Genomic DNA, 55,490 nt, shown 5'->3' on the forward strand with positions numbered 1-55,490 from the left:
CACCGGGCCAGGCGCCACGACGTCGGCAAGACGGTCAAACGCGCCGAGTCGATCAAGGAACACCAAGCCCGCCGAGGATAAACGCCAAGCTAAGAGGGTGTCTTACGTGGCACGTTTCGCGGGCTTCTTGTTGTAGGTCAGGGCGGCGGCCAGGCCGAGGAAGGCGCAGGAGTGCGAGCCTTCTCGTTCGTATCGGACGGTGAGACGGCGGTAGCCGAAGAGCCAGGCGATCGACCGTTCGATCCTCCGGCGGTGCCGACCGAGGCGTTCGCCGGACTCGATGCCGGGTCGCGCGATGCGCGCGACGAGCCCGTGCTCGCGCAGCCAGGCCAGGTGTTCGGCGGAGAAGTACGCCTTGTCCGCACGGAGTTTGACGGGTCGGGTCGGCGCCGCCGGGGTCCAGTCCACCTCGCTGCGGGCCCCGGGTTCGTCCAGCACTGCCCGGTGCTGCCGACGCCACAGGCCGCCGGCTTCGGTTCATGCTCGTCACACGGAGTGGGCTCACCACCTTGCAGACGGGCAGCGAACGGCGGCGGCAACGGGGCGGCCGGCTCCCGGAGTTCATCAGGAGCCAGATGCTTCGACAGATCAGCATCCACGACCGGCATCGTGCAGCACGGACATCACGTCACGTGGGACAGCCTCTGAGCCTTGATGGGTGCGGCCGGCCTGGCGGCCTGCTCGATCTTCGCGCGGTAGGCCGCACGGGCTTCCTCGCCGCACGGGCTTCCTCGCCGCACGGGCTTCCTCGTCGATCCGCTTCTCGTGTTCGGCGCGCACCCCGGCCCGGCCGTCGAGGCCCTCGCGCAGGATATCGGCGTGCCCGGCATGCCGGTTGGACTCACCGAGGACATGGGCCATGACGGCGAACAGGTTCGTGTTGGCATAGGGCTCCGGCCACCACGGCACATGGCCGGGGGCGTCGAGGGGAAGCTCGTTGATCGTCGCGTCCGAGTGTTCCCACGTGCGCCGGTATCCCGTACGTGGTCCCCAACGACTGGCAGAGCCGAGGCCCGGCCATGGCCGCCGCCCTGACCTGCTCCAAGAAGCGCGCGAAACGTGCCACGTCAGACAACCTCTACACCACGGCCTAGGTCACCTCAACGTCCACACGGTCAACGCGCACCGCCCCCGCGCCGGGAAGCCGCCTGATTACCATGACCTACGCCTGCATACGGCGACGGGAGAGGAAACATGAGCGAGAGAACCTTTGGTCCGGCTGCCAGGGGGCGAAGCGTCAGGGCTTCCCATTCCACACTGCGGCACTTGGGCGCTATGCATCTGAGCGGAGCCATACTCCTGCTCACGTTCTTGGTGCCGCCGTCGTGGATGCTGAACCCCGGCTACGCGACATCGTCAGGCGATCCCGCTGCTGATAGTCCCTTCATCCTCCTCTTCACTGTGCCGCTGGTATGCGCAGGTTTCCATGTGATGGTGCAGATCCCAGCCGGGCTTCTGGGGGGCTGGCTGGGCAGAAGCCGCACAACACTGGTCAAGTACGGGAGCGCGGTCATGGTGGCGAGCGCATTGAGTTTGCTCCTCCTCTGGAGCCTGGGATGGAACGCCTGGGGCAGCATCATGCCGGCGTGGGCTGACGCCATGGCGCGCGGATCCCTTGGCCTGGCCGGGTACATGTGGGTCATGCGGGCGCGGCCTGGATCCGTGCGGCACGGGTAAGGCCAATCTCCGACCCTGACGCCACCCGTGATCCGCCGGACACTTCTTGTCGGTGTTCATCGCCTTCCGCGGCACCCGCGCGGGGTCGAGGACGGCTGTCATCTGCTCCCAGCACTCCTCTGCGTCCTTCGGGCAGCCGTCGCCGGCGCAGTTGGCGCATCGTTTGCCGACAAGGCCGACAGAGCCGCCAGTCGGCAGGGGCCGGACCATACAACTCCTCCCGCGCGCGCCCAGCGGGGTCACGGTGCGTCGTCGCCGGTCGGGACCACCCGAAAGTCCCTGCCTCCCTTGTCCGAGACGGTACTGCGGTGGGTCTTCTCGCCGTCCCACCAGGTGATCGTGGCTCGCCAGCGGCAGTCGTGGCTCTGTGCGCGGCCTACCAGGAAGAGCGAGTAGAAGTCGTCCGCGGCGACAGTGTGGGGCAGGCTGAGGGACTGGCCCATATCCTCCTCCATCTGCCGAGCTGACCTCTGCTGGGGGCTGCGCAGCAGATACGCGGCGGGGACGGGGCGGTTCAGCGGCAGTGTGTCCAGGTCGACCACCAGGTACGCGGGCTCTTCGGGACCGGCCCCGCAGCCAGGCGTACCGGTCACTGTGCCCGGCGCGGGCTTCTCGCGGCGCGTCACCGTGACGGAGATGTCGCGAATCTCGACCGACGAACCGGCGTTGCCGTGCACACTGACGGCCGCCTCCAAGGCGCCCGCATGGGCGATACGGCCTTCCTGCCGCCAGCTCGCCAGTTGCCCGGGGGTGGCATCGCTCACCCTGGGGCGCAGCGCGGCTTCGGTCTCGGGGACATACCAACGGTTCAGGCAGAAGTGCTCGTTGGGCTCGACCAGTAGCGTGGCCGGTTCGGCGGGGAAGAGTGCCTGCCGGGCCGATACAGCGGTGGGAACCGCAAAGGCGAGCGCAGCGACGACCGCGCTCCACAGCCCGAGCTTGTTGGCGGTGGAGAGGGCGCCGTAGCGGCGGCGGATGCGCCGCAGGCGGTTGTCGGGCGAGGCTGCTGGGCCTTGCGGCACCGGGTCCGAGGCAGGGGTGGGCGCCGGCGCTGGACGCGGCGGTGGGGTTCCGCCGCCCGTACCGCCCCGTTGTGGATCCCCCGCATGACCTGCCATAACAACGCCCTCCCAGGAGACGGTCCCGGAACGGCCGCCTCTCCCCGCCTGCCGCAGAGTCTACAAAACGTCGGTCCTCCGACAGCCCTGCCCAGCTGCGGTGTTGACCGCCGGTCAGCTACGCACGCCGGGAACCCGGCACACCGTCCGGCGATCCCCTCCCGGTGAACCGAAGCGGCGCAGCAGCGGCAGGAACGCGGTGGTGCGGACGACCCCGATGAGGTTGACGTCGAGGACGGCGCGGGCGTCGGCGGCGGTGAGGTCGCTGGGATCACCGGATCAGCCAGGCTGGCGCCACGGCGTGAGGTCGAGCCCCGGATACCGCAGCGCCATCCCGGCCAGCGTCTCCGGTGTCCAGTACGGATGTCCAGGCGGCGGGAACCCGAACGCCTGGAGCTGGCGCGGGGTGGCCCGCTCGACGAAATTGAACCAGTCCCGCTGACCGGCGGCATAGGCCCAGCCCCGGCGCTGCCCCCATTGGACACCGGAAGGACGGAAGTTCAGGTGCATGGTGTAGCGGGCGCCGCGCGGCGCGGTCATGGCCGTTCCGCGATGAACGGTGCCGATCTCGAAGGCGACGACTGTCCCGGCAGGACCGGCCGCGGACACCTGCGCTCCGTACAGGTGCGGGCTGCCGCTGCCGTCGTGGAAGCGGCTCTTGCTTTCGAGGCCGGCCCGCAGATACCTGTCGGGCACGGCGGGGAGGTCGGCCGTGTGCTTTCGCGGGACAAGGTGCGCCGGGCCGAACTCCTCGGGCACATCCGCCAGGTACACGAACATCTCCAGCTGGCGGAAGCCGGGCGCGGTGCTGGGCACCAGGAGGGTGTGGCCCAGGTAGTCGCGGTGCAGGTCCTGGTCGTAGTCGCTGGCGCCGGCGTACTTCGCCCATGCCTCCGCCCCGTAGATCTGGAAGCCGTCGTCTTCCAGCAGCGTCCCGGCGAGCGTCAGGATCCGGTGGTTCACCGCCAGCAGGCTGATCTCCGTGCTGGCGAACGGGAAGTAGTCGATCCCTGAGAACTGGTCGCCGATGAAGCGCTCGCGTCGCGCGTCGGTTGCGTCGTGGAACCCCTCGGGGGACGGGAAGAGCAAGTCCAGTTCGCCCGCCGCAGACTTCAGCTCATCGGGTGGGATGAAGCCGGGGAGGATGACGAAGCCGTCTTCACGCCATGCTCGCGCCGCATCATCGAGGTCCATCGGTCCAGGATCATCATGGCGGTTGACGCAGGCAAGCGGTTTTCCGGGTATGAAGTACGCCCCTGGGGCGGACAGTTGCCCACCCCGACCTGAGCCGAAGCCGAAGCCGAAGCCGAAGCCATCGTGCCCCCTGAGGCTCAACCGGCCGCCGGACACCGTGATGGGATCGCCCTGTCGGCATGGCTCGCCGAGCACGGCGACACCCTGGGGCCGCCCCTGCCTCCACGGCGCCTGGGCGGCCGAGACCGCGGCCGAAACCGCCAGTGTCGAGGACGCCCGCGACCTGCTGTGGGGCACGCTGTACGGGCTCGCGTGCATCGCGTCGGTCGAGGACATCGGCTTCGACCGCGCCCTGCGTCTGGCCGATCAAGGCGGTGACGGCGCTGCTCGGCTCTGGTCAGCCTCGACCGCGGACCCCGAAGGCCGACCTCAGATCGTCAAGGGAGAGAAATGATCTCTCACCACAACCGCTTCACCCCTCCCGACATCGCCCAGAAGATCGCCGACCTGCACGCGCGGCGCTACGCCGGCGACCCGGCCCTCACCAAGCTGGTGGCCGACCTCCCCTCCTACACCGGCAGCAGCGCGCCCACCCCCACCAACGCCGCCACTTGACGGCGACGTTGATGTGGCTGCCGAGGGTACGGGCGAGGTTCGCCTCGGGCACTTCGGTGGCGAACCGGAACAGTGCGGCGGAGCGGGTCCCGGCGAGCCGAACGCCGAGTGTGCGGAGTCGTTCGCCCATGGCCCAGGCGCTGATCGGTCGGCCGGGCTGACCCCCAACGCGGCTCCGTCAACGCGGCGGAGGGCGCCGCGCTGGGGGGCAGCCCGGCACCGCGCCCGTCGCGTCACTCCTCACTCCTCGTCGCGCAGTCGGGCCGCCAGGGAAGTCAGCTGCTCGGTCTCCTCGGTGTGGCCCAGGGCGGTCAGTCGGGAGACCGCCGCGTCGAGGCGGGTGAGGGCGGGGGCGGGGCGTTTCAGGTAGATACCCTCCACGGCACCCGCGAGACGGACGCACTCAGCCCACTCACCGACGCGGTCCTCCTCCGGCCCCGGCTCGCCGAGCAGGGCGATGGCCTTCTCCAGGGCGGCCAGGGCGTCCTCGTACTCGCCGACGTAGGCATTGACCCGACCCTGTTCGTAGGCGAGGGCGGTGTCCAGGGAGCGGCCGTGGGCCTCGTACTCGGCGACGCGCGCCTCGTCGGCGATCCGGCCGGCGTCGGTGAGGTAGGCGAGGGCGTCGGCCAGTCCGTCGGGGCCCTGCTGCTGGGCCTGAAGGCGGGCGAGTTCGCGCAGACAGTTGCTGAGCTGCTCGTAGCGCGGGGCCAGGGCGTGGGCGGCGAGCGCCTGGTCCGCGGCCTCGCGGGCCCGGCCGAACTCGCCGGACTCACCGAGGAGCACGGCCGTCTCCGCGGCGATCATGGCGTGGCTCCCCGGGTCGTCGTCCCAGCCTGCCGACTCGGCCGCGAGGGCGACGAACTCCACCGCGGCGGCCTTGAGGTCCTCCCCCGCGCGCAGCGCGCGGGCGCGGGTCAGGCGCAGCTGGGCGACAAGCCGTCCGTCCATCTCGCCGGCGGCGACGTCCGGTTCGGCCAGAAGGGAGTCGAGCAGGGCGATGCAGTCCTCGACACGGCCCAGGTCGAGGCAGAGCTGAGCCGCGTTGCTGTAGGCGCAGAACGCGTCCGTCCGGCTGCCGCCGCGCAGGTCCAGGTCCGCCGAGCGCGTCAGGTGCCGCAGTGCCTCGTCCGGGCGACCGAGGTGCATGCAGGCCTCGGCCAGATCACCGTGGAGGCGGGCGGTGTCGACCGCGTCGGCCGGCCAGTCGGCGGCCAGTCGCAGACCCTCGGCCAGGTCCGCGTGCGCGGCCTGCGCGGCCTGCGCGTTCTGGAGGCCGAGCCGGAGCCGGCCACGCAGTCCGAGCGCGCGGGGCAGGTGCCAGGCGGGGCCGTGTGCCTTCAGCCGGTCGAGGAGGCCGTCGACCTCGGCGACCGCGGCGGACAGGTCGCCGGAGATGGCGTATGTGCCGGCCCGCAGCAGCAGGGCGCCGGAGATCTGCCCGCCGAAGTCATGCCGGGTGGCGAACGCGTGCAGCAGGTCCACCTCGGCGAAGACCGGCGCGACGTGCTCCTCGCTCCCCGATGTCTGCAGGCGTATGCCGAGCGCGGTCGCCCGCAGCCGCAGCAGGCGTGCCTCTTGGTACGGGGCGAGGCCGGGCGTCTCCTCATGCAGGCGGACCATGGACGCGTGGGCTGCGCTCAGCGCGGCGGCCTTCGTCTCGGCTCCGTCGACTCCCTCCGCGGGGATCCCGGCGGTGTCGAGCAGGGCGCAGGCGCGGGCGACCGCCGCCTGACCCGGCGCCCCGGCGTCGTCGTACAGGCCTGCGGCCTCCTCGTAGAGAGCGGCGGTGAACTCGCCCTTCTCGCCCGCCCGGCTCGCCTCGTCGGCCAGCAGGTCCGCGCGCAGCTGTACGAGCGGGCCCACGGCCGGGTCGTCGGGGTGGGTGTAGCCGCGGGCGGTGGCGAGCGTGCGCAGCCGTGCCCAGCAGGCCTGTGCGTCCGGGTGCCCCTGCTCGTCCAACGCCCGTGCCTGGCGGATGAGTTCGGGCAGCGTCTCCGGGACGGCGGTGGTCGTACGGGCGGCGGACGTGGCAACCGGGGCGGCGGGGGTCACGTCGTCGAGGCCGCGGGTGCGCAGGGTCAGTTCCAGCGTGTCCAGGAGCGGGGCACGGTCGAGGCGAGCCCCGCGGCGGTCAGTGTGGGCCGTGGTCCCGTTGCGGGCGTCGAAGCGGGCGGCGAGGTCGTCGGCGCGGCCCCGCACCTCGGCGCGCAGGCCGGCCACCGTCCAGGTGCGGCCCGCGTATCCGGCGGCGGGCAGTTCGCCGTGGCCGAGGAGCTCGACGCGCTGGAGGAGGACCTCCGCGCCGGTGAGGAAGTCGAGCAGATCCAGCGGCGAGTCCACCTCGTCGAACAGGCTCCGGTTCTCGGCGAGCAGTTCCAGGCCGCGTGCCTCGTTGCCGGTCAGCGCGCAGAACTCCAGGTGCCGGCCGACCTCCCCGGACATCGAGGGGTTGCGGCGGCAGCCGCGGTAGCCGGCGAGGTGCAGTTCGCGGGCCCGGTCGACGCGGCCGGTGCGCAGCAGGGGCAACAGGGCGTACGAGAAGGAGCGGGCCGGCTCCTCCCGGCAGGATTCCTTTCCGTCCAGAACGGGCTCCCAGGCGCTCAGCGCCCGCTCATCGTCGCCCGCCGCGAGGTGGTACAGAGCGACCTCGCAGATCTCGCAGGCCTCGCAGTCGCTGAGCGGGGTGCGGGTGCGGCCCGCCCACAGCTCGTAGGCGAGGGCGGTGTCCTCCCCTATGTGGGCGGCGAGCTGGTACGCCTGTCCGTAGTAGGGGTGGAGGCCCAGGCCGGCCTTCCCGTACCGGTCGCGCATCTCCGTCAGCCACTGGCGCAGACCGGCCAGCGGAACCTCGGGCAACGCGCGCAGGGCGTTGGACACCCACTTGAACCGCCAGAACAGCAGGTGGCGCCCGCGCTCGTCGAAGACGTCGGGCCGCTCGTCGAACAAGGTGAGCAGGCGGGCGAAGACGACGGGCGACTTCCGGGGTTCGGAGCCGTAGGTGTACGCCTCCTGGAGATCGAGGAGCGCGTGGACGAGCGGGACGGGCTCCGCGAACTGCTCGGCGGCGTCCACGAGTTCCTCGGCGGTGACGGTACGGGTGCGGCCGTAGGGGCGCCGGCCGTTCTCCTGGAGCGCCTGGTACAGCTCGTCGGTCGTCTGGGGTGCGGTCGGCATCGTCAGCTGTCCTTGCGGAGGGCGTGGGCGAGAAGGTCGAGGAAGGAGCGGTTGATGAGGCTCGATTCGGCGGGCCTGAGCGGGCGCCGGGACAGCAGCACGGCCTGCCCGTAGAGGGCTTCGGCGCTGGTGCGGGCCAGCTCGGGCTCGTCGATGGCGACGGCGGTGCGGACCAGCGGGTTGAGCTGATTGAGGATCAGTTGGGCCCGCGGGCCCTCCTGGCGCAGGGCGCCGAGGATGTCGCCCCACAGGCCGCCCTCCTGCTCACGGGCGAGCTGGGAGCGGGTGCGCTCGTGCCGGGCCTCGCGGCTGTCGACGAGGAGGGCGGGGGCGGAGGCGGGCTGGAAGGTGCGCAGCGCGACATCGCAGTCGAAGACGGCGAGGGCGTCGCGGGCCAGGGCGAGGTAGGCCACGGCGGCCAGTTCCGTCTCACGGTCGACGGGGTCGAGGTGGGCGGTGAGGGTCGCCGGGTCGAGGTCGGCGACACTGGCCTCCGACCTGATCTCGGGCAGCCGGTGGACCAGTTCACGGTCGTATGTGTAGCCGCCGTTGACGACGCCGAGCCCGGCGGCCGAGGCGATCGCCGCGACCTGGCGGAACTCCTCCACGCTCGATGTCACGAGCACGGTGCGGTGGGTGCGCGCGAACTCGTCGAGGGTGGTGTGCCCGTCGGTGGTCTCGAACGGCAGCCAGGGCAGCAGCATCCGCAGGATCTCGTCGTCATGCACCGCGAGCGACTTCACGGCCAGGTGGTGGGCCTGGAGGAAGCGGGCGAGCAGGTCCGGATCGCTGGCGGCGGCCCGGGCGATCCACGCGCGCAGCCGCTCGGCGAGGGCGTCGCGAACGGCGGCGAGTGTGTCGTCCTCGTACAGGGACTCGCGGGACGCCGTCGGGCGCAGGCTCTCGGCGTCGACGACGCAGCGGACGAAGAACGCCCACTCGGGCAGGATCTCCTCGGCCTGCTCGGACAGCAGCATGCCCTTGACGTGTACGCGGTGACCGTGCCGGCGCCCGGCCGGCACCGCCTCGGGCAGTACGCACGCGATGCCCTTCAGGCCGACGGCCGGCAGGTCCAGCTCGATGGTGTCCAGCGGCGTGAACCCGAGGACCTCCTCGCCGTACGCGGCCAGCCCGCGGGAACGGGCTCCCGGGGTGGGGTACGTACGTGCCCAGGGTGCGGGCTCGGGGTTGACGGATACGCCCGGGCCACCCGTGCCATCGTCGAAGACCACCGGGTGGCGCAGCAGGGAGCCGAAGTGCCGGGCCAGCGCGTGCACCTGCACCGGCCGGGTCCACTCGCCCGCGTCGGCGCGCGGCGTCAGCGTGACGGTGGTACCGGGCCGGGGACGGGCGGATGCGGGCAGGGTGCGGACGGTGTAGCTGCCGTCGCCGCGGCCCCGCCACTCCACGGCGCCCGCGTCGGGGGTGCGGGCGGAGCGGCTCAGGACGTGGATCTCGTCCGCGACCAGGAAACAGGAGAGCAGGCCGATTCCGAACTGGCCGATGAAGTCGCCGCGTTGCTCGGCGATGCGTTCGGCGCGCTTGCTGCTGCGGCCGATCGTGGCGAGGAAGGTGTGCACGTCGGCCTCGGTGAGACCGACGCCGTCGTCCTCGACGCGTACGACCGAACCGTCGGCGTACAGGCGGATGCCGAAGGCGTCGCCGGGGGCGGCCGGTTCGAGGCCGTGCCGGGCGGTCAGCGCGTCCACCGCGTTCTGCAGGAGTTCACGCAGATAGACGCGCGGGCTGGAGTAGAGGTGGTGGGAGAGGAGATCGACGAGGCCGCGCAGATCCACCTGGAAGGTGCGGTCGGCGCCGGCCGGGGTCGCGGCGGTGTCAGGCAAAGTCATCGGGCAGTCCGAGGTGGGAGGGGCGACGGATGGGGGCGGGACCGGGCTCGGCGTGCGCTCAGGCGCGGCGTTGGTAACGGGCGAACTGCTTCTCGGGCTCCGCGAAGAAGGTCCAGGGCCAGCTGGTGTAGGCGCCGTCGAGCGCCTGGAAGACGCGCCGTACCGTGTGGCGCTCGCCGGCCAGGGACAGCGCCATGGCGAACATGTTGAGGTCGTGCTGCCAGCCCGGGCGCCGCGCGTAAGCGGGGTGGAGGACGCTGTGGTCGGCCGCGTTCCGCAACTCGGCCTGGATCTCGGGGGTTTCGAGGCAGTCCTCACGGTCCGACTCAACCCAGTCCTCGATGTGCGCCATGGCGATCACGCAGCCGAGCCGGTGCCCCTGCGGGGCGCGGCCGAGCGCGTCGCGGGCGAACGCCAGGGCCTCGCCCCGCTCGCCGCCCCAGCGGGGCTGCAACTGCGTCACCCATTCGACGTGGGTCTCCAGGTCCAGCGGGTCGCGACGCCGGGCGGCGTCGAGCCGGGTCCCGTTGACGGCGGGGCCCAGTGACATGCCGCGGCCGGAGGTGAGGAGGCGGCGCCACGGCGTGATCCATTCCGGCCGCATCTCGGCGGCCTCGAACAGTTGCTCCTCGGCGATGTGGAGCCGCTCGTGGAAGACCCGCCACTGCTCCTGCGTGACGTTCACGGCACGCGCGGTGGTGCGCGCCTCCCAGCCCCAGCTGAGGTAGCGCGTCCCGGATATCAGCAGGGCCGTCGCCCGGTGCTCCTTGTCCTCCTCGACCGCTCGGCCGATCCAGTCCTGCACCCCGTCCAAGTCGGCCAGCTCGCCCAGAACTTGGTGGTCGCGACCGAGATCGAAGGGGGCAAGCGCCGCCTTGACGTCCTCCCAGTCACCCGCGTCGGCCGCCTCCACCAGCGCGAGCACCCGCTCGTCCCCGAGCGCGCGCAGTGTGTACATCCCGTTCTTCCGCCTGTGCGGGACGGGAAGGGCGTGTGGATCCACCGCCGGTCTCTCCCCTCCCCTGCCGAACAGCTTGCCGAGCATGCCGAGCCCTCCCCTGGTCCCGAGTGATCATCCGGTGCAGCATAAGCGGCCCCACCGACATCGCTTCCACAGGGTATTCACGGTTACTTCACGAGCCCGGTCCCGGTTCCGCGTTCCCGCCCTCTCCCGGTCCCCCGTCGGCACCTCTGCGAACTCCCGCTCGCGATCAGGCCGTTGCGGGCCCGGGGCGGACGGACTTCCTCGCTCCCTTGATCGAGTGCCCACTTCTCACCGTCACCCGGCGCACGAGGGATGAGCGCGCTGTAGACGCGTTCGAACGTTGATGTCACTGACACCTTCCTCGCGCAAGGACGCAAGACGATTTGCGCGCAAACTCAAGACCACACCTCGGACCTCGTCAAGAGGTCCTACCGCAACTGACGAGCTCGCCTGGAAATCACCAATTAATACGTGGTTTACCTCTTGACAACATGGCAAGGGTGCGACGAATCTGGCGGCCACACCACGCCAAACGTTTTGCACGGAGGTCGAGAGTGACGCAGGTCGGCATGACAGAGGTCGCCGCGCGGGCCGGGGTATCCGTCACCACGGTTTCCCATGTGCTGTCGGGGCGCCGGCCGGTCTCGGACAAGACCAAGGCCCGCGTGCTCGGGGTCATCGAGGAGCTCGGCTACCAGCCCAACGCTCTCGCGCAGGGACTGCGCACCCGGCGGACGATGACGGTCGGGCTGATCGTCCCGGACCTGACCAACCCCTTCTATCCGATGATGCTGCGCGGGCTGGACGATGTGATGGTGCCGGCCGGGTACCGCACGTTGGTCTGCAACACCGACGGAACCCGCGAGCAGGAGACCGCTTTTCTGCGGGACATGGCGACGCGGCGTGTCGACGGTGTGGTCATCGCCCCCTTCCAGCTCACCAGGAAGGACCTCCTCAAGCACCGGAAGATCATGCCGGTGGTCCGCCTGGGTGGCGGCCCCTTCGACGCGGACCTCGGCGACCTGGTCCGCAGCGATGACGAGGGCGGTATGGCCCAGGCGGTCCGCTACCTGTGCGACCTGGGACGACGCCGGGTGGCGTACATCGGCGGAACCCGGCACACCGGCCCCAGCGATGTACGTGAGGCGGGCTTTCGCCGGGCCCTGGCCGAGGCCGGCCGGGTGGTCGACGAGGACCTCGTCGTCCGGGGCGGCTTCACCCGGGACGCGGGCCGGGACGCGGCCGAGGTCCTCCTCGACCGAGAGGACCGGCCGGATGCCATCGCCTGCGCGAATGACCTCATCGCCATCGGTGTCCTGGATGCCGCACGCAAGCGTGGTCTGCGCGTGCCCGCCGAACTCGCCGTCACCGGCTACGACGACATCGACGCCGCGTCCCTGATCACCCCGGCGCTCACCACCGTGGTGAACCCGGCGCGCGAGGTGGGCCGCTCCTGCGGTGAAGCCCTTCTCCGCCAGTTGAACGCAGAGGGGGCGGACCCCTCCCGGCAGCTCGTCATCGCCAACTCCCTCGTGCGCCGCGAGTCGGCCTGATCTCCCTCACATGTCCTTTCCACGTCCTCTCCACGTCAACGACAGGAGCAATAGCGGTGAACAACCACGAGGCCCACGATCCGCGTGAACTGCTGCGCTGGGAACTCGCGCAGCGCCAGGAGAGCGGATACGAGCTGGGCGAACTCGCCGCGGCCGGGCACGAGGCGGCGGCCGGCGACGACGTCGCCGCGGCCCGCGGGCTCCTGGACCAGCTCAGCACCACCGCCCGCAAGGCGAGTTGGAGCTACGACGAGCCGGATGGCCTCGATGCCATCCTCGCGACACTGCCCGAGGCTCCCGCCGTGACAACGGTCGGCGAGTCGGAACTCCGGGACCGGATGCTGGGCGCCTGGCTCGGCCGCTGCGCGGGATGCAATCTCGGCAAGCCGGTCGAGTACGGTGACCACTGGACCGCCGGTCACCTGCGCGCGTATCTGGAGCTGGCCGACGCCTACCCCCTGCGCGACTACATCCCCGTCCTGGACCCCATGCCCGAGGGATTCGAGCTGCGCGAGTTCTGGCCGTACACCACCCGCGGCCGGATCTCGGAGAGCGCGCGCGACGACGACATCGACTACACCATCCTGGGCTTGCACATCCTTCAGGAGTACGGGTTCGGCTACACCCGTGAGGACGTGGCCGCCGAATGGCTCGACCGGCTCCCGTACACCCAGACCTTCACCGCCGAGCGCTCCACCTACCGCAATCTGGTCATCGGACACGAACCCTCCCGCGCCGGGAAGATCGACAACCCCTACCGCGAGTGGATCGGGGCCCAGATACGCGCGGATGTCTTCGGCTACGTCTGCCCGGGCGATCCGCGCGCCGCCGCCGAACTCGCCTACCGTGACGCGGAGTTGTCCCACACGGCCAACGGCGTCTACGGGGAGATGTGGGCCGCGGCACTCGTGGCCGCCGCGTTCACCGGTACCGCACGCGAGGCCGTCGAGACCTCCCTTACCTGCGTCCCTCCCCGCAGCAGGCTGGCCGAAGCCGTCCGGTTCGTACTCGACCGGCACACGGCCGGGGACACCTGGGAGCAGGCCCGCGCGGCTATCGAGGACCGCTACGGCCACTACTCCTGGGTCCACACGGTCAACAACGCCGCCCTCGTCGTGGCCGGGCTCCTGTGGGGCGACGGCGACTTCACCGCCAGCATCGGGCTCACGGTGCAGGGCGGCTGGGACACCGACTCCAACGGCGCCACCGTCGGCAGCGTCGCCGGGATCATCAGCGGCGCCCAGCGGCTGCCGGCCCACTGGACCGAGCCCCTCAACGACACCGCCCGCAGCGCCATCCGGGGCTTCGACGGCTCCCGTATCTCGGACCTCGCCGAGCGGACCGTACGGCTGGTGATGAGCAAGTGACGCCGCACCAGCCCCTCCCCCGTCGCCGACACCGACACCGGGCACCTCAGAACTCGGAGACCACCCCATGACCGTGTCCCTCTCACGCCGCCGATTCCTGCAACTGACCGGCACCGCCGCGCTGGGTGCCACGGCCCTGTCCGCCTGCGGCTCAGGGAGCGGTGCGAGTGGCAACCAGATCTCGTACTGGGGAGCCTTCGCGAGCAAGGACATCGAGACGTACTTCCAGCAGAACTTCGTCGACGCCTACAACAAGACCGCCACCGGCGCGAACGTGCCCAAGGTGCAGATGTCGGTGAAGCAGATCGACACGATCGGACGGCTCACCCAGACCGCCATCGCCTCGGGCCGCGGCCCCGACATCATCGGCACCGCGGGCCCGGCGCAGACCCTGCCTTATGTCAGCAACGGCAATCTGCTGGCGCTGGACCCCTACGTGGACAAGCTCGGCTGGTCGAACGATCTGCTCTCCTGGGCACTGGACGCCGGCCGTGCCGACGGCAAGCTCTATTCGGTGCCGTCCGGTTACGAGACCATGGCCGTCTTCTACAACCCCGCGACGTTCCGGAAGCACGGCTGGAAGCCGCCGACGGACCGGGCCGGGTTCGAGGATCTCTGCAAGGACGCGACGGCGAAGGGCATGGTTCCGGTCGGCGCGGGCAACGCGGAGTTCAAGGCCGCGACCGAGTGGCATGTGACCTGGATCTGGAACACCTTCGCGGGACCCGAGGCCCTGTACGAGGCACTCACCGGGAAGCGCAGGTGGACCGACCCCGTCTTCGTGGAAGCGATCGCCGTGCTCAAGGGCTGGTTCGACAAGGGGTGGTTCGGCGGCGGCACGAACAAGTACTTCACCAACAAGTTCACCACCATTTACGAGCAGCTGGCGAGCGGAGACACGGCCCTGTTCTTCAACGGGTCCTGGACGTTCACCGAGATCGACCCGTACTTCGGCAAGGCGGCCGGCAACGACGCGACCTGGGACTGGGCACCACTGCCGTCCATGAACAGCGGCGTGCCCGCGGGGGTGCAGCCGCTGTCGATCGGCACGGCCTACTCCGTCAACAAGGACTGCGAGCATCCCGCGCAGGCGGTGGACGTGCTTGACTACCTGGTCTCCGACGGGCGGCGCCAACTTGAATGGCTCTCCGCGACAGGCGTGGCTCCGGCCCCCGTCAAGGTGACCGAAGCGGATTTCCCCAAGGACATCGATCCCCGGGTCGAGCGCCACTACCTCCAGCTCAACGCGGCCACGGACATCGGCTACACGACCTGGACCTTCTGGCCGCCCAAGTCGGACACCTACATCTACGAACAGATGGAGAAGGTGATCACCGGCGACCTCAGCCCGAAGGACTACTGCGCGGGCCTGGACAAGCTGTTCCAGCAGGAGCTCAAGGCCGGCATGCGACCGCCCGTGCCCGCTCCGAAGGGAGCGTGACCCCGTGGCCGTCATGCACGTCGAGCGGCCCACGGCCCGGCCCGCAAGGCCCGCCCGCACGGCCCGTCGCAGCAAACTGCGCCGCACCGGCATCGGATTCGCCTTCATGGCACCGCTGCTGGTGGTCAACGCCCTCGTCATCGCCGTGCCCGGCGCCCTGTCGATCGGGTACTCCTTCACCGACTGGACCGGTCTCGGCTCGGCCGATTTCGTCGGCCTGGACAACTACCAACGCCTCTTCGGCGACGCGGAGTTCCGCAACGCCCTGTGGCACAACGTCCTGTGGACGGCGTTCTTCCTCACGGTGCCCATGGCGATGGGCCTGTTCGGAGCGTTCCTCCTCTCCCGCGTCAAGCGCTTCCAGATGCTGTTCCGCGTCGCCTACTTCATTCCGTACGTCGTCGCCACCGTCGTCTCCGGCTCGATCTGGGAAAGCCTGCTCAGCCCCGACCAGGGCATCGGCCAGAGCCTCGCCAACCTGGGACTGCCGTTCCTGAAGGACGTCAACTTCCTCGGTGACCCGCACCTGGCCCTGGGCACGGTCGCGTTCATCAACACCTGGCAGTGGTGGGGCTTCCTCGTCGTGATCTTCCTCGCCTCGATGCAGGCGGTGAACCCCTCACAGTACGAGGCGGCACGTATCGACGGCGCGAACATGTGGCAGGAGTTCTGGCACATCACCCTGCCCGGCATCCGGCCGACCCTGATGTTCCTGGGCCTGATGACCGTGATCTGGTCGTTCCTGATCTTCGACTACATCTACATCCTCACCCAGGGCGGACCCGCGGGCTCCACCGACGTACTCGGCACCCTGCTGTACCGCACCGCCTTCGCCAACCAAGAAGCCGGCTACGCCGCGTCCATGGGCGTCATCATGGCCATGATCAGCGTGATCGCGGTCTCCGGCTTCCTCTACCTGCGCCGCCGGGGGTGGGACATTTGAGTACCTGGCACACCTCAACGACCCGACGGACGCCACGGAGGAAACTCTCGTTCGGACGGTACGCGACCTACGCCGTCCTGCTGCTGCTCGCGCTCTTCGCCGTCGGCCCGATGCTGCTGTTCGCGTTCAGCGCGCTGAAGACCCGCTCCGGCCTCGCCGCCGACCCGCTCGGCCTGCCCACGCATCCGCGGTGGCACAACCTCGTCGACGCCTGGCAGCAGGCCAATATGGGCGTCGGCCTGCGCAACAGCGCCATCGTGGTCATCGCCACCGCGCTCGGCGTATGCGTGATCTCCAGCAGCGCGGCCTACGCCCTGAGCCGACTGCGCGTGCCCGGCAGCAACGGCTTCATCTACTACCTGCTGGTCACCACAGCCCTGCCGATCCAGCTCTTCCTGGTCCCGCTGTTCTACATGTGGACCAACCTCGGTCTCTACGACAGCCTCTTCGGCCTGGTCATCATCTACTGGGCCATCTTCAGCCCCTTCGCCACCCTGCTCATCCGATCGTTCATGGTCGGCTTGCCAAAGGAGTACGAGGAGGCGGCCCGTCTCGACGGGGCAGGCGAATGGCGGGTGTTCACCCGCGTGGTCCTGCCCATGGCCTGGCCGGGCCTCCTCACGGCCGCACTCGTCGCCGGCCTCGGGGCCTACAACGAGTTCCTGCTCGCGGTGACCTTCATCCAGAGCAGCGACAAGATGCCCGTCGCCACCGCGTTCTTCGCCTTCAAGTCCGGCTACACCCAGGACTACACGCTCGTCAGCGCCGGCGGCCTGATCATGGTCATCCCGGTCCTGATCGCCTTCCTCCTGCTGCAGCGCCGGTTCATCGACGGGTACACCTCGTCGGGCATGACGGGCTGACCCCCGGGGCCGCGGGCCGCGCCGCCGGGCTTCGGGGGCCGGTGGTTCCGTCCCTACGCCGTTGCCCTCGCCTCCATGCCCAGTTCGCGCCGGGCGCGGGCGGCGGCGCCGATCGCGACGGCGTCGGAGGCCAGGGCGCCCTGAACCAGGCGGACGGGGTGGCCGCTGACCGGGGGTTCGGCGGCGAGGGCTGACAGGATGGCCGGCTCCAGCAGGGGCCAGGCGCGGCTGACGCCGCCGCCGACGACCACCGTGGTGATGTCGACGACGCCCGCCGTGATGACGATCGCGTGGGCGATGCCCGCGCCCGCGGCGCGGTACACCGCGAGCGCGTCCTCGTCGCCATGGCCGGCGGCCTCGGCGACTTCACGGGCGGTGAGGCGGCGGCCGGTGCGCTCGGCGTAACGAGCCCCGATGGAGCGGCCGGAGGCCAGCGTCTCCAGGTGGCCCCGGCCGCCGCAGGAGCAGGGCAGGTCACCGAAGCCGGGGATGTGCCCGATCTCGCCGGCCGCGCCGTGCGGACCCGCGAACAGGGCGCCGTTGGTCCACAGAGCGCCGCCGACGCCTGTCCCCAGGGTCATGCCGAGGACGTCGGCCTCGCCGCGTACCGCTCCGGCGTAGACCTCCCCGTAGAGGAAGGCGTTGACGTCGTTGTCCAGGAAGGCCGGGACGCCCAGGGCCTCCTCGACGGCGGCGGTGACGGCGAAGCCGGCCCAGCCGCGGAAGGAGTCGCTCGCGACCAGGATGCGGCCGTTCGCGGAGTCCACCACGCCGGCGGCGCCGATGCCGGCGCCCACCAGGCGGCCCGGGGTGCGGGCCAGCAGCGGGGCGAGCGCGTCGAGCGCGGCGCCGACCATGGCCCGGCCGCCCTCAAGCGCCGGGGTGGCGGCCTCCGCGCCGTCGAGGACGGTCAGGTCGTCCGAGCAGACCACCACCTGGGTGGTGGTGCCGCCGATGTCGATGCCGGCGATCAGCGGCCGGAGGGTGGTGGGAATGGCCGGGTCCTGTGGGGTGCGGGGAGAGAGAAGAGGTCCGGTCACGCCTGGGCCTCCGTACGGCCGGCCGCGAGGGTGGCCAGGCGATCGGCCCTGCGGCCCCGCTGCACCACCGGGTCGGGCACCGGCACCGCGGCCAGCAGACGGCGTGTGTAGTCGGTCTCCGGACGCAGCAGGGTCGTCCCGGTGGAGCCCTGCTCCTCGATACGGCCGGCGCGCATCACGACGACGCGCTGCGCGAAGTGCTGTACGACGGCGAGGTCATGGGAGACGAACAGGCAGGCGAAGCCGAGTTCGCCCTGGAGTTCGGTGATGACCTCCAGGACCGCTTCCTGCACGCTCACGTCGAGCGCGCTGGTGGGTTCGTCGGCGACCAGCAGCCGGGGTTCCAGGATCAGGGCTCGGGCCAAGCTGACCCGCTGGCGCTGTCCACCGGAGAGTTCGCGGGGCGCGCGCCGGGCGAGTTCGCGTGACAGCCGCACCCGGTCGAGGACGGCGGCGACCTTGGCCTGCCGGTCTTTGGCGGACAGGTCGCGACGGTGCACCCGGAGGGGTTCGGCGACGCATTCGCCGACGGTCATCCGAGCGTCGAGGGAGGCCACCGGGTCCTGGAGGACGACACCGATGCCGGCCCGCAGGGCGCGGCGGGCCCGGGCGCGGGTGCGGCCGAGGTCGGCGCCGAACAGGGAGACGGTGCCGGAGGTGGGCGGGATCAGGCCGAGCGCGACCCGGGCGGCGGTGGACTTGCCGGAGCCGGACTCGCCGACCAGGCCCAGGGTCTCCGCCGGTCCGACCCGGAACGACACTCCGTCGAGGGCGCGTACGGCGGCCTTGCCGCGGCCGAACACCACGTTGATGTCGCGCAGTTCGACCACCGCTTCGCCCTCGGGGCCGCCGGGCCCGGCAGGCGGGGCCGACGGCTCGGCCGCGGAACGGTTCGTCCGGGCCGCCGGTACGGACGCGGGCGGCCGGCCGGTGCCGTCCGCGGCCTCGGCGACGGACAGCCGGGGCACGGCGGCCAGCAGGCGCCGGGTGTAGTCGTGGGCGGGGCGCAGCAGGACGTCCTCGACCGATCCGGTCTCCACGATCTCGCCGTGGTACATGACGGCGACCCGGTCCGCGAAGTCGGCGACGACGCCCATGTTGTGGGTGACGAGCAGCACGCCGGTGCCGGTCTCGGCGGCGAGCCGGCGCAGCAGGTCCAGGATCTCGGCCTGCACGGTCACGTCGAGGGCGGTGGTCGGTTCGTCGGCGATGAGCAGGCCGGGCTCGTTGGCGATGGCCATGGCGATCACGACTCGCTGGCGCTGTCCGCCGGAGAGCTGGAACGGGTAGGCGTGGGCGCGCTTCTCCGGTTCGGGGATGCCGACCCGGCGCAGCAGTTCGACGGCCTCGGCGGCGGCGTCCTTGGCGGACACCTCGCGGTGGTTGCGGATCACCTCGGTGATCTGCTTCCCGATCCGGGTGAGCGGGTCGAGTGCGGTGGCCGGCTCCTGGAACACCATGGAGACGGTCTTGCCGCGCAGCGCCGCGAGGCCGTTCTCCGACGCGCCGACGATCTGAGTGCCGGCGATGACGGCGCTGCCGGTGGCGCGGGCGTTCCCGGCGAGCAAGCCCATCGCGGCGAGCGCGATGGTCGACTTGCCGGAGCCGGACTCGCCGACCAGGGCCAGCGTCTCGCCCGGCCGGACCTGGAGGGACACGCCCTTGACCGCGGGTACGTCGCCGGTCTCGGTGGTGAAGACGACGCCGAGGTCGTCGAGTTCGAGGATCGGGCCGTTTACCGCGGTGCGGGCGGCCGAGCCCTTGGTGGTGGCGGTCATCCGCGTCCCCTCACATCGAATGCGTCGCGGAGTCCGTCCCCGATCGCGTTGAACGCCCACACCACGAGGATGATGGCGAGGCCGGGCGGCAGGATGAGCCACCAGTAGCCGGAGTAGGCGGCGGTGAGACCGGCGGAGAGCATGCCGCCCCAGTCGGTCTGTGGCGGCCGGACTCCCATGCCCAGATAGGAGACGTAGGCGACCAGCAGGATGGCGTCGGCGACCTGGAAGGTCGCGGCGACGATGATGGTGGAGACCGAGTTCGGCAGGATGTGACGCAGGATCGCCCGGGCGTGCGTACCGCCGGTGGCGCGCAGGGTCAGGACGTAGTCCCGGTTCTTCAGGGTCAGCGTCTCGGCGCGGACCAGCCGGGACGGCACCAGCCAGGACACCAGCCCCAGGATGACGACGAGACCGGTCAGGCCCGGCGTGGTGATGGCGGAGACCACCAGCAGGATGAACAGCGCGGGGATGGCGATGCCGGCGTCGACGATCCGCATCATCACGGCGTCGATCCAGCCGCCCGCGTAACCGGCGGCGGCGCCCCACAGAGTGCCGATGACGGTGGCGAGGACGCCCGCGGCGAGGCCGACGGTCAGGGAGACTTTGCCGCCGTACATCAGTCGGCCCAGCTCGTCGTGGCCGACGGCGTCGGTGCCGAGCCAGTGTGCGCCGCTGGGGGCGAGGTTGACCTGCTGGAGCATGGTGTGGGTCTGGTCGGTGGAGTACACCAGCGGACCGGCGAAGCAGAACAGGAAGAAGAAGACCACGACGGCGAGTCCGACGACGGCCAGCTTGTTGCGCAGGAAGCGGCGGACGGCGAGTCGTACGCCGGAGGTCTCACGCGGCGGGGCGGCTTTCGCCGGGACCATGTCCGGCTGGATGACGGCGCTCATGCCCGACCTGCCTTCACTCGGGGGTCGATGACCCGCTGGACGATGTCGGCGAGCAGGGTGCCGACGACGGTGGCGACGGCGATCACCAGGACGCAGCCCAGCAGGACCGGGTAGTCGGAGGACTGCGCCGCGGTCCAGAACAGCAGCCCCATGCCGGGGTAGTTGAAGAGCTGCTCGACGACCAGGGCACCGCCGAAGAGCACCGGCACGTAGTAACCGAGCATGGCGACCACGGGCGTCAGCGAGTTGCGGAACACGTGCCGCCACAGGATGGCGCGGGAGCGGGAGCCGCCGGCCCTGGCCGTGCGGACGTAGTCCTCGGAGAGGTTCTCCAAGGTAGCCGCCCGCATGTAGCGGCTGAACACCGCGACCATGGAGGCAGCGCCCGCGACCACCGGCAGTACCAGGGCCTGCGGTTCGGAGATCACCTGGCCCAGCGTCTCGCCCTGCGGAGCCTGCGACGGGAACCACGCCAGCCCCTGGCTGAAGACCAGCACCAGGATCAGCCCGAGGAAGTACACGGGCGTGGAGTAGGCGATGAAGCTCAGCGTGGTGATGACGTAGTCCACCGGCTTGTTGCGGCGCATCGCCTGCCACATGCCCATCGGGATGGCGAGGACGAGGCCGACGAAAGCCGACAGCATGGTGAGGACCAAGGTCTTCGGCAGCCGCTCGGTGATGAGCTGGGAGACCGGCTCGTTGAGGGTGTACGAGGTTCCGAGGTCCCCGTGCAGCAGTTGGCCGAGGTAGTAGAAGTACTGCACGGGCAGGGGTTTGTCGAGGCCCTGTTCGTGGTTGAAGTGGGCGATCTGCTGTGCGGTGGCCTGCGGCCCGAGGATGCCGCGCGCGGGGCCGCCGGGCAGGGCGTGCAGCAGGCCGAAGACGACGATCGTCACGATGACGATCACCGCGACGGCCTGTAGGACGCGTTTGATCAGATACGAGGAAGTGCTCATGTGTTTTCCGGTCGCTTCGTCTCTGTGGTGCGCGCGGGCGTCACTGCGACGTGGGGTGTCGGCGTGGCGGGTGCCGGTGTGGCGGGGTGGCGCGAGGAGTGTGCGCGGGCCCCGGCGCCGCCCGGCCGGGTGGACGGGCGGCGCCGCAGGCCCGCGCGGGCTCCTACTTGGTCCACTTCCACATGGCGGGGTGGAAGTTGGCGAGGGAGTCCTGGGCGAAGCCGCCGAGGCCGTCCTTGACCACGGAGATCTGGTAATCGGGCTCCGGCAGCCAGATCACGGGGAGGTCCTTGGCGAGCGCGGCGCTGTACTTCTGCACCGCCTCGTTCGAGGAGGACGTGGTGGTTTCGGTGATCAGCTTGTCGACCTCGGCGTTGGAGTAGTTGCCGAAGTTGGAGCCGCCGCCGGTGGCGAAGAGCGAGTCACCGCTCGGGTAGGCGGGGAAGTACCAGCTGCCCGCGGTGCCGAAGAAGGACAGCTGCCAGGTGCAGCTCGACTCGCCGGCCGTGCACTGGCCGGACTGCGACAGGACGGAGTTGACCGGGGCGGTCTTGATGCTGAACTTGATGCCGGTCTTCGCGAACGACGACTGCAGCGCGCTCATCATGTTGTCGGTCACTGTCGAGCCGGACTGGGACAGCACCTGCATCTCGAACTTGGTGCCCTTGTCGACGCCCGCGCCGCACTGGTTGTCACCGGTGCCGGGGCTGGTGCACACCATGGTGCCGCCCTGTTCGGTCCAACCGTGGTCGGTGAGAAGCTTCTTCGCCTTGGCCGTGTCGAACGGGTACGGGTTGGTCTTCTGCTCCGGGGAGACGAAGGACGAGTCCTGGCCCTGCGGGATCGGGCCGTAGGTGGGGACGGCGGTGCCGTTGAAGACCACCTTGGAGAGGGTGGCCTGGTCCACCGACTTCTGGATCGCCTGGCGGGCGTACAGCTGCTTGAACACCGGGCCCATGGCGGGGTTGTTGAAGTTGTACGGCATGTAGGTGATCGCCCAGCCGGTCCACGGCTTCACCGAGTAGCCCTTGGCCTTGAAGGACGATTCCTGGCTCAGGTCGGTGGCGTTGATGTAGCCGTAGTCGACGGTGCCGGCGCGGAGGGCGTTCGCCTCGGCGTCGGCCGTGGTGAACGGCAGCAGATTGACGTTCTTGATGTTGGCCTTGCCACCGCCGTCGTACTTCGCGTTGGCGGTGAGCCCGACCTTGCCCGCGGTGGAGAACGACTTGATGGTGTACGGGCCGCTGACCGTCTTCCACAACGGGTCGGTCGCGTAGCCGGAGATCTTCTTGGCCGCGTTGTTGAGATACGTCCAGACCTTCTTGGCGCCGGCGGCGGTGCGGTCCAGGTCGGAGACGGCGCCGGGGTCGCTGGTCTTGTCCCAGACGTGCTGCGGCATCGGGCGGATCATGCTCAGCTCGTTGGCGAGCATCCACTCCTGGTTGTACGCCTTGTCGAAAGTGATCGTGAAGTGCGTGTCGTCGATCGTCTTGAAGGAGGTCCAGTTGTCCGGCGCCTTGCCCGGGCTATAGCTTGCCCAGTCCGCCTTGTTGGCCTTGACCAGGGAGAACCAGAACTCCACGTCGCGTGAGGTGATCTGCTTGCCGTCGCTCCAGTGGCGATCGCCGAGGGTGATCGTCACGCTCTTGCTGTCCGCGGCGAACTTCGCGTCGGTGGCCAGCGAGTTGTCCTTGTTCCATCCGACCTTGCCGGTGGAGCCGTCGTACGCGATCAGCGGCTCCCAGACGGCCTGGGATATGGAGGAGTTGTTGGTGTTCAGGTGCGAGGCGGTGCCGACCGGGAGGATCCAGTTCGGCGTGAAGTTCGCCGGGAGGGCGTAGTTGATGGTGTCCGACGACGCCGAGCCGGAGGACGAGGTACCGCCGCCGGAACAGCCGGTGAGCAGCGCGCCGGTGGTGACGGCGGCACCCGCGACGAGGGCCCAGCGGCGGCCGGCCGCCGTGTAAGCAAGGAACATGACTCTCCTCAGAGTGAAAGGACCCGCATACGTCCCGGGAGACCGGGTCGGCGCCGCGGGGTCGGCGCTGTGTACGGCGACAGTCAACGACGGACGTGGCGAACAAACAAACAAGAATTAGTAAAAAGTAAGTTTCTGCGATCTCGATAGAGTCACAGCCAGCCGCTCCAGGCGTCTCAGGGGGTCCCTATGTAGCAATTTGCGGCGATTTCACCCGCGTCGAAGCTCTCCACTTCCTTCATGGAGCTGTTCCCCGCCCGCCCGGACGGGCGTACTGTCTCCGTCACATCCACCGTTGCGGAAGTTACTTCGTACATGACTGAAATAAGTGCACGGGACCGCAAGGCCGCCAAGGGCGTGTCCCAGAAGGGCACGACCGCCCTCGCCACGCGGGTCCTCGAACTCGTCGCCTCGGGCCAGGCGTCGTCCCGCGCCGAACTCGCCGAACTCCTCGGCACGGCCGCCTCCACCATCTCCCTCACCGTGGCCCAGTTGGTCGAGCGCGGGCTCATAGCCGAGGAGGGCACCCAGTCCTCCACCGGCGGCCGCCCCCGCAGAGTCCTCAGGGCGGGCAGCAACGACGAGTACGCCGTCGCCGCCGACGTCGGCGGCCGGCATGCCCGGATCGGTGTGGTGCTCCCGGGCGGCGGTGTCCGTGACGTCGCCAACGTCCCGTTCGAGGTCGCCGACGGTCCCGAGGCCGCCCTGCCGAGGCTCGTCGAGCACCTGGAGTCCCTCGCCGAGCAGCGTGGACGCGACCGGCTCCGGGGCGTCGGGCTCTCCCTGCCCGGTCCGGTGGACGTCGCGTCCGGCGCCGTCGTCATGCCGTCCCGGATGCTCGGCTGGAACCGCTTCCCGGTCGCCGCTTGGCTGGAGGAGCGCTTCGGGGTCCCGGTCGCCGTCGACAACGACGCCAACTGCATGGCGGTCGGCGAGCAGAGCGTCAGGCCCGCCGAGCACCGGCAGTCGATCATGGTGAAGATCGGCTCGGCGATCGGTGCCGGCGTCATCGCCGACGGCCGCCTCTACCGGGGAGCCACCGGAGCCGCGGGCGACATCACGCACATCCGCATCGACGGCGGCGCCGACATCCCCTGCTCCTGTGGCAACACCGGCTGCCTGGAGACGGTGGCGTCCGGCGCCGCGCTCGTCCGCATCCTGCGCGAACGCGGTCTCGACGTCGCCAGCCCCGAGGACGTGGTACGGCTCGCCACCGACGCCGACCCGGAAGCCACCCGCGCCGTGCGCAGGGCCGGCGACCACCTTGGCCAGGTGCTCGCCGCGAACGTCAACTTCTTCAACCCGGACGTCGTCTACCTCGGCGGCATCCTCTCCACCCTCGAACCGTTCGTCGCCGCGGTGCGCAGCAAGCTCTACGAGAGCTGCCACCCGCTGGTGACCGAACACCTCACCATCGAGCGGGCCAGTCTCGGCGCCGACGCCGGCCTGGTCGGCGCCGGACTCTTCGCCCTGCAGCGCGCCCTGACCCGCGCCCTCGGCGACATCGGCCGCGCCGCCCCCGGTGACGACCGGCAGCACATTGCCACGAGCCGCGGAGGGACCTGACGCCGCTGCAAAAAGCCTGGCGGTCCCGGAAATTACTCCGTGCGCGAGGCGACGTACCCGTCCGGGAGCCGCGGCACGTACCCCGGCTCCCGGACGATCCCCCGTTCCCGAACCCCGCCCCCGAACCCCAAGTCCCAAGCCCAGGGGCCTTGTCCAAGGGCCACTCCCGAAGTCCCCCCGCCCGCCCGGATATCGAAGTCCGCGCACGCCCCCGTGGCGGACCGCGGAACCGGCCACCCGCACCACACCCCGTCCGAGGAGCTATGTCGCACACCCGCACCCCCGCCGCCCGCCCCGTCATCGCCGTCGCCGGGCTCGGCATCGAGTCCTCCACCTTCTCCCCGGCCCGCACCGAGGCCCCCGCCTTCCACCCCTCGCGCGGCGCCGGGATCTTCGACCGGTACCCCTTCCTCGCCCCCGGCGAGGAACTGCGTGAGGCCGCCGAATGGCACGGCGCCCTGGTCGGCAAGTCGCTGCCAGGCGGCACCGTCACCGCCGCCGCCTGGACCGGGCTCACCGACGAGCTCATCGAACGCCTGGCCGCGCTGCCCCCGTTGGACGGCCTCTGGTACGACATCCACGGCGCCATGACCGTGGAGGGGATCGACGACGCCGAGGCCGTGCTGCTGGAGCGGATCCGCGCCACCGTCGGCCCCGACGTGATCGTCTCCACCTCGATGGACCTGCACGGAAACGTCTCCCGCGAACTCGCCCACCGCAGCGACCTGATCACCTGCTACCGGATGGCCCCGCACGAGGACCACATGGAGACCAAGGAGCGTGCCGTCCGCAACCTGGTCGACCTGCTGGCGTCCGGCGCCCCCCGCCCGGTCAAGGCGTGGGTGCCGGTCCCGGTGCTGCTGGCCGGCGAGCAGACCTCCACCCGGATCGAACCGGCGAAGAGCGTGTACGCGGCGATCGACGAGCTGGAGGCCGCCGACGGCGTGACGGACGCCGCCATCTGGGTCGGCTACGCCTGGGCCGACGAACCCCGCAACCGCGCTGTCGTGGTCGTCACCGGCGACGACACGGCGGTGGTCTCGGCCGGGGCCGAACGACTCGCCCGGGGCTTCTGGAACGCCCGCCGCGACTTCGACTTCGTCGCCCCGACCGGCACCTACGACGAACTCCTCGACGAGGCCCTCGCCTCCGACCAGCGGCCGTACTTCATCAGCGACACCGGCGACAACCCCACCGCGGGCGGCGCCGGTGACGTCACCTGGGGTCTGACCCGGCTGCTGGAGCGCCCCGAATTCCAGAAAGAGGACGGGCCGACCGTCATCTACGCCTCGGTACCAGGCCCCGCCGCGATCGAGACCGCCGTCGCCGCCGGGGTCGGCGCCACCGTCACTGTCACCGCCGGAGCCGAGGTCGACGACCGGCATGCCGGCCCCGTCGCCCTCACCGGCGTGGTCCACGCGATCCGGTACGGCGACCGGGACGCCGAGACCGAGGTCGTCGTCCGGGCCGGCAGCGTGTACGCGATCCTCACCAAGCTGCGCAAGCCGTACCACCACGAGCACGACTTCACCGACCTCGACCTCGACCCGCGCTCCGCCGACATCGTGATCGTCAAGATCGGCTATCTGGAGCCCGAGCTGTTCGACATGTCGGTCGGCTGGAAGATGGCCCTCACTCCCGGCGGTGTCGACCAGGACCTGGTGCGCCTGGGCCACCGCCGTATCCGCCGCCCGATGTTCCCCTTCGACCGCGAGATGGCCGACCCGGATCTGACAGCCCGTATCATCCCGGCCTCCGACCAGCCGCTCACCGGGGACGACGAATGACCGACCACACCACCGGGCCCGTCGGCCCGCCCCGGGCCGGCGGTGCGGGCCGGCCTCCGGCACCGGTGGCGGCCGACGAGGTCGCCGGACTCGGGCGGCCCCGGCCAGGAGGACCGGGCCGCCGGCCCGCACTGGAGATCGCCGTCACCTCGCCGGCCGGTGCCCGTGTCGCCCTCGACCACGGAGCCGATCGCGTCGAACTCTGCACCGGCCTGGAACTGGGCGGTCTGACGCCCTCGGCCGCCCTTGTCGAGGCGGTCGCCGCCGTGGGCCTGCCGGTGCAGGTCCTGGTCCGCTGCCGACCGGGCGACTTCGTCCACGACGCCGAGGAGATCGCCCTGATGGCCGCCGAGGTGCGGTCCGTGATCGCCTCCGGCGCGTCCGGCGTGGTCGTCGGCGCGCTCACCGCCGAAGGCGGCCTCGACACCGACGCCGTCAACCGGCTCGCCGCGGCGGCCCATGAGGCGGGCCGCCCCGTCGAGGTGACCCTGCACCGCGCGATCGACCTGTCCACGGACCCGGTCGCCACCGCCGCGCTGTTGCCCGCCCTGGGGCTCACCCGGGTGCTCACCTCCGGCGGCGCCCCGGCCGCCGGAGAAGGACTCGCCGCGCTCGCCGCCATGGTCGAGGCCGCGCCCGGCGTGCAGGTGATGGCGGGCGGCGGGGTACGCCCCGCCGACATCCCGGCCCTGACCGCCGCCGGTGTCGCCGCCGTCCACCTCTCCGCGAAACGCCGCGCCGAACCCCGGCGCGGGGGTGCGTGGATCCCCCTCGGCGCCTCCAGCGAATCCGCCGAGCAGGACACGCACTTCGTCACCGACCCAGCGGTGGTCGCCGAGGCCAGGAGAATGCTGGAATCACGGGCAACCGGCTGACCGGCCGTGCGCTCCCCGCCGCAGCCGCTCATTCCTCCACGATCAGGACGCCCATCAGATAGGAGGGCACCAGGTAATAGACCGTCACAGGAACGAAGATCCGCACCGGATTGATGGACGCGATTCCGGCGGCCACGTACAACGGTGCGGCGCCCGGTGGTGAGCAGCCCTCGGACGAGGCCCACACGATGACGGCGGCGAAGGCGATGTACGGCGGGACGTCGGCCGCCGTCAGGGCGGCGAAGGCGACGGGCCCGACAGCCGCGAGGGTGGAGGTCGTGTTGAGCGGGCCCGCGACGATCACGACGATCAGTCCCACCACGAGGGCGGCGACGATCTGCGGCACTCCCTCCAGGCGCTTCAGGTAAGGGGCGAGTTGTTCGCCGATCCCCAGCGTTTCCAACACGTTGGAGGCCGCGAAGGCCGCGACCATCGTGACGCCGATCAGGCCGAGTTTGGGGCTGATCCGCGACAACAGCGTCCACCACTCCCCGCCGCCGCGCGGGAGCGCGCTCCGCTCGACGACCAGTCCGGCGAGCAGCATCACCACCGGCGGCCAGAGCAGCAATGGATGTCTTCGGGTGCCATCGCACCCACTCCACGCCGTTTGACGATGACGTAGGCGATGATCAGCCGCATCGCGACCATCCACACGCCGGTGACGAATATCGTGCCGACCACGTCCCGCGCGCTGAGAACCGGCAGCACGGTCGGCGCCGCGAGCAGGATGAAAAAGGCGCCGCTGAACGGGAAGGTGGCGCCGACGCCCGCGTTTCCGGCCAGAACCAGCGCCGCGGTCTCGCCGCCCGCCCTGGAGCGCTTCATCCATGGAATGGTGATGGACCCGATGGTCGCCACGATCGCCGCGCCGTTGTGCGCGACGGCACCGAAGAGACCGGCGGAGACCGTCGCCGCGTAGGCGGAACCACCCGAATCATGCTGGCCAAGGGCGGAGGTCTGCCGGACATCACCCCCGGAGACACCTTCGAGTACATCGCCGCGGCCCGGACCGTCAGCCGCGACAGGATGAGCAGCACCCTCTTCTACTCGTGGCTCAGAGAGTTGGGACATCTTCCTGCCGACGCACGCCCCGGTGACTGCGAGCGACTCGTCGCCCGTCACGGCGTGGCCTGCGCCCCACCGAGGAGTACCGCTCCCCCACCGACACCGAATGGGAAGACTTCCTCGGCCACTTCGAACGCCGCAAACTCTCCGTCGGCACCTGCGCCCGCGCCTACGGAACCGCCTGCACCCACACCACTTCAAGCGGCGCCTGCGCCTCCGGGTCATTCAGACCTAGCTACGTGGTACCAGCCGGAACGCCCCGTGCGCGTCCGCCGCACGCCCGCTACGGCAGCCAGCGCTCCAGTGCCATGTCGGCGATGTCCTGGAGTTCGTCGCGGCCGAGGCCGTCGGCGGCCTGGACGGCGATGCCGAACGTCACCGTCATGACATATCGGGCGAGCTGTCGGGGGTCGGCGTCGCGCGGAAGATCGCCCTCGTCGACGGCCCGCTGGAAGCGCTCCTCAAGGCGTAGACCCGAATCGTTCCGCCACTCGACCAGCATGTCGTGCGCGGGCCGACCCGCATCGCTCGACGCCAGCGCGGCCTGCACGACCAGGCAACCCGCAGGACCTCCGGGACGCGTCGTGGTCCGAACCGCTCCGCGGAGAATCGCCTCGGCCACGCCTCGCGCGGTCGGCTCCTCCAGGGCGCGCGTCCCGTAGTCGGCCGGACCCTCGGTATAGCGCTCCAGAGCTTTGCGGAACAGCTCCTCTTTGTTACCGAAGGCCGCGTACAGGCTTGGCTTCGTGATGCCCATGGCCTTGGTCAGATCGGTGAGGCTGACCCCCTCGTATCCCCGTTCCCAGAACACTTGCATGGCGCGCTCAAGCGCCTCGTCGATATCGAATTGTCGAGGCCGCCCCATAACGGCGCTCCGTGAACCAGCCATGCGTGCAGCGTACTCCCGAGTCATGATCCGCACGACTTCTATACCGATCGGAATAGAAAGCTTGTACTCCCGGTTCCTAATCACGACGGCAGTCACCACGGCGAGTTCGTGGAAGGGCGTCGTCGCAGGTCGATCACCGTCCGAATACACGCCCCTCGGTTCGGGGCGGCAGAGAGGTCAGCATGTCCGAGAAGGAAGTACGCGAAGTCTTCGAGCGTTATATCGAGGCGCTCAACGCCCATGAGTTCGACCGGATGACCGAGTTCATTCATGACGAACTCACCGAGAACGGCCGGCCAGTTACGCGGGACGACGTCATCGCGGAGCTGAAGGGGCACGGCGACGCGGTGCCGGACTTCACCTGGCGGGTACGGGACGTAGCCATCGACGGTGACCGCGTCGCGGCCCGTCTGTTCAACAAGGGAACCCCCGCGAAGGAGTGGTTCGGCGTCGCTCCGACCGGCGAAACGATCGAGTACGCCGAGTACTCCTTCCACAAGGTGCGTGACGGACGCTTCTACGAGATGAACTACCTGATCGACGCCCAGGCCGTACAGCGACAACTCGGCATCTGACCTCCGGAAGCGACCCTCGCCTGCAGCTGAAACCACCGAACCTCCGAGAGCCCGGCCACCGGCCGGGCTCTCGTCGTGTGATGACGGCGATGAGTTCGGAGTTGCCGCGCAACCAAGACGCGTTCATGTCGGTGTCGGAGGTGACCGGTCATCACGTTCGGCAGTTGAGGACGCAGTCGACGGCCATGTACAGGGTTTCCGTCTCGGATCGCAGGATCGAGTTCTCGGCGGGCAACGCCCGCTCGGTCGCGAGTCCGTTGAGGACGGTCATCAGGAATCTCGCACGTCGAGTGTTCTCTCCCGCGGCCAGCGCGCCTTCCTGCGTGAGGATCGCCAGCCAGGACTCGACGCGGCGCTGCCCTTCCCGGTCCATGGCGAGATACGCCGCGCGCACCTCGTCGGTCGGCTCGGGGGCGATGAATGTCTCGAAGAGCCTGCCCCATGCCTCTCGTGCCTGTTCCCCCACTCCGGCAGGAGCCAGCACCTGCCGGAGGCAGTTCACGAGCCGGTCGCGTGCCGGAACCGAACGGTCGTGGATCCCGTCCTCGGAGACCACGTGGTCATAGATGACGGCGAGCACCGCGTCCCGCAGTTCGCGCTGCGTCGGGAAGAAGTGCCGAAGTGATCCGGTACTCACCCCGGCCCGCGCCGCGACCGCTCGCACGCTCAGGTTCACCGAGGGGTCCTCTCCGAACATCAGCGCAGCCGCCGCGAGGATCCTGTCCCGCGTGCCGGCGATCTCCTTCTTCTCTGTCACTGCCGCTGCCTCTCATCACGCCGTACTAGTACGCCGTGATAGCTTAGCCCCCACATCAGTAGTACAGCGTGCTAGTGCGGGATTCGGTCGAGCGCCGGGGAGGCTGAACGATGTTCGAGGAGCGGCAGCGGCGTCGAGCCGCGAAGCGCGTGCGACCGGGGGACGGGCGGCCCCTGCAACGCTTCCGCTGGTGGCAGTTGCCTGGCCGCGCACTGTTCCACCTTCTTCTGACGCGGCACGACGGTCGTCGGACGATGTACGCGATCGATGTCCGGCACTGGCAGAACCAGAGCTCCGGCAACGTCAAGGCGCACCTGTACCTCAACGGCAAGCTCCACGCCGAATCCAAGATCCCCGCCGCCTTCCCCGTGCCGAACGGCACGATCGAGGTGGCGATGAGCGGCTTCGGGATCAAACGCTGCCACTACGTCACCACCGCGGGTGCGGAGCACCAACTCGTCCCGCACCCTGCCTCTGCCGAGGGCCGCCGCGCCCGCCTCGACCGCGACCACCCGGCGCTGAGCCGCTGGATCGGCTTCTGCTCCCTCATCGCGCTCCTCACAGGTGCCGGTCTTCTCGTCGTGCAGATCGTTGAACCGCTCTCCCGGATACCTCCCATCGCCTCACGCGTCGGGAACTTCGAGTCGCCCATCCACCTGCCGCTATGGCTCAACATCACACTCGGGGTCGCGGCAGCGATGGGCAGCATGGAGCGAGCGCTTCGACTGCGCTACAACTGGCTGCTCGACGGCGCGGCGAACTAGGGCATTTTTCTGAGTTCGGGTCACGGTGCGGCGGGGCGGAAGCCGGTGAACGACAGACCCAGATGCTCGCCGTGCAGGACGACAGGCGAGAAGCAACCTGGCGCGAGCGAGCCCCGAACGCCGAAGAGGGCCTCAAGGCCGCTCATGCCGAGATCCTCACCCAACGCACCCGCATCGGCGAACTCCTCGGCCAGATAAGCGATTTGCAGGGCTGAATAGGCCGAGGAAGCCGTCCAGCGGATCATCACCGAGAACACCACGCTCAAGCAGCGCGTCCGCCGGCTCACCGCCGACAACCGCACTCTCGACGAACGACTGAAGGCTGCCGGATCCCACCTCCGCTTCCAGCACCGGCGCGTCTCCGACCTCGAAGCCCGCATCGCCGACCCGGGACCAGCACCCTCCGCTGCAGACCGGGAATCAGCCGCCTCAGGCGAGAGGCGCGGCCCGTGACACCATGCGCACATGCGTTTCGAGCTCGCCCCACCCATAGGCGTCGGCCCCCTGCGGATTGGCATGTCACGCCAGACTGCGAACAGCGCGCTGGACTCGCTGCGGGAACCGACGGCGATCTCCCCGTCCGACCGAGCGGGTCAGCACATCTTCCGGCCGAGCGGCCTGATGCTCAGTATCGGATGCGTGCGTGACCAGCTGGAATCCGTCGAGCTGGGACGCCCTTCCGAGCCGTCGGATGTCGTGTTCTTCCATGGAATCGACGTCTTCGGCCTCCCGGCCCGCGAGGTCGTGACCCGCATGTCCGACGTCACGGCCATCGCCGCCGACGACGAGGACCCCGCGTCATTCGTCGCGCCAGACCTGCTGCTCGGCTTCTGGCGCCCCTTCGACGGCGACGATGAACCGGACGACGAGCAGGGCTACTACTTCAACTCCGTGTTGCTGGCCCGGCCCGGCTACTACGACGGCCCCAGCCATGGCTAAGCCCGGATCAGTCATGTGATCCTGCCTCGCCGAAACCCTTCACGGCCCGTCCAGAGGCCCGGTGGTGTCGGCTCGCTCGGCGGCGGTCTCTCACCAGGTCGCCACGCGGCCCTGCGCCGCACTTTCGAGGCGAAGGTGATGCCGGTGGCACGTCTGCGTCACCGAACCGCCGTCGCCTCCAGGGAGCGAGAGCCTGAGCGATCACCGCGGTCCAACCATCCTGACTGCCGCGGGAGTGCGGCGACTCGGCGAGCGAGAACGCGAAGCGATCAGCGAAGCCGGAACCGTCAAGGAACCGTCAGGTTGTGCCGGGCAGAACCGTCAAGCGGCAGAGCTTCGCTGAGGGCTTCGCTGACGCCTCTTACGGAAATGGACTGTGATCATGGCTGTGCTGCTGCATCGATGGGGGGTGTTCGCGGTACGCCGTCGCCGTACGGTCTTGGCCCTATGGCTGCTCGTCGTCGCCGCGATCGCCGCTCTGGGCGTCGGTTTCGCGGGGAGCTTCGACTCCAAGTCGGATATTCCGGGGTCCGCCGCGCAAAGCGCCCTGGCTAAGATGGACCGGCATTTCGGGTCCTCCGACCACCAGAGCGCGGAGATCGTCTTCGAGGCGCCCACGGGCACCTCGTTCAAAGACCCGGCCAAGGCCGCCGCGCTCAAGCAATCGCTGACCGCTTCGGCCACCGTGCCCGGTGTCACGTCGGTCAGTGACCCGATGCGCGGCCAGACCGTGTCGCCGGACGGGCGGACGGCTGTCGCCCAGGTCGAGTTCTCCACGGCCAAGGACCAGGACGTTCCCGAGGCCGACCTTGCTGCTCTCAAGGACACCGCGGCCGGCAGCCGCGCCGCGGGCATCGACGTGCTCTTCGGCGGCGACGCCTACAAGCAGTCCAAGCCCCCGGTGGGGCCGACGGAAGGGATCGGCGTGCTCGTCTCACTCGCCGTTCTGGCAATCACCTTCGGTTCCCTGTTGTCCGCCGGAATGCCGCTGATCACCTCCCTCCTCGCGGTCGTGGTGAGCATGGCGGGGCTGATGGGCCTGTCCTCGGTGCTGAGCGTCTCGGACAACGCACCGACGCTCGCCATCATGCTGGGCCTCGCGGTGGGCATCGACTACGCCCTGTTCATCGTCTCGCGCCACCGCGCCGAACTGGCACAGGGCCGCAGCGTGAAGGACGCCGTTGCCCGTGCGACCGCGACCGCCGGGAGCGCGGTGGCGTTCGCCGGACTGACCGTGATCATCGCGCTGGCCGGTCTGACGGTGGCGGGGGTTCCGGTGCTCACCTCGATGGGCCTGAGCACAGCCGCAGCGGTGACCGTCGCGGCCGCCATGTCACTGGGCCTGCTGCCCGCACTCCTGGCAGTCGCCGGGGAGAAGCTGCGCCCGAAGCCCGGTTCACGAGCCGTACGCCGGATGCGCGGCTCGCGGGATCCAGCCGGCAAGCCTTCGATGGGGGCGCGCTGGGTGGGGGCCGTCGTACGCCGTCCGTGGCGAGCGGTCATCACCGTCACCCTGGCCTTGACCGCACTCGCCCTTCCCGCCACGCACCTCCAACTCGCCCTGAGCGACGACGGCAGCGAACCCGCCTCGACCGCGGTACGCCAGGTCTACGACAAGATCGGTGCCGCTTTCGGCCCCGGCGCCAACGGTCCCCTCGTGGTACTGGTCACCGATGCGCCGTCCGGCACTCTCAAGGCCACCGGCCAGAAGGTCACGAAGGACCTGGCCACCGTCGAGGGCATCGCGCGCGTCAGTCCTGTCGACTACTCCGGCGACGGCGCCGCCGCGCGTGTCCAGGTCATTCCCGAGACCGGGCCGCGTGATCCCGCGACCAGCGACCTGGTCACCCGGCTGCAGGACCGGGTCACCCCGCTTGCGGCACAGAGCGGCAGCCACATCGCCGTCACCGGCCAGACCGCCGTCAGCATCGAGGTCTCCGACAAGCTCAGTGCCTCCCTGCTCCCCTTCGCCCTCGTTGTGGTAGGGCTCTCGCTCCTGCTGTTGATGGCCGCGTTCCGTTTCATCGCCATCCCTGTCAAGGCCACCGTCGGCTTCCTGCTGTCGGTCGGCGCGTCCTTCGGCGTGATCGTCGCCGTCCTCCAGTGGGGCTGGCTCGCCGGAGCGCTCGGTGTGCCCTCCACCGGGCCGATCGCCAGCTTCGTGCCCATCATCGTGATGGCCGTGCTGTTCGGCCTGGCCATGGACTACGAAGTCTTCATGGTCTCTTCCATGCGCGAGGAGTACGTGAAGACGAGGCGGCCCCACGCTTCGATCATCGGCGGGGCCCGGCACGCTTCCCGGGTGGTCACCGCCGCCGCGCTGATCATGGTGGCCGTGTTCGCGAGTTTCCTGCTGGACCACGATCCAGCGATCATGCCGATCGCGCTGGCCTTGGCGGTCGGTGTCCTCGTCGACGCGTTCGCGGTCCGGATGACGCTGGTGCCGGCCGTCATGTCGCTGCTGGGCCACCGCGCGTGGTGGCTGCCGCGCCGACTGGACAAGTGGCTGCCCGACCTGGATGTGGAAGGGGCACGCCTGGACGAGAATGAACCGGTATCCGCCCCCGTGGTGTACTCCCTCAGCCCCCGGCAGGACGTCTCTTCATGAACTCCCCGGACACGGTCCTCGTAGTCGAGGACGACAACGGCATTCGCGACCTGATGGCCTCGGCTCTCAGCTTCGCGGGCTTCGACGTCCAGCTCGCCGAGGACGTCCCCCAGGCCCTCACGCATCTCGCACAACGCACTCCGGACGTCATGGTCCTGGACGTGGGCCTGCCCGGAGGGGACGGCTTCGAGGTGCTGCAGCTGATCCGCTCGCGCGGCGTCACGGTGCCAGTGCTGTTCTTGACCTCCAGGGACGCCATCGAGGACCGTGTCCGGGGATTCAAGCTCGGCGGCGACGACTACGTCACCAAGCCCTTCAGCGTCGTCGAGGTCACCGCCCGCCTGCAGGCCCTGATCCGTCGCTCCCGCGGCAGCGCGGGTGCCGCGGCCGATGACGGCATCCTGCGCTACGCCGACCTCGAACTCGACGACAGACGCCACACCGTCCACCGCGGCGGGGACATGGTCGACCTGTCACCCACCGAGTTCCGGCTCCTCCACTACCTGCTCTCCCACCCCGGCCATGTCATGACCCGCTCCCAGATCCTGGAGGCGGTCTGGCAGTACGACTTCGGCGGTGACTCCGTCGTGGTGGAACGCTTCGTGTCCAATCTGCGCCGCAAACTCGACCACGGCCGCGAACCCCTCATCCACACTGTCCGCGGCATCGGCTACAGCCTGCGCCGGCCCGCCTCATGAAAGGGCCGGAGCTTTTGTCGCTCAGACCCCGCCGGCTCGCCACCATCCGCGGGCGGATTCTCATCGGCGTCCTGGCGCTGCTGGCCGCCGGCCTCATCGGCAACTCCGTCGCCGGCGCCGTGACCCTGCGCAACTACCTGGATCACCGGGCAGAGGTCTCCCTGCGAGCATCCGGCGACCGCGTCCACCGGCTACTCGCCGCCGGCCCCCAGACGGTCGACGGAACCCAGCTGTCCGCTCTGATCTCGCCCATCCTCGGCATGACCGTCATCGGCCCCGACGGCAGAGTCGCCGACCAGGCGGGGGACGGCGTACCCGGGGCGATCAACGGTCTGACCGCAGGCCGGCTCGACCAGGTCGTCACCATCAAGGACGACCCCTCGGTGCCCGACCTGATCGCACTGCGCATCCCCACCAGCGGCCTGACGGTGAAGACCTCCGAAGGGGAGGCCACCGCCTCCGCGGTCATCCTCACCGTGCGCACCGACATCGACCGGATCACCGTCACCGACTTCGTCTCCAGCCAGGCCACCATCGTCGGCGTCACCCTCGTCCTGGCCTTCGCCACCGCGCTGCTGATACTCAAGTTCGGTCTGCGGCCACTGGGGCGTATGGCCAATGCCGCCGACGCCATCGCCTCCGGCGCCCGCGAGGAACGCCTGCCCACCTACGGGGATCACAGTGAGACCGACCGTCTGGCCACCGCCGTCAACGCCGCCTTCGACGCCCAGGCCCGCGCGGAGGACAACATCCGCGCCTTCGCCGCCGACGCCTCCCACGAACTGCGCACGCCCCTTGCGACCATCTCCGGCTGGCTCGACCTCTACCACCAGGGCGGTCTCACCACCCCCGCCGATCTCGACCGGGCCCTGGAACGGGTCGACAGCGAGGTCGGCCGCATGCGCCTGCTCGTCGAGGAACTCTCCCTGCTCGCCCGCCTGGACGCCGGACGCCCCCTGGAAGCACGACCCGTCGACCTGCGACGCCTGGCCACCGATGTGGTCGAGGACGCCGGCGTCGTCGCCCCGGACCGCACCATCCACCTGCGCGCCGACGCGCCCGTCCACGTACGCGGAGACGCTCCACGGCTCCAGCAGGTCCTCAACAACCTCGTCGGCAACGCCATCCAGCACACTCCGGCCGGCACCCCGATCGACGTCTCCCTCCAGTCGTCCGGCGGCGAGGCCGTCATCCGGGTGGCCGACCAGGGGCCCGGGATCGCACAGCAAGACCTCTCCCGTGTGTTCGACCGGTTCTGGCGGGCCGAGGCCAGTCGCAGCCGAGCCCGCGGCGGCTCCGGACTCGGCCTGGCCATCGTCCAGGCGGTCGTCCACGCGCACCACGGCACCGTGCGCATCACCTCGCACCCCGGCTCAGGGACCGCCGTCACCGTCACGCTCCCCGCCCTGCCGCCACCACACTGACCACGTGGAGCGCGCGGAGCGCGTGGTGGCCAGGAACGCGTCGCGGCAACCTCCCGGAAAGGAATCAGCAATGAACCCATTGACTGTTTGCTATAGCAGGGGCCAGTCTGGGCGGCATGACCAAGGACACCCTCGGCCCCATGGAAACGACCTCGCTGGCCGACCAGGCTTACCGGCGGCTGCGTGACGCGATCCGCGGGGGCGTCCTACGGCCCGGCGAGAAGATCACCGAGCGGGACCTCGCGGCTCGTCTGGGAGTGAGCCCCACCCCGATCCGGGAGGCGCTGCGCCAACTGGTGCACGAGAAGGTCGTCGAGCGGGTCGGCCCGCGCTCGCTGCGGATCGCCGACCACTCCGCCGCCGCCCGTGGCGAGATCGTGGAGGCCGAGGTCCGCCTGTCCGCCCTGATGGCCAGGCTCGCGGCCCGCAACGCCACGGCCGCGCAGCTCACCGAGCTCGTCGGCCTGCTGGACCACGCCGACCACCTGGTCGCCGGGATCGAGCGGGCACTGGCCGACCAGGGGATCGACGCTCCGGTGGCCGACCAGGTCACCGCCGCGTTCCGGCTGCTGCGCGAATTCCACCACCAGGTCGAGGCGTGCGTGGCCAATCCGGTGCTGGAGGGCCTGCTGACCCAGGCCCGCGCCTTCAGCGATGAGGAACGTCTCGACCTGACCTTGAAGTTGGCCCCCGGCCGGGCCGAGAGCTTCCGCAGCCGCTACCGCGAGCACCGCGAACTGCTGGACGCCCTTCTGGAGCGCGACGAGGACCGCGCCGAACAGCTTGCCGCCGCCCACCACCGCGCCGCGCTCGTCCAGCTGTCCAGCACCTGACCCCCTTCCTTCAGCTGTCCGCCCGTCGGCCCCTCAGGGGGTCGCCGGCGCACAGCCACCGCTATTTTGCTATAGCATATGGCATAGGAGCCGCCGTGTTGCATGACGAACCACCCCAGCACCCTGCCTCGGCGGCCGCACCGGCCGCGCTCGCGGCCGAACGGCCGGAGCGCATGAGCGGAAGCGCCGTCCTGTGGGTCACCCTCGCGATCTTCGCCCAGGAGTCGGTGTGGAACTTCTACGACGCCCAAGTCCCCGCCCAGCTGCGTCACTTCGTGTCCTCCGCCACTGTCATCGGCCTGATCATGGGCCTGGACACCGGGCTCGGCGTCATCATCCAGCCCTGGATGGGCCTGATCTCCGACCGGCTGGCCCTGCGTCGCACCGGACGCTGGCCCATCGTGGTGGCCGGGGCGTGCGTGGCGGCCGTGCCCTTCGCGCTGATCCCGTGGGCCACCAGCCTGCCGATGCTCATGCTCTGCGTCTTCGCGTTCGGCCTGACCGCCAACTCCTTCAAGGGCGTCACCGAAACCCTGGTCTCCGACTACGTCGCACCCCAACAGCGCGGCAAGGCCCAGGGGTTCATCAAGGCCGGCGTCAGCCTCACCATCATCGTCTCGGCCCTCATCAGCCTGCTGGTGGTGGACCACAGCCTCAAGGCCGCCTTCGCCGTCCCACCGTTCCTGATGATCGTCATGGTGGTCCTGTCCTACCGCTTCCTGGGCCGCCGTCACCCCGCAGCGCTGCGCCGCGAGGACTCCAACACCGGCCAGGCCGACCCGTTCTCCTCGCCGTGGGCGGTCCTCAAGGACCTCGTACGGGAACCGAGCCGAGTCCGGCTGCTGCTCATGGCCGGCATTTTCTGCTTCGCGGGCATGTGGGCGGCGCTGCGCTCCCTGACCACCCCGTACGGCACCGAGGTCCTCGGCATGACCCGGGGCGCGGCCGGCGCCATCGCTCTGCCCGGCGCGATCGCCTTCCTCATCTGCGTCGTCCCGCTGGCCTACCTCTCGCACCGGCTCGGCGAGCTCCGCATGATCCGCTACGGCATCGCCCTGTTCGTCGCGGGCCTGCTCGTCGGCTTCGCCGAACCCACCCCGGCCTTCACCGCCGCCTCCGTGGCCATCGCCTCGATCGGCTACGCCGTCTTCTCCGTCAACGGCCTGGTCGCCCTGTGGAGCCTGGCGCCCAACAACCGTGTCCTGGGCGCCTACACCGGTCTGTACACGGTGGCCTCAGCCTCCGGCATGGCCCTCGGCCCCGCGCTGCTCGGCGCCACCGTCGACCTCACCGGCTGGCGCTACATGTTCCTCAACGCCGCCGTGTTCGGCGCGGTCACCTTCGCCGTCTTCACCCTCGTGGGCCGCCGCGCCGAGCGGACGCTCGCGACTGCTTCCTGACCCTCACTCGTCTGACCCTCACCCGTACAACAGAAAGTCGCCCTTGTGGACATGCGTATCCTCGCCCCGACCGGAGCCCTCGGTGCCGGCTTCGACACAGCCGCCCTCGACCGCGGTGTGGCCGCCGGCCCGCACGTGATCGCCTGCGACGCCGGCTCCACCGACTCCGGCCCAGCGGCGCTCGGATCCGGGACCCCCAAGCTCTCCGCCCAGGCCGTCACGCGCGACCTGCGTCTGCTCCTCCAGGCCCGCGACACCCTCCAAGTGCCGCTGATCATCGGTTCGTGCGGCACCAGCGGACGCGACGACGGCGTCGACTGGGTCGCCGGCCTGGCCCGAACCATCGCCGCCGAGAACAACCTGCACTTCAAACTCGGTCTCATCTACAGCGACCAACCGGCAGAGCGCCTCCAGCGCCTGTACGACCAGGGCCGCATCCGGCCGCTCGCCAACGCCCCTGTCATCGAACGGAAGTTGTTCCAGCGCAGCCACACCGTCGCCATGATGGGCGTCGAGCCCATCCAGGAGCTCCTGCGCGACGGTTACGACGTCATCCTGGCCGGACGGGCCAGCGATACCGCGCTGTTCGCCGCCCTGCCCCATCTGAACGGCGCCGACCCCGGCCTCACCTGGCACATGGCCAAGACCATCGAATGCGGCGCCGCCTGCGCGATCCCGCCCGATGCCAACGGACTCCTGGTGACCTTGCGCGACGACCACTTCGATGTCACCACGCTCGCCGACGGCAGCCGCCTCACCCCTCGTTCAGTCGCCGCCCACACGCTGTACGAGAACGCCGACCCGTTCCACATCACCGAGCCCTCCGGCACCCTCGACACCACCCACGCCACCTACGAGGCTGTCGACGAACGGACCGTGCGCGTCCGTGGCTCCCGCTATGTCGAGGCCGACGGCTACACCAACAAGCTCGAAGGCGCCGAACTCGTCGGCTACCAGACCGTCATCGTCGGCGGCGTCCGCGACAAGGTCGTCATCGAGCGCCTTCCCGAGCTCCTGCCCATGGCCAAGAAGTACTTCGACGCCAAGATCCTCGACGTGTTCGACGGCAGGGTCGACCCGGAGACCATCGACATCAACTACCGCCTCTACGGCACCGGGACGGTCCTGGCCGGCACCGAACCCACCCCCCTGCGGCCCCGGGAACTCGGCGTGCTGATCACCGTCACCGCACCCGACCAGGACACCGCCCACGCGATCTCCACGTTCGTCGCCCACGCCTCCTCGCACCTGCCCATCCCCGAGTACGACGGCCTGGTCTCCACCCTCGCCTACCCCTACTCACCGCCCGAAATGGACCGCGGCCCGCTCTACCGCTTCACCCTCAACCACGTCGCCACCGGCGTCACCCCCACCGAACTGTTCCGCATCACCACCGAGGAGGTCTGACCATGGCCACGCTGCTCGACTACTGCTCCCTCGTCCGCTCCAAGAACGCCGGACCCTTCACCCTCACCTTCGACTTCATGTGCCACGACCAACACACCTACGAGGCACTCACCAACGCCGGAATCCTCAACCGGGCCCTGTTCGCCGGACTGTTCAACACCAGCGAGAACGGGATCCTGGTGGTCAACCACCCCCGCGCCCTCGCGGTCAAAGTCTCCCTGCCACGCCCCTCCGTACAGGGCGACCAGCACGACAGTGACTGCTATGCCGGCCAGCAGTACGCCCCACTGATGGAACTGCAACTACCGGAACTCCCGTGAGCCTGTGCATCGTGCGAACAGGCGCGTGCCGAGCGAGGTCGCCGAAGCTTCGCCTCTGAGCCGGCCGATGTGTCGTCGTGCCGCCCCAGACCCTCGCCGCGAGACCTGGGGTTCGGAGCCATCGGTCGGTGAGGAAACGCGTGGGTTCTCGGATTGGCCGGCCGAATCTCACGGCCGGTGGCCATTTCGTGGCCCAACGGCCACGGAACTGAGACTGGCGGCCTCCCTGCCACCTGTTGCGCTCAGCCGCTCCGCGGCGGACGTTCCGCTGGGTGACAGCCGCTGTGTGATCCGGTCGAACAAGTCGGTCAGCGGCTCGCCGACGTCCTGACCGAACTCGGTCAGCCCGTAGGTGACTTGGGGCGGCGTCGTCGGCTCGACCTCCCGCCAGATCAGGCCGTCCTGGACCAGAGCACGCAGTGTCTGCGCGAGCATCTTCTCGCTGATGCCCTGGATGCTGTCACGCAGCTCGTAAAACCGAAGGTCATTGCTCCGCAAGGCGATCAGCACCCAGATACCCCACCTGCTGGTCACGTGGTCGACCACGTCGCGCGCAGGGCAGTCGGTGTGAAACACCTCATACCGATTGCCCGCCTCGGCCTGCGTCAACTGCGCGCCTTCCCTCATGTCCGGAGCTTACCTCTGGGTATGTTCTTACGGAAAGTAAGCCCGACTCCTAGTGTCAATTGCCGCAGTGCACAACGGACTAGGAGCTGAACATGATCGTCGTGACCGGGGCTACCGGGAATGTGGGCCGGCCTTTGACGCAGACCTTGGCCGAAGCGGGCGAGCGGGTGACAGCGGTGTCGCGGCACGCGGCGTCGGTGCCGGACGGGGTCCGGCACGTGCCGGCTGACTTGGCCGAGCCGCAGGGCCTCACTCCCGCGTTGGACGGGGCGAAGGCGCTGTTCCTCCTGCTGTCCGGCGAACTGCACGCCCCCGAAGCCCGGCCGACCGACATCATCGACCTGGCCGCGGCCAGCGGGGTCCGCCGGATCGTCCTGCTGTCTTCGCAGGGCGTGGCGACCAGGCCACTCGGCCCGTCGCGGATCGCGATGCGCGCGGTGGAGGACGCGTTGAGGGAGTCCGGCCTGGACTGGGCCGTCCTGCGACCTGGCGGCTTCGCCTCCAACGCCTTGGCCTGGGCGGAGTCCGTCCGCACGCAGGGGACGGTCGCCGCACCGTTCGGCGACGTCGGGGTTCCGATCGTCGACCCGGCGGACATCGCCGACGTCGCGGCGGCCTGCCTGCTGGACGACCGGCACACCGGCGGAGTCTTCGAGCTGACCGGGCCCGAGGTGATCACGCCGCGTCAGCAGACGGAAGCCATCGCCGCCGCGCTCGGTTCGCCGGTGCGGTTCCACGAACTCACCCGCGAGGAGGCCAAGGCCGCAATGATCCAGTTCGTGCCGCCGGAGCTCGCCGACGACACCCTGGACATCATCGCCGCCCCGAACCCCGCCGAACTGCGGATTAGTTTGGACGTGGAACGAGTGCTCGGCCGCGCCCCGAGCCCCTTCAACGACTGGGTCACCCGTAGCATCGCCGCTTTTCGCTGAGGCACAAATCAGTTGAGACACCGGGTTCAGCCACAGGTCACAGCCTCTATATAGGATACGAACCGCGAGATCCTACATGGGTAGAGTCTCAAATTTCGTGTCGGAGTCTCACGGCTGGTGGCGGATGGAAGTCGGATCCGACGTGGCACTGAGATGTGCGGGTCGCGCCTGTATCTCGTTCGCGTTGAAATACCGACGCCTGGAAGGCCAAGCGGCCCCGCCGGGAACAGCCGGTCCGGCCGGCACGGTTGCATCGACCGAGGGACCGGCGCCGCATCGGCGGGGAACACGGAGACCACACGGTCGTCCGCCCCGCCAGGATCCGGGCCCCAGGGTCGCGGTACGCCCGCCGCGCACTCGGACCAAGACGTATTTCCGTAGGAGGCTTTTTCATGGCTGACCGGCCCTTGACGCTCATGGCAGTACACGCTCACCCCGACGACGAGGCCACCAGCACCGGCGGGGTCCTCGCGCGGTACGCGGCGGAAGGCATCCGCACGGTTCTCGTGACATGTACCGATGGCGGTTGCGGTGACGGAACGGGGGGTGCCAAGCCGGGCGATCCCGGGCACGATCCGGAGGCCGTCGCCTTGACGCGCCGTCGAGAACTGGAGGCGAGCTGTGACGTCCTGAAGATCAGCGATCTGGAGATGCTGGACTATGCCGACTCCGGGATGACGGGCTGGCCGACCAACGACGCCCCCGGATCCTTCTGGCGGACCCCCGTGGAGGAAGGCGCCGCCCGACTCGCCGAACTCATGCGGCACTACCAACCCGATGTGGTCGTCACCTACGACGAGAACGGCTTCTACGGCCACCCCGACCACATACAGGCCCACCGCATCACGATGGCGGCGCTGGAGATGACCGCGCTGACACCGAAGGTGTACTGGACGACCATGCCCCGCTCGATGGTGCAGCGGTTCGGGGAGACCATGCGCGAGTTCCACGAGGACATGCCGGAGCCGGATCCTGCCGAGGCCGCCGCGATGGCCGAAATCGGACTCCCCGACGATCAGATCACCACGTGGGTGGACACCATCGCATTCAGCGGGCAGAAGTTCGACGCGCTGGCCGCGCACGCCAGTCAGGGCGAGAACATCTTCTTCCTCAAGATGGGCAAGGAGAGGTTCGGCGAGTTGATGGGCATGGAGACCTTCGTACGTGTCAAGGACGCCACCGGCGCGGCCGTACCCGAGAACGATCTCTTCGCCGGACTGCGCTGATCCGCCCGTCCGACCGGGGCCGGGGTCAGGGCCGGGGCCGAGATCGGAGCCGGGGCCGAGATCGGAGCCGGGGCCGAGATCGGAGCCGGGGCCGGGGAAAGCTCATCGGCCGCACGGGTGGGAGACCCGCGGGCTGCTGACCCGGAGGATCGGCGACAGCCCAGGTCACAAGCCCGGCGGTCTGCTCCGATCGAGACAGACCGCCGGGAGAGCGTCTCGGAGGGCCGTGGTCGTCCGTCATCTCAGGGTGACGAACACGCACCGCCGTCCAGGGCCCGAATCGCCCGACCGGCTTTCAGGCGACTATGACCCGGCGCCCGCGCGCGTGGCCTGCTTGGCTGTCGATGTGCGCCGCCGCGGCCTCGGCGAGCGTGTACGACTTCTCGACCGGGATATGGAGCTTTCCCCGCGAGATGAGGTCGGCGGCCACGGCGAGCGCTTCCGGTACGCTCCCGGCCACGCCGGAGAATCGGACACCGAGCTCCGGCGCACCGAGATCGGCGATGGAGACCACCTTCTGCGGGTTCCCAGTCAGATCTACGAGCTCGCGGATCACGCCCGAGCCGGCCAGATCGAGGGCCGCATCGACATGGCCGAGCTGCCGCACCCGCTCGGCCCAGCCCTCGCCATACGTCGTGGCGAGGGCGCCCAGGCCGCGCAGATAGTCCTGGTTCGCGGCCCCGGCCGTGCCGATCACCGTGATGCCGCGGTCTCGGGCGATCTGCAGCACCGCTGAGCCGACTCCCCCGGACGCGCCGCTGACCAGCAGCGTCTGCCCGGACCGCACACCGACCTCGCGGATGACGCGCAGCGCGGTCTCCACCACGGAGGGGTACCCGGCCGCCTCTTCGAACGTCAGCCCCTCGGGCATACAGGCCCAGGCCGACAGCACGGCGAACTCGGCATAGGTGCTGAAGCCTTCGCCGAACACGTGAGCACCGACCTCGACTTCTTCGACGCCCTCGCAGACCTCGTCCACCACCCCGGCGGCGTCCAGCCCGACTCCGGAGGGCAACTCGATCGGATGCGCCCCCAGCTTCTGGCCTTCACGGATCCTCCAGTCGACGGGGTTCACGCCCGCCGCCCGCACAGCGACGCGTATCTGACCTGGGCCCGCGTGGGGCTCCTCGGCGTCCACGAGGTGCAGCACGTCCGGACCGCCGAACTCAGCAAAGCTCACTTTCTTCATGCGGTGGACCATAGCACTAACGGTTAGCTTTTTGGAGCTGATACATGTTCGTATCTGATAGGGTCAGTGCATGACCGTGCTGCCCGGACGCCGTGAGCGCAAGAAGGCTGCGACCCGCCAGAAGATCGCCGACACGGCCCTCCGGCTCTTCTTGGAACGCGGGTACGAGGCAGTGGGAATCCGTGACGTGGCCGCTGAGGCCGACGTGGCCGTCACCACGCTCTTCTCCCACTTCGCCTCGAAAGAGGCCCTGGTGTTCGAGCAGGACAATGACTTCGAGCAACGCCTCACACAGGCGGTCACCGGCCGGGCGCCGCACGAGCCGCTCATCCCCGCGCTGCGCCGCGAGATCCAGTCCCTGGTCCGGCATTGCACGGCGGACAGCGCCACCCCGATCTGGCGCATGATCGACGAATCTCCCGCCCTGCGGGCGTACGAGGAGTCGATGAGGCTGCGCCACGCGGAGTCGCTGGCAACGGCCATCGCCGCCGATCCCGATCTGTCACAGACCACACTGGCGAGCCGGACGATCGCGAGGTTCGTGATCGATGCCTACTCACTGGCCCGCGAAGCGCCCAGTCCGGACGCCGCGTTGGACGAGATCTTCCGGATGATCGAGGCAGCCTGGGCCGTCACCTGCCCCTCCGGAAACTCCCCCGGCACGGCCGGACTGTAATCAAGGACTCGCCCCCGCCCGACGCTCACCCATCCGGGAAGCCGTCGCCGGGGCGTACAGCTTCCGCCGGTGGAAACCCGTGAACTGGCCTTCGTAACAACTGAGTTCGAGGATGGGCGGCTACTCGGGCAGGGGGCGGTCATGGACGACGTTTTTCATGACGAGGGTGGAGGTCAGGCGCTGGACTCCGGGCAGTCGGGCGAGCTGCTGGTCGTAGAGCTGCTGAAAGGCGGCCAGGTCGGTGGTGGCCACACGGAGCAGGTAGTCGGGCTCGCCGAACAGGCGTTGCGCCTGGATGACGTGTGGGATAGCGCTCACGGCCTCTTCGAAGGTCGTGACCGTGTCGGCGTCCTCCCACCGCAGGGTGGTGAAGACGACAGCCTCGAAGTTCAAACCGACCGCGACCGGGTCCACTACCGCTCGGTAGCCGCGGATGGCGCCCTCGCGTTCGAGGTCGCGCAGGCGACGGTGGCAGGGCGAAACGCTGAGCTGCACGCGGGCAGCCAGCTCGGTGACCGTCAGACGGCCGTCAAGCTGCAGCTCGGTAAGAATCTTCCGATCAAGGGCGTCCATGGAGAAGATTCTCCCTCACATGACGCGATCATGGGGTAAATACGCAAACACTTACGAGCGCATCCGGCCTAGCCTTCCCTCTCAGGGCAAGCCATGCGAGAGGGAACGACCGATGGACACGACGACGCTGGCGGCCTTCCTGGCTGTGGACCTGCTGCTGGTGTTCACTCCGGGCGCGGACTGGGCCTACGCGATCTCCGCCGGTCTGCGGGGACGCTCGGTCGTCCCGGCCGTCACGGGACTGATTGCCGGACACGCGGCCTACGCGCTGGTGGCCGTCGCGGGCCTGGCGGTGATCGTGGCAGGCTCCCCGGCCGCTCTCACCGCCCTGACCGTGGCGGGCGCCGGCTACCTGCTGTGGTTGGGCTGGGGCGTTCTGAGGCAGCCGACCGTACCGACGGCCGCCGCGGAGAGCGTGGAGGCCTCCCGCGTGCGGGTCATAGTCAAGGGGGCCGGGATCAGTGGCCTGAACCCCAAGGCGCTCCTGCTGTATTTCTCGCTGTTCCCGCAGTTCATCGACCCTGCCACGGGCTGGCCGGTCGCCGCGCAGACCGGGCTGCTCAGCACGGTGCACCTGACCGCGTGCGCCGTCGTCTACCTCGCGGTCGGCGTCCTGGCCCGCACCGTCCTCAAGACCCGGCCCTCGGCCGCCCTGGCCGTCACCCGCATCAGCGGTGCCATGATGATCGCCATCGGCGCCTTCCTGCTCGCGGAACGCCTGGCCGTCTGATGCCCTGTCCCGCTCCACCCGACACGGACACGAAGGAGATCACGTGGAAGACCGGACGCAGCAGGAACAGGTGAGCCCCGCGGTCCAAAAACGCGTCCAGGACAGCTTCAACCTGCAAGGGCTTATGTCCCACCTCGGCGCGCAGATCACTCACATCGGGCCCGGCCGCGTACACATCGTGCTCCCGGCCCGTCGCGAGGTGACCCAGCAGCACGGCTACGTCCACGCCGGCGCCACCAGCGCCATCGCGGACACCGCCGGCGGCTACGCGGCGCTCACCCTGTTCGACGAGGACTCCGAAGTCCTCACCGTCGAATACAAGATCAACCTCCTCGCACCCGCCGCGGGCAACCACCTCGAAGCGATCGGCACCGTCCTCAAGCCCGGACGCACCCTGACCGTCTGCCAACTGGAGGTCTACGGCGTCCAGAACGACGGCTCCCGGAAGCTCGTCGCCAACGGCCAGCAGACGCTCATCCGCGTAAACAGGCCCGCCGAATGAGCGCCCAACCGGCCGCGCCGTCGCTGCCACCCTGGGCCGCGTGGTGGCAGCGCCCCTTCCCTGACGCCAACACCCTCTCCTCCACGGACGTCAACCGGCCCTGATCGACTCCGGGTTCGTCGGCCACGCCGAGGAGACCACCGACGTGCACCCCGAGGCCCTCGCCACCGACCTGGTCACGACCATGCTCACCAACGGCGCACTAGGGCGTATCCACGCCACCGCCGACCACACCCCCGTGGCGGCCGAGGCGTTGCGCGTGCCCTACCCACGAGCCCGGCCAACGACCGAGCCGCACTGACCCGCGGTGGAACGAGGGGTGGACGAGCGGCTCCGGCAACTCGCCCACCCTTCACCTGTTCGTGTCCGCACCTGTTCATGTCCGCAGCTCAACACGGAGAACTTGACAGGGAACGGAGTCCGATCGGGGCACGTGCTCAGTGATCAGCGCGAGCTCCACGGACATCGATCGCCACGCCCCAGCGCTGCCTGGCGCCATTCGCCTCTGGCTGCGCCCATGACCCGCCGAACAGCCCTTAGGCGCGTGCGGTCAGCTCAGCCGGGCATTGGCATACACGGTCATCGCATCGCGCTGGTAGACGGCGAGACCGTCGGCGATCCTGTCGAAGTTGGCCCGCATCTGCGGGTCGTCGACATAGGTCTGGCCCACTCCCTTGTACGCGACCGCGGTCGGGGTCCAGAACCGGCAGATGCCCTGGTAGTTGGCGTCCACCTCGGCCTGTACCGCAGGGTCGGATACCGGCGTGCCAGCCACCATGAACTCCGCCATACGGATCATCTGCGCCGTCACCTCACGCTGCCAGCGCTCCGTGTCCTCGGAGGTCATCGCCTCGACGGCCTGCCGGGACTGCTCCCACGCCTGCGGCCACCGCTCCCGTACCTCGGCCTCGGCCTCGGAGGGGGGCTGGAACCCCTCGAACAGGTTTTCCGGCTTGTTGATCTTCGTCATATGGCCCTTGTCCTTACCTTCTTCCAGTTCGGCGATGGTGCGGCCGACCGTACGGGCCAGCGTCTCCAGCCGGTCCCGTTCCGCGAGCAGCCTTTGGTGGTGCTCACGGAGCACGGCCACCTGGTCGAGCCGGCTGTCCAGGACCGCCTGGATCTCGCGCAGCCCCAGGTCCAACTCCCGCATCAGCAGGATCTGCTGCAACCGCAGCAGATCGGCCTCCTCGTAGTAGCGGTGCCCGTTGCTCCCGATCCATGCGGGCGGCAGCAGGCCGATCTCGTCGTAATGCCGCAGCGTCCGCGATGTCACCTTGGACATCCGCGCCACCTCCGCGATCGACCAGGCCATTGCCGGTGCCTCCCTCGCCGGGCCGGTCTCTCCGGCCACACAAACGACCGTAGAAGTTGCCGCAACGGAAAGCGCAAGCCCAAAGCCCTGTTGAACAGGCACCAGGGCCTGACCCGTCGGACAGGTGGGGCATCGGCTCGGTGACGGTGAACGTGCCGCGGGCGGCCATCAACTCGCCCAGGCGCCACCGGTAGTTGATCTGGCGTGGCATCAGAGGCTCTCTCCGGCCGCGGGGTGGTCATGGGGCCACTCCGCAGTGTGCTGCCGTGTGCTGCCGTGTGCTGCCGAGCAGATTTCAGTTGGTACGGGCCGGTCAGGTGGTAATGGTGAACGGCGGACAAACAGATCATGCCGACCTCACATCACACTCCGGCGGCGGTGACGAAGGCGGATATCTTTCCCGTCATGATGACGCGTGGTGGGGGACGTTTTCTGGCGGTCGGACTCCTGGTGACCGCAACCGCTGCCTGTGGTGGTGCCGTACGCCCGACCGTCTCGGAGGTCCCGACCACCTACGCGACCGCTCGCCCCGACACCACCGAGCCATCGATTTCCGCAGAAGGCAAGCCCACCTCGCGGTCGGCCAGTCCAGCCGTCCCGAGCAGGCAAGCGACGCCACGCGAGAAAGCGACACCCCGCAAAGAGGCGGCACCCACGAACCCGACGGCCCGCACAGCAGCGCCCGATCAGGACCCCGCGCCTGCATGCGCGGCCAACGATCTGACGACATCGGAGGGACGTAGCGGCCTGCCATCGAGCGGTCAGCCGGGCTGGTTCGCCACCCCGATCCTGTTGCGCAACAAGTCCGCCGCCACGTGCCGGCTTCGAGGCTGGCCCGGCATCACGTTCTTTGGTGACGCCACCATCCAGGGGTGCGCCGCAGGCGATCCCTCGCCCGCCTGCGGCAAGCCACTGAGCACGTCAGGGCCCCGCTCCTTCTCGATCACCCGGTCTTCCGTGGATGCGCTTCCCGACGTCCTCCTCGCCCCGGGCGACACAACCTCGTTCACACTGGTCTGGGAAGGGGGCGGTATGCACACCTGCGTCGGCACTCCCTTCGAATGGTCTCCCTACGGTGCGGATATCCGGGTGCCGGGCGACTCCCGGGCACTGACCCTGGCCCCCTTCCCGAACGTCTACCCGTGTGAGGGAAAGATCGAGATCACCCCCTTCGGAGTCGCCGGTTGACCGGTCAGGCTTCCCCGCCGGGTTCAGCCGCCGGGCGCACTCCAGCAGGCCGACGCCCCACCGGAGCTTCCCCTGCGTCACAAGCTCAGGTAGGTAGATACGGTCGCAGTTGATCAGCGACGCGTCACGGCCGACCGACTGGGTACGCCCGCTCGGCGCGTCGGTCAACCCTGGTCGGCAGGCAGGGCACTTGGCCTGAGCAGAAGATCGCTGTGGAGCCGGGAGAGGATCCGTTCGTGGGCCGGGGTGAAGTGCCGGCGCCAACCCCCTACCTCCAGGTCGTCGCCGTCGCCCGCGCGCGGGGAGGGCATCGGGGAGGGCAGCTCCACGGGGCGGGCGGGGTACCCCGTGGCGTGCAGCAGGCGGGCCACGGCCTCTTCGCGGGCTTCGGTGGTGCCTCCATGGGCAGGCCCTGCGAGTTCCTCGTGGGCGATCACGGTCACCGCCGGGTGCCGCGCCAGCCATTGGCAGCGACGGGCCTCCTCCATGCCGGGGAAGGCTGGGTCGGTCAGGGCGAGGGTGATTCTGGCGTCCATGGTGGGCAGGGCGCTGACGATGTCCCGGTAGATGAGGTGGTCGGGCAGGGATCCGACGCGCTCCACGGGTCCGGAGAGCAACTGGATCTGGCTGATGATCCGGTCGCGTACGTCGCGGTGATGAAAGATGACCGGCGGCTGCCTGTTCGCGTGCCAGGCGCGCAGAAAGCCGGCCTCGGCCCGCTGGAGGTCGAGGCCGGAGACGTACCAGCAGCCCCGGCCCGGCAGAAGACGGTGCAGTTCGCCGTCCGGCACCCGGGCCAACCGTCCTTCGAGTGCGGGATCCACAGGTGAGGCGAGGGTGACCGGCTGGCCCAGGCGCGTCCACCACACCCGCCACACGGCGCTGACCGCTTCCTGGAACGCCGAGTTCAGCTCGTCCCGCTCTCCGTCCCGTCTGCGCAGCAGCTGTACGGCCCGGTCCTGGCCGAAGGCGGCCGTCAGCAGGGAGTAGACCTCGCCGGGACCGGGCCCGCGCCACTCATCGAAGATGGGCCGGGCATCGCTCATCGTGCCGTAGGAGGAGTAGCCGAGAGCGGTCGTGATCTCCGTCAGCAGCGGAGTACCACTGCCACGCGGCGAGACGACGATCAGCTGGGGCGCGGCCATGGAACATCTCCGGGAGGGGCGAGGGCGGAAGTCTCAGGCGAACGTGAGTGCCTTGGGGCGAGCAGGAGGTCCTCGTAGGTGTGGTGGGCCCTCGTGCGGGTACGCGGGTGCAGGAGCGCGGCCGCGCGGGCGTGTTCGCCCGTGTCGACCAGGGCGCGGGCGAGGGTGTCCTGAACGATCTCGCGCTCCACCCGGACACCGCCGAGCCGCTCCGTCCGCGCGCCCACGCCGGTCAGGAGATCCACCGCCGCCGCGGTCCGGCCGGCGGTGATCTCGGCCAGCGCCTGGACAACCGGGGCCAGTACGTACCGGTAGTCCGGCCGTTCGTCGCGCGCGGCCCGGTGGGCCAGGGCTCGCAGATCGTCGGTGGCCGCCTCGACCGCCAGCGCCAGGGCGAGATTGAACGTATGGAAGACCTCGGCCATCCCGCCCGCAGCCGCCAGCAACTCCCTGACGTGCGCCAGGTCGCAGCGGCCTGCCGGTGTCTGCCCGGCCAGCAGCAGTCGCCAGTTCGTCGCCGAACGCATGCCCACATCCGCGCGGCCGAGCACCTCGTCCGCCCGACGGCGCGCGTCCGTGAAATCCCCGCAGGCCAGCGACTGCAGCGCGGCATGCCAGTTGAGGTGCTTGAACTGCACAGCGCGCGGGTCGGCCGCCAGCCACGCGTCGAGGAAGGCGGTGGAGGCGGTGGAGGCGGGGCCCGCGCCCAGTTCGTGTTCGGCGTGGGCACGGGCACGGGCATGGGCCGCGAGCCCCGAGCGCGGGAACAGGGCCAGCGCCCGGTCGGCCAGTTCATGGGCTTCCTCGACTCGGCCCTGCTCCGCCCGCACCCAGGCCAGTCGGCCCGTCCATGTCCAGCACTCGGGGCCCGACAGTACGTACTGCTCTTCCGCCAGCGCATCGCCCCGCGCCGGGTAGCCGGCCTCGCCGCAGGCGTGAAAGGCGTCGAGCATCAGTCCGGCCACCGCGTCACCGGGCCATCGCGCGAAGTGCGTGAGCAGGTGATCGGCTGTCATCCGGTACTGGCGATGGGTGTGGAGAAACACGCCGTACACCACACTCATCGACCGTGCGCCGGCACTCCGCGCGTCCTGGTACGCGACCGTCAGTTCGTTCCGCAGGTCCGCGTCGCTCAGCGCGTCGCCGGTGGCCAGCACCAGGAGCGCCCGCGCGATACCGAGCCGAGGGCGTTCGGCCACCCACTGCCGCAGCGATGGCACCGCGCGCCCGCTGAGCGCCGCCAATTCCCGCACCGGAACGTCCCGCACCGACGCCCCCTCCACCGAACGCACCACGATCACCCCTGCTCATCCGGTCCAGCGTCAGACGATTGCCCTGATCAGAACAGTGCAGATGATGCCGCTGCTACCGCACTGGATTCGCGGCAGATCGAGCGGAAGAGCGACGTGATTTCCACTCACCGCACCGCTCCCTGCCACCGTGCCACCGGCCGTGTGAGCGCCCCCCTGGTTGGCGCACATATTGCCGAACGTCGCGTTCCCGATGCCGATCACGCTGGCGTGCGCCGCCCCGGCCGGCACCAACGCGGCCCCCAGTACCGCTCCCACCGCGGCCGCCCGCCGTCCCACGCGGCGAGCGCCGCCATTTCCGTCCCCCACGCCCTCGGTCACCGAACACTCTTCGGTCAATCGCGTATTCACGGCGCTCCGTCCTCGCAGCAGCGCGCGGCCGCAGCCGACACCTGCTCAGTTCACGCCCGGATTGAAGTTGATCCCGCATCCAGTGAGCCCTCCCGTTCATCGTTGTGCCGGTGGTCACCGCCCTCCGGGAACTTCCCCGGATGCAACCGGTCCGGGACCGGAGGAAGGTGGAACAGCAGGGGCACGTTGAGACGTCTGCCCGAGCCCAACCGGGCCCCGGACCTCCCAGGGGCCGGCACTTTCGGGACCAGTGCTGTGAGGAGCAACCATGCTGATCATTGGGATTCTGCTGATGGCGGCCACCGCCGCCTTTACAGCACTCCTTATCGCCTTCAACCTCTCCGGCGGAGCCCACTACGCCGTGACGCTATTCGGCAGTCAGCCATTCACGATCAACACACTGGGCGCCTTTCTGGGTGGGATCGCCCTGGCCCTGATCTTCGGCCTCGGGCTCTGGCTCATGCTGGGCGGCGCGGCCCTCATGGCACGCCGAAGCCGGAAGCGCCGGGCAGCGCGCCACGCGGTTGCCGAGCGTGATGAGCTCAGAGGCCAGCTCAACGACGCCAGTACTGAGCGGCCCTCGGACTACTCAGGCAGGGGCACCACGCAGAGCTCCGCGCCAACGTCCCGTCGGCCACACCGCTTCCATCTCCCCAGGCACGGGCACTAGCTGTAGTGATCACACGGCAGACGAACCGGTTCATGCTGCGCGTTCATGCTGCGCGCCGACCGCGTACCACCACGCGACGCCTGGCTCACCGGGCAAGGTGACCAGTCCAACGCCCCGGCGCCAGGCGGACTGAGTGGCTGGCCCGCCGTAGACATGCCGCCGCGCCGCGCTTGCGCGGCGGCGATGGCACACTGCGAGGCGATCAATCGCCGGTTTATCCAGGGGGCTGTTCGGGGATCTCTGACATGGGGGGACTCCATGATCGGAGGCACCATGATCATCGTCGGAGTCATCCTGCTGATCATCGGTTTCGTAGTGGGCATCCACGTTCTGTGGACGATCGGCATCATTCTGGCCGCGATCGGGATCGTGCTCTGGGCACTCGGAGCGCTGGGGCATGCGGTCGGAGGTCGGCGGCATTACTGGTGACGGCAGACTGCCGCCCATGCTTCGTATACAGGTGCCCGTGTTGCTCTGCCGTGAGCGTGCAACGCACGGTAACCCGCAGGTTCGGTCTCCCACTCGGGCTCGGTCTCAGGCTCGGGCGGCGGGGTGAAGCCGAAGAGCTGCGTCTCCTCCTGCTCCGGTCGAGCGTGATGGTCTCGGGTGAAGTCGGTGCCGTGCAGTGCCGCGAGCCAGGTCCGGTCGGCGGTGTACGACGTCGACGTGGCGATGGGCCGGAGTGTCACAGCCGTCCTCCCCGCGGACATGAAGCGAATCGGATCCGGCCGCACCGGGCTGGGGCGGTACACCGCCGCGCGACGGCGGGCTGTCGGCGGGAGGACCCCCAGGAGCGGCCCGGCTGCCCTGCGGCGAGCTCATGAACCCTCCTCCTCACGTCGGGGCTAGCCGGACCGCCGTGCCTCGTCAGCTCCTCATCACATCGGCCAGAAGCTTCGCCGTGGCTTCGGGTGCCTCCACGGGGAAGTGGTGGCTGCCCAGGTCGACGAGCACGATGTCGAAGCGGTCGCCGTAGCGGTCGATCGCCTCCTGTGTCACCAGGTCGCGAATGGCGAACACGGTGATCGGCTGCCCGGTCTCGCGCAGCGCCGCGTCCATGTCCCAGTGCACCAGGCCCTCGATGGCGCGCAGGCCCGCGGGCTGTCGCACCGCGGACATCTTTTCGAAGTAGGCGTCCTTGAGGGCCGGGTCGGTCCCGGCCGGCGATCCTCCTTCGACGAGGCCGCGCACCGCTGTGGCGAAGTCGTCGCGGAACACGCTCAGCAGGGTGTCGGCCTGTTCCTCGCTCTGTGCCGGGAACAGGGAAAGGTAGTGCAGCCCGTCGAGCGCGATCACGTGCGAGACGGTGTCGGGGAGCAGTCGGCCGACTTCGACGGCGACCGCCGAGCCGAGGGAGTGGCCGGCCACGACGGCCGTGGTCACCGCCTCGGCCTCCAGTACGGCGGCCACGTCGCGGGCGAATTCCTCCATGGTCCACGCCTCTCGCGTCGACCGGGACTCGCCGTGCTCGGCGAGGTCGACCGCGAGGACCCGGTAGCCGTCGGGCAGATGGCCGATAACCGTGTCGAAGTCGCCGTGGTCGCATGCCCAGCCGTGGATGAGGACCAGGGCCGGCCCGTCAGCCGGGCCCACGGCCGTATAGCGGATCGTTGTGTGGTCCGAGCGATGGGCGACAAGACTCTCGCTGGTTCCGCTGTCTGCGGTCATCACGGTGTTTCCTTCTTTCGCACGTGTGGTTCCGTGTCGGTCTTCGGTGG

54 protein-coding genes and 2 pseudogenes are annotated in these 55,490 nt (G+C 69.7%); 30 read left to right on the plus strand and 26 right to left on the minus strand.

Annotation, left to right across the window (positions count from 1 at the left end; genetic code table 11):
* Positions 1-102: 102 nt before the first annotated feature.
* Both AB0M67_RS38625 and AB0M67_RS38630 read right to left on the minus strand, forming a co-directional pair.
* Positions 103-438 carry a transposase gene (locus AB0M67_RS38625; protein WP_365752531.1) on the minus strand — a complete coding sequence of 112 codons (336 nt, stop codon included), beginning with the start codon at positions 436-438 and terminating at the stop codon, positions 103-105.
* Positions 439-623: 185 nt separating this feature from the next.
* Positions 624-975, minus strand: a pseudogene (locus AB0M67_RS38630) (DUF664 domain-containing protein); the annotation flags it as partial.
* A gap of 291 nt (positions 976-1,266) precedes the next feature.
* On the opposite strand from AB0M67_RS38630, the gene AB0M67_RS38635 reads away from it, so the two are divergent.
* Positions 1,267-1,677, plus strand: a complete 411-nt coding sequence (locus AB0M67_RS38635) for a hypothetical protein (RefSeq protein ID WP_365752533.1) — start codon at positions 1,267-1,269, stop codon at positions 1,675-1,677.
* 239 nt (positions 1,678-1,916) lie between these two features.
* On the opposite strand, the gene AB0M67_RS38640 is transcribed toward AB0M67_RS38635, so the two are convergent.
* From AB0M67_RS38640 to AB0M67_RS38650, 3 genes and pseudogenes are all read right to left on the minus strand, one after another.
* Positions 1,917-2,699: a hypothetical protein gene (locus AB0M67_RS38640; protein ID WP_365752535.1), complete on the minus strand. Its 783-nt coding sequence runs from the start codon at positions 2,697-2,699 to the stop codon at positions 1,917-1,919.
* Positions 2,700-2,969: 270 nt separating this feature from the next.
* Positions 2,970-3,071 (minus strand): annotated as a pseudogene (locus AB0M67_RS38645) (short-chain dehydrogenase); the annotation flags it as partial.
* 3 nt (positions 3,072-3,074) lie between these two features.
* Positions 3,075-3,989, minus strand: a complete 915-nt coding sequence (locus tag AB0M67_RS38650) for a phytanoyl-CoA dioxygenase family protein (protein ID WP_365752537.1) — start codon at positions 3,987-3,989, stop codon at positions 3,075-3,077.
* A 160-nt stretch (positions 3,990-4,149) separates the two neighbouring features.
* Between AB0M67_RS38650 and AB0M67_RS38655 the strand changes: the two genes are divergently transcribed.
* Positions 4,150-4,443: a hypothetical protein gene (locus tag AB0M67_RS38655; protein WP_365752540.1), complete on the plus strand. Its 294-nt coding sequence runs from the start codon at positions 4,150-4,152 to the stop codon at positions 4,441-4,443.
* Complete coding sequence (locus tag AB0M67_RS38660; RefSeq protein ID WP_365752542.1) at positions 4,440-4,604, plus strand: hypothetical protein; 165 nt, start codon at positions 4,440-4,442, stop codon at positions 4,602-4,604. The genes AB0M67_RS38655 and AB0M67_RS38660 overlap by 4 nt, the downstream gene beginning before the upstream one ends.
* A 240-nt stretch (positions 4,605-4,844) precedes the next feature.
* On the opposite strand, the gene AB0M67_RS38665 is transcribed toward AB0M67_RS38660, so the two are convergent.
* From AB0M67_RS38665 to AB0M67_RS38675, 3 genes are read right to left on the minus strand one after another with little or no spacing between them, the layout of a single operon-like run.
* Positions 4,845-7,781, minus strand: a complete 2,937-nt coding sequence (locus AB0M67_RS38665; protein WP_365752545.1) for a hypothetical protein — start codon at positions 7,779-7,781, stop codon at positions 4,845-4,847.
* 2 nt (positions 7,782-7,783) lie between these two features.
* The gene (locus tag AB0M67_RS38670; RefSeq protein WP_365752547.1) at positions 7,784-9,631 is read right to left on the minus strand and encodes an HSP90 family protein; all 1,848 of its coding nucleotides are present in this window, start codon (positions 9,629-9,631) and stop codon (positions 7,784-7,786) included.
* Positions 9,632-9,689: 58 nt separating this feature from the next.
* Complete coding sequence (locus AB0M67_RS38675) at positions 9,690-10,676, minus strand: hypothetical protein (protein WP_365752549.1); 987 nt, start codon at positions 10,674-10,676, stop codon at positions 9,690-9,692.
* A 509-nt stretch (positions 10,677-11,185) separates the two neighbouring features.
* Between AB0M67_RS38675 and AB0M67_RS38680 the strand changes: the two genes are divergently transcribed.
* From AB0M67_RS38680 to AB0M67_RS38700, 5 genes are all read left to right on the plus strand, one after another.
* Positions 11,186-12,169: a LacI family DNA-binding transcriptional regulator gene (locus tag AB0M67_RS38680; RefSeq protein WP_365752551.1), complete on the plus strand. Its 984-nt coding sequence runs from the start codon at positions 11,186-11,188 to the stop codon at positions 12,167-12,169.
* Between the two features lie 56 nt (positions 12,170-12,225).
* Positions 12,226-13,536, plus strand: a complete 1,311-nt coding sequence (locus tag AB0M67_RS38685; RefSeq protein WP_365752553.1) for an ADP-ribosylglycohydrolase family protein — start codon at positions 12,226-12,228, stop codon at positions 13,534-13,536.
* Between the two features lie 67 nt (positions 13,537-13,603).
* A complete protein-coding gene (locus AB0M67_RS38690) occupies positions 13,604-14,977 on the plus strand; it encodes an ABC transporter substrate-binding protein (RefSeq protein ID WP_365752555.1) in 1,374 nt (457 codons plus the stop codon).
* A 13-nt stretch (positions 14,978-14,990) separates the two neighbouring features.
* Complete coding sequence (locus tag AB0M67_RS38695; protein WP_365752642.1) at positions 14,991-15,920, plus strand: sugar ABC transporter permease; 930 nt, start codon at positions 14,991-14,993, stop codon at positions 15,918-15,920.
* The gene (locus tag AB0M67_RS38700) at positions 15,917-16,783 is read left to right on the plus strand and encodes a carbohydrate ABC transporter permease (RefSeq protein WP_365752557.1); all 867 of its coding nucleotides are present in this window, start codon (positions 15,917-15,919) and stop codon (positions 16,781-16,783) included. Before AB0M67_RS38695 ends, AB0M67_RS38700 begins: the two co-directional genes overlap by 4 nt.
* A gap of 53 nt (positions 16,784-16,836) precedes the next feature.
* Here the strand turns inward: AB0M67_RS38700 and AB0M67_RS38705 are convergent, their stop codons facing one another.
* The 5 genes from AB0M67_RS38705 to AB0M67_RS38725 all read right to left on the minus strand — a co-directional run bounded on the left by AB0M67_RS38705 (position 16,837) and on the right by AB0M67_RS38725 (position 23,431).
* Positions 16,837-17,757, minus strand: a complete 921-nt coding sequence (locus AB0M67_RS38705) for an ROK family protein (protein WP_365752644.1) — start codon at positions 17,755-17,757, stop codon at positions 16,837-16,839.
* Between the two features lie 62 nt (positions 17,758-17,819).
* Positions 17,820-19,601 (minus strand): ABC transporter ATP-binding protein, encoded by a 1,782-nt coding sequence (locus AB0M67_RS38710; protein ID WP_365752559.1) that lies wholly within the window; start codon positions 19,599-19,601, stop codon positions 17,820-17,822.
* Positions 19,598-20,497 carry an ABC transporter permease gene (locus tag AB0M67_RS38715; RefSeq protein ID WP_365752561.1) on the minus strand — a complete coding sequence of 300 codons (900 nt, stop codon included), beginning with the start codon at positions 20,495-20,497 and terminating at the stop codon, positions 19,598-19,600. The genes AB0M67_RS38710 and AB0M67_RS38715 overlap by 4 nt, the downstream gene beginning before the upstream one ends.
* On the minus strand, positions 20,494-21,453 hold the full coding sequence (locus AB0M67_RS38720; protein WP_365752563.1) for an ABC transporter permease: 960 nt from the start codon (positions 21,451-21,453) through the stop codon (positions 20,494-20,496). Before AB0M67_RS38720 ends, AB0M67_RS38715 begins: the two co-directional genes overlap by 4 nt.
* Before the next feature lie 163 nt (positions 21,454-21,616).
* Positions 21,617-23,431 carry a peptide ABC transporter substrate-binding protein gene (locus tag AB0M67_RS38725; RefSeq protein WP_365752565.1) on the minus strand — a complete coding sequence of 605 codons (1,815 nt, stop codon included), beginning with the start codon at positions 23,429-23,431 and terminating at the stop codon, positions 21,617-21,619.
* A 315-nt stretch (positions 23,432-23,746) separates the two neighbouring features.
* On the opposite strand from AB0M67_RS38725, the gene AB0M67_RS38730 reads away from it, so the two are divergent.
* The 3 genes from AB0M67_RS38730 to AB0M67_RS38740 all read left to right on the plus strand — a co-directional run bounded on the left by AB0M67_RS38730 (position 23,747) and on the right by AB0M67_RS38740 (position 27,659).
* Positions 23,747-24,997, plus strand: a complete 1,251-nt coding sequence (locus tag AB0M67_RS38730) for an ROK family protein (protein ID WP_365752567.1) — start codon at positions 23,747-23,749, stop codon at positions 24,995-24,997.
* 263 nt (positions 24,998-25,260) lie between these two features.
* Complete coding sequence (locus AB0M67_RS38735) at positions 25,261-26,784, plus strand: M81 family metallopeptidase (RefSeq protein ID WP_365752569.1); 1,524 nt, start codon at positions 25,261-25,263, stop codon at positions 26,782-26,784.
* Positions 26,781-27,659, plus strand: a complete 879-nt coding sequence (locus AB0M67_RS38740; RefSeq protein ID WP_365752571.1) for a copper homeostasis protein CutC — start codon at positions 26,781-26,783, stop codon at positions 27,657-27,659. The genes AB0M67_RS38735 and AB0M67_RS38740 overlap by 4 nt, the downstream gene beginning before the upstream one ends.
* Positions 27,660-27,687: 28 nt before the next feature.
* Here AB0M67_RS38740 and AB0M67_RS38745 read toward each other — a convergent pair whose 3' ends face one another.
* From AB0M67_RS38745 to AB0M67_RS38755, 3 genes are all read right to left on the minus strand, one after another.
* The gene (locus AB0M67_RS38745) at positions 27,688-28,227 is read right to left on the minus strand and encodes a TRAP transporter large permease subunit (RefSeq protein ID WP_365752573.1); all 540 of its coding nucleotides are present in this window, start codon (positions 28,225-28,227) and stop codon (positions 27,688-27,690) included.
* Entirely contained in the window at positions 28,203-28,781 is a 579-nt protein-coding gene (locus tag AB0M67_RS38750; RefSeq protein ID WP_365752575.1) for a TRAP transporter large permease subunit, read from the minus strand. The genes AB0M67_RS38745 and AB0M67_RS38750 overlap by 25 nt, the downstream gene beginning before the upstream one ends.
* 226 nt (positions 28,782-29,007) lie before the next feature.
* A complete protein-coding gene (locus AB0M67_RS38755) occupies positions 29,008-29,613 on the minus strand; it encodes a TetR/AcrR family transcriptional regulator (protein ID WP_365752577.1) in 606 nt (201 codons plus the stop codon).
* Between the two features lie 182 nt (positions 29,614-29,795).
* Here AB0M67_RS38755 and AB0M67_RS38760 point away from each other — a divergent pair, with 182 nt between their 5' ends.
* Positions 29,796-30,188 carry an ester cyclase gene (locus tag AB0M67_RS38760; RefSeq protein WP_208517059.1) on the plus strand — a complete coding sequence of 131 codons (393 nt, stop codon included), beginning with the start codon at positions 29,796-29,798 and terminating at the stop codon, positions 30,186-30,188.
* A 151-nt stretch (positions 30,189-30,339) separates the two neighbouring features.
* On the opposite strand, the gene AB0M67_RS38765 is transcribed toward AB0M67_RS38760, so the two are convergent.
* The gene (locus AB0M67_RS38765; protein WP_365752578.1) at positions 30,340-30,945 is read right to left on the minus strand and encodes a TetR/AcrR family transcriptional regulator; all 606 of its coding nucleotides are present in this window, start codon (positions 30,943-30,945) and stop codon (positions 30,340-30,342) included.
* A 110-nt stretch (positions 30,946-31,055) separates the two neighbouring features.
* On the opposite strand from AB0M67_RS38765, the gene AB0M67_RS38770 reads away from it, so the two are divergent.
* Positions 31,056-31,709 (plus strand): hypothetical protein, encoded by a 654-nt coding sequence (locus tag AB0M67_RS38770; protein ID WP_365752580.1) that lies wholly within the window; start codon positions 31,056-31,058, stop codon positions 31,707-31,709.
* Positions 31,710-31,729: 20 nt separating this feature from the next.
* On the opposite strand, the gene AB0M67_RS38775 is transcribed toward AB0M67_RS38770, so the two are convergent.
* Positions 31,730-31,975 carry a hypothetical protein gene (locus AB0M67_RS38775; RefSeq protein WP_365752582.1) on the minus strand — a complete coding sequence of 82 codons (246 nt, stop codon included), beginning with the start codon at positions 31,973-31,975 and terminating at the stop codon, positions 31,730-31,732.
* A 250-nt stretch (positions 31,976-32,225) separates the two neighbouring features.
* Here AB0M67_RS38775 and AB0M67_RS38780 point away from each other — a divergent pair, with 250 nt between their 5' ends.
* From AB0M67_RS38780 to AB0M67_RS38815, 8 genes are all read left to right on the plus strand, one after another.
* Positions 32,226-32,648 carry a hypothetical protein gene (locus tag AB0M67_RS38780; protein ID WP_365752584.1) on the plus strand — a complete coding sequence of 141 codons (423 nt, stop codon included), beginning with the start codon at positions 32,226-32,228 and terminating at the stop codon, positions 32,646-32,648.
* 382 nt (positions 32,649-33,030) lie between these two features.
* Positions 33,031-35,256, plus strand: coding sequence for an MMPL family transporter (locus AB0M67_RS38785; protein ID WP_365752586.1), 2,226 nt, complete (start codon positions 33,031-33,033; stop codon positions 35,254-35,256).
* On the plus strand, positions 35,253-35,954 hold the full coding sequence (locus AB0M67_RS38790; protein ID WP_365752588.1) for a response regulator transcription factor: 702 nt from the start codon (positions 35,253-35,255) through the stop codon (positions 35,952-35,954). The genes AB0M67_RS38785 and AB0M67_RS38790 overlap by 4 nt, the downstream gene beginning before the upstream one ends.
* A 14-nt stretch (positions 35,955-35,968) precedes the next feature.
* A complete protein-coding gene (locus AB0M67_RS38795; RefSeq protein ID WP_365752590.1) occupies positions 35,969-37,378 on the plus strand; it encodes an ATP-binding protein in 1,410 nt (469 codons plus the stop codon).
* A gap of 116 nt (positions 37,379-37,494) precedes the next feature.
* Positions 37,495-38,211: a GntR family transcriptional regulator gene (locus tag AB0M67_RS38800; RefSeq protein ID WP_365752592.1), complete on the plus strand. Its 717-nt coding sequence runs from the start codon at positions 37,495-37,497 to the stop codon at positions 38,209-38,211.
* Between the two features lie 95 nt (positions 38,212-38,306).
* Complete coding sequence (locus tag AB0M67_RS38805) at positions 38,307-39,611, plus strand: MFS transporter (RefSeq protein WP_365752594.1); 1,305 nt, start codon at positions 38,307-38,309, stop codon at positions 39,609-39,611.
* Positions 39,612-39,662: 51 nt separating this feature from the next.
* Entirely contained in the window at positions 39,663-41,018 is a 1,356-nt protein-coding gene (locus AB0M67_RS38810; RefSeq protein ID WP_365752646.1) for an acyclic terpene utilization AtuA family protein, read from the plus strand.
* 2 nt (positions 41,019-41,020) lie between these two features.
* A complete protein-coding gene (locus tag AB0M67_RS38815; RefSeq protein ID WP_365752596.1) occupies positions 41,021-41,338 on the plus strand; it encodes a DUF4387 domain-containing protein in 318 nt (105 codons plus the stop codon).
* 168 nt (positions 41,339-41,506) lie between these two features.
* Here AB0M67_RS38815 and AB0M67_RS38820 read toward each other — a convergent pair whose 3' ends face one another.
* Positions 41,507-41,965, minus strand: coding sequence for a helix-turn-helix domain-containing protein (locus tag AB0M67_RS38820; RefSeq protein WP_365752598.1), 459 nt, complete (start codon positions 41,963-41,965; stop codon positions 41,507-41,509).
* Positions 41,966-42,057: 92 nt separating this feature from the next.
* Between AB0M67_RS38820 and AB0M67_RS38825 the strand changes: the two genes are divergently transcribed.
* Positions 42,058-42,897, plus strand: a complete 840-nt coding sequence (locus AB0M67_RS38825) for an NAD(P)H-binding protein (protein WP_365752599.1) — start codon at positions 42,058-42,060, stop codon at positions 42,895-42,897.
* A gap of 392 nt (positions 42,898-43,289) precedes the next feature.
* Positions 43,290-44,123, plus strand: a complete 834-nt coding sequence (locus tag AB0M67_RS38830; RefSeq protein WP_365752601.1) for a PIG-L family deacetylase — start codon at positions 43,290-43,292, stop codon at positions 44,121-44,123.
* Between the two features lie 295 nt (positions 44,124-44,418).
* On the opposite strand, the gene AB0M67_RS38835 is transcribed toward AB0M67_RS38830, so the two are convergent.
* Complete coding sequence (locus tag AB0M67_RS38835) at positions 44,419-45,312, minus strand: NADP-dependent oxidoreductase (RefSeq protein WP_365752602.1); 894 nt, start codon at positions 45,310-45,312, stop codon at positions 44,419-44,421.
* Between the two features lie 70 nt (positions 45,313-45,382).
* Between AB0M67_RS38835 and AB0M67_RS38840 the strand changes: the two genes are divergently transcribed.
* The gene (locus tag AB0M67_RS38840; protein ID WP_365752604.1) at positions 45,383-45,988 is read left to right on the plus strand and encodes a helix-turn-helix domain-containing protein; all 606 of its coding nucleotides are present in this window, start codon (positions 45,383-45,385) and stop codon (positions 45,986-45,988) included.
* A gap of 120 nt (positions 45,989-46,108) precedes the next feature.
* Here AB0M67_RS38840 and AB0M67_RS38845 read toward each other — a convergent pair whose 3' ends face one another.
* Complete coding sequence (locus AB0M67_RS38845; RefSeq protein ID WP_365752605.1) at positions 46,109-46,561, minus strand: Lrp/AsnC family transcriptional regulator; 453 nt, start codon at positions 46,559-46,561, stop codon at positions 46,109-46,111.
* Positions 46,562-46,673: 112 nt separating this feature from the next.
* Between AB0M67_RS38845 and AB0M67_RS38850 the strand changes: the two genes are divergently transcribed.
* The 3 genes from AB0M67_RS38850 to AB0M67_RS38860 all read left to right on the plus strand — a co-directional run bounded on the left by AB0M67_RS38850 (position 46,674) and on the right by AB0M67_RS38860 (position 48,094).
* On the plus strand, positions 46,674-47,291 hold the full coding sequence (locus AB0M67_RS38850; protein WP_365752607.1) for a LysE family translocator: 618 nt from the start codon (positions 46,674-46,676) through the stop codon (positions 47,289-47,291).
* Positions 47,292-47,334: 43 nt separating this feature from the next.
* Positions 47,335-47,793 (plus strand): PaaI family thioesterase, encoded by a 459-nt coding sequence (locus AB0M67_RS38855; RefSeq protein ID WP_365752609.1) that lies wholly within the window; start codon positions 47,335-47,337, stop codon positions 47,791-47,793.
* Between the two features lie 145 nt (positions 47,794-47,938).
* Positions 47,939-48,094 carry a hypothetical protein gene (locus AB0M67_RS38860; RefSeq protein WP_365752611.1) on the plus strand — a complete coding sequence of 52 codons (156 nt, stop codon included), beginning with the start codon at positions 47,939-47,941 and terminating at the stop codon, positions 48,092-48,094.
* 249 nt (positions 48,095-48,343) lie between these two features.
* Here the strand turns inward: AB0M67_RS38860 and AB0M67_RS38865 are convergent, their stop codons facing one another.
* Positions 48,344-49,108 carry a MerR family transcriptional regulator gene (locus AB0M67_RS38865; RefSeq protein ID WP_365752612.1) on the minus strand — a complete coding sequence of 255 codons (765 nt, stop codon included), beginning with the start codon at positions 49,106-49,108 and terminating at the stop codon, positions 48,344-48,346.
* 378 nt (positions 49,109-49,486) lie between these two features.
* Here AB0M67_RS38865 and AB0M67_RS38870 point away from each other — a divergent pair, with 378 nt between their 5' ends.
* On the plus strand, positions 49,487-50,296 hold the full coding sequence (locus AB0M67_RS38870) for a DUF4232 domain-containing protein (RefSeq protein WP_365752613.1): 810 nt from the start codon (positions 49,487-49,489) through the stop codon (positions 50,294-50,296).
* 164 nt (positions 50,297-50,460) lie between these two features.
* Here AB0M67_RS38870 and AB0M67_RS38875 read toward each other — a convergent pair whose 3' ends face one another.
* Genes AB0M67_RS38875 through AB0M67_RS38885 form a run of 3 tightly spaced genes read right to left on the minus strand, consistent with a single transcriptional unit; the run spans position 50,461 to position 53,072 of the window.
* Positions 50,461-51,441, minus strand: coding sequence for a hypothetical protein (locus AB0M67_RS38875; RefSeq protein ID WP_365752615.1), 981 nt, complete (start codon positions 51,439-51,441; stop codon positions 50,461-50,463).
* A complete protein-coding gene (locus tag AB0M67_RS38880; RefSeq protein WP_365752616.1) occupies positions 51,423-52,742 on the minus strand; it encodes a hypothetical protein in 1,320 nt (439 codons plus the stop codon). The genes AB0M67_RS38875 and AB0M67_RS38880 overlap by 19 nt, the downstream gene beginning before the upstream one ends.
* Before the next feature lie 21 nt (positions 52,743-52,763).
* The gene (locus AB0M67_RS38885) at positions 52,764-53,072 is read right to left on the minus strand and encodes a chaplin family protein (protein WP_365752618.1); all 309 of its coding nucleotides are present in this window, start codon (positions 53,070-53,072) and stop codon (positions 52,764-52,766) included.
* Between the two features lie 298 nt (positions 53,073-53,370).
* Here AB0M67_RS38885 and AB0M67_RS38890 point away from each other — a divergent pair, with 298 nt between their 5' ends.
* Both AB0M67_RS38890 and AB0M67_RS38895 read left to right on the plus strand, forming a co-directional pair.
* Complete coding sequence (locus AB0M67_RS38890; protein ID WP_365752619.1) at positions 53,371-53,772, plus strand: hypothetical protein; 402 nt, start codon at positions 53,371-53,373, stop codon at positions 53,770-53,772.
* A gap of 273 nt (positions 53,773-54,045) precedes the next feature.
* Positions 54,046-54,201 carry a DUF6131 family protein gene (locus tag AB0M67_RS38895; RefSeq protein ID WP_240045510.1) on the plus strand — a complete coding sequence of 52 codons (156 nt, stop codon included), beginning with the start codon at positions 54,046-54,048 and terminating at the stop codon, positions 54,199-54,201.
* A 438-nt stretch (positions 54,202-54,639) separates the two neighbouring features.
* Here the strand turns inward: AB0M67_RS38895 and AB0M67_RS38900 are convergent, their stop codons facing one another.
* A complete protein-coding gene (locus AB0M67_RS38900) occupies positions 54,640-55,440 on the minus strand; it encodes an alpha/beta hydrolase (protein WP_365752620.1) in 801 nt (266 codons plus the stop codon).
* Positions 55,441-55,490 lie beyond the last annotated feature (50 nt).

Origin of the sequence: Streptomyces sp. NPDC051662 (assembly GCF_040681655.1) — a bacterium.
Lineage (GTDB): Bacteria > Actinomycetota > Actinomycetes > Streptomycetales > Streptomycetaceae > Streptomyces.

What these genes read in the sequence shown, in the direction of transcription:
- AB0M67_RS38840 (WP_365752604.1), top strand. Translation starts at nt 45,383, where the DNA reads ATGACCGTGCTGCCCGGACGCCGTGAGCGCAAGAAGGCTGCGACCCGC.
- AB0M67_RS38655 (WP_365752540.1), top strand. Translation starts at nt 4,150, where the DNA reads ATGGGATCGCCCTGTCGGCATGGCTCGCCGAGCACGGCGACACCCTGG.
- AB0M67_RS38835 (WP_365752602.1), bottom strand. Translation starts at nt 45,312, where the DNA reads ATGAAGAAAGTGAGCTTTGCTGAGTTCGGCGGTCCGGACGTGCTGCAC.
- AB0M67_RS38715 (WP_365752561.1), bottom strand. Translation starts at nt 20,497, where the DNA reads ATGAGCGCCGTCATCCAGCCGGACATGGTCCCGGCGAAAGCCGCCCCG.
- AB0M67_RS38800 (WP_365752592.1), top strand. Translation starts at nt 37,495, where the DNA reads ATGACCAAGGACACCCTCGGCCCCATGGAAACGACCTCGCTGGCCGAC.
- AB0M67_RS38790 (WP_365752588.1), top strand. Translation starts at nt 35,253, where the DNA reads ATGAACTCCCCGGACACGGTCCTCGTAGTCGAGGACGACAACGGCATT.
- AB0M67_RS38900 (WP_365752620.1), bottom strand. Translation starts at nt 55,440, where the DNA reads ATGACCGCAGACAGCGGAACCAGCGAGAGTCTTGTCGCCCATCGCTCG.
- AB0M67_RS38770 (WP_365752580.1), top strand. Translation starts at nt 31,056, where the DNA reads ATGTTCGAGGAGCGGCAGCGGCGTCGAGCCGCGAAGCGCGTGCGACCG.
- AB0M67_RS38670 (WP_365752547.1), bottom strand. Translation starts at nt 9,631, where the DNA reads ATGACTTTGCCTGACACCGCCGCGACCCCGGCCGGCGCCGACCGCACC.
- AB0M67_RS38730 (WP_365752567.1), top strand. Translation starts at nt 23,747, where the DNA reads ATGACTGAAATAAGTGCACGGGACCGCAAGGCCGCCAAGGGCGTGTCC.
- AB0M67_RS38895 (WP_240045510.1), top strand. Translation starts at nt 54,046, where the DNA reads ATGATCATCGTCGGAGTCATCCTGCTGATCATCGGTTTCGTAGTGGGC.
- AB0M67_RS38810 (WP_365752646.1), top strand. Translation starts at nt 39,663, where the DNA reads ATGCGTATCCTCGCCCCGACCGGAGCCCTCGGTGCCGGCTTCGACACA.
- AB0M67_RS38695 (WP_365752642.1), top strand. Translation starts at nt 14,991, where the DNA reads ATGCACGTCGAGCGGCCCACGGCCCGGCCCGCAAGGCCCGCCCGCACG.
- AB0M67_RS38845 (WP_365752605.1), bottom strand. Translation starts at nt 46,561, where the DNA reads ATGGACGCCCTTGATCGGAAGATTCTTACCGAGCTGCAGCTTGACGGC.
- AB0M67_RS38850 (WP_365752607.1), top strand. Translation starts at nt 46,674, where the DNA reads ATGGACACGACGACGCTGGCGGCCTTCCTGGCTGTGGACCTGCTGCTG.
- AB0M67_RS38875 (WP_365752615.1), bottom strand. Translation starts at nt 51,441, where the DNA reads ATGGCCGCGCCCCAGCTGATCGTCGTCTCGCCGCGTGGCAGTGGTACT.
- AB0M67_RS38720 (WP_365752563.1), bottom strand. Translation starts at nt 21,453, where the DNA reads ATGAGCACTTCCTCGTATCTGATCAAACGCGTCCTACAGGCCGTCGCG.
- AB0M67_RS38650 (WP_365752537.1), bottom strand. Translation starts at nt 3,989, where the DNA reads ATGGACCTCGATGATGCGGCGCGAGCATGGCGTGAAGACGGCTTCGTC.
- AB0M67_RS38815 (WP_365752596.1), top strand. Translation starts at nt 41,021, where the DNA reads ATGGCCACGCTGCTCGACTACTGCTCCCTCGTCCGCTCCAAGAACGCC.
- AB0M67_RS38825 (WP_365752599.1), top strand. Translation starts at nt 42,058, where the DNA reads ATGATCGTCGTGACCGGGGCTACCGGGAATGTGGGCCGGCCTTTGACG.
- AB0M67_RS38735 (WP_365752569.1), top strand. Translation starts at nt 25,261, where the DNA reads ATGTCGCACACCCGCACCCCCGCCGCCCGCCCCGTCATCGCCGTCGCC.
- AB0M67_RS38785 (WP_365752586.1), top strand. Translation starts at nt 33,031, where the DNA reads ATGGCTGTGCTGCTGCATCGATGGGGGGTGTTCGCGGTACGCCGTCGC.
- AB0M67_RS38755 (WP_365752577.1), bottom strand. Translation starts at nt 29,613, where the DNA reads ATGGCTGGTTCACGGAGCGCCGTTATGGGGCGGCCTCGACAATTCGAT.
- AB0M67_RS38865 (WP_365752612.1), bottom strand. Translation starts at nt 49,108, where the DNA reads ATGGCCTGGTCGATCGCGGAGGTGGCGCGGATGTCCAAGGTGACATCG.
- AB0M67_RS38890 (WP_365752619.1), top strand. Translation starts at nt 53,371, where the DNA reads ATGCTGATCATTGGGATTCTGCTGATGGCGGCCACCGCCGCCTTTACA.
- AB0M67_RS38760 (WP_208517059.1), top strand. Translation starts at nt 29,796, where the DNA reads ATGTCCGAGAAGGAAGTACGCGAAGTCTTCGAGCGTTATATCGAGGCG.
- AB0M67_RS38830 (WP_365752601.1), top strand. Translation starts at nt 43,290, where the DNA reads ATGGCTGACCGGCCCTTGACGCTCATGGCAGTACACGCTCACCCCGAC.
- AB0M67_RS38675 (WP_365752549.1), bottom strand. Translation starts at nt 10,676, where the DNA reads ATGCTCGGCAAGCTGTTCGGCAGGGGAGGGGAGAGACCGGCGGTGGAT.
- AB0M67_RS38710 (WP_365752559.1), bottom strand. Translation starts at nt 19,601, where the DNA reads ATGACCGCCACCACCAAGGGCTCGGCCGCCCGCACCGCGGTAAACGGC.
- AB0M67_RS38820 (WP_365752598.1), bottom strand. Translation starts at nt 41,965, where the DNA reads ATGAGGGAAGGCGCGCAGTTGACGCAGGCCGAGGCGGGCAATCGGTAT.
- AB0M67_RS38680 (WP_365752551.1), top strand. Translation starts at nt 11,186, where the DNA reads ATGACAGAGGTCGCCGCGCGGGCCGGGGTATCCGTCACCACGGTTTCC.
- AB0M67_RS38660 (WP_365752542.1), top strand. Translation starts at nt 4,440, where the DNA reads ATGATCTCTCACCACAACCGCTTCACCCCTCCCGACATCGCCCAGAAG.
- AB0M67_RS38690 (WP_365752555.1), top strand. Translation starts at nt 13,604, where the DNA reads ATGACCGTGTCCCTCTCACGCCGCCGATTCCTGCAACTGACCGGCACC.
- AB0M67_RS38740 (WP_365752571.1), top strand. Translation starts at nt 26,781, where the DNA reads ATGACCGACCACACCACCGGGCCCGTCGGCCCGCCCCGGGCCGGCGGT.
- AB0M67_RS38725 (WP_365752565.1), bottom strand. Translation starts at nt 23,431, where the DNA reads ATGTTCCTTGCTTACACGGCGGCCGGCCGCCGCTGGGCCCTCGTCGCG.
- AB0M67_RS38665 (WP_365752545.1), bottom strand. Translation starts at nt 7,781, where the DNA reads ATGCCGACCGCACCCCAGACGACCGACGAGCTGTACCAGGCGCTCCAG.
- AB0M67_RS38780 (WP_365752584.1), top strand. Translation starts at nt 32,226, where the DNA reads ATGTCACGCCAGACTGCGAACAGCGCGCTGGACTCGCTGCGGGAACCG.